Raw genomic sequence first — 57,671 nt, 5'->3', positions numbered from 1 at the left:
CTTCGTCGATCATCGCGTCGTCGCCGGTGAGCATGAGCGTGAGCTCGAAGCGGTCGTCGACGAGCCCCATCGTGTCGATGAGATCGCGCAGGCCCCGCTCCCAGTGGGCGAGGCCGTGGTAGATGAGGCGGATGCGCTGCGGGTCGACGGCCCGGGGCTCCTGCTCGACGTACTCAGGGATGTTGCGCACGACCGCGGGCCGGGGCATCCCGCGATCATGCTCGTAGTAGTCGGCGAGGCGCTGCGACACGGTCGAGCGCGTGGTGAACTGCGGGTCGCCGAGCCGGCGGGTGAGCCAGCGCTGCCAGCTCCACGCGAGCAGCCCGAAGGGCGTGCGCTCGCGCATGCGCTGCGTGAAGTACTCGTGCATGTCGAGGTGGAGGTGCGTGGCGGTGAGCCCGCCGAAGACGTCGCGGTCGCGGCTCCACGGTGCCAGCTCACGATCGTTGAAGACGATGAGGTCGTAGGTACCTGCGCGCACCGCGTCGGCTGCGTCGGTGGGGATGCGCTGCTGGATGATACGGCGAAATTTGGCGCTGTTCGTCATGAGGCCGTGCAGCACGAGCTGCCGCCACGGGCTCGACTCCCACACGGTCGGCGGCAGCAGCTCATAGTGGGTGCGCACCTGGGGGCTGGGGTGCGGGCCGAAGCCGAGGGTGTCGACCACCCAGCCGGCGTCGGTGAGCCAGTCGATCTCGCGGCGCACGCGCGGGTCGTTGAGAATCTCGCTGGGAACAGCCAGCAGGGCGACGCGCTCGGTCGGCATGGGCGGTGAGGTCTCCTGCGGTTCTCGGGTGCCCGAGCCGGTACGGCGGGCGCGTGCCAGCCTACCGTTCGCGCTTCGTGCGCTCGCGGGCGGCGCGGGCCCCGCTGGTAGCGTGAGCAGGTGCCGCGCCCCCCTCGAAGCCCCGTGGAGCGGGGCAAGGATGCTCTGCGCAGCGTGCTGCGGGCGTCCCTGGTCGTGGCACCCGGCGCTCTCGTGTCGCGCATGGTCGACCCGACGCAGCGCTTCGACCCCGCGCATCCTTCACCGGCGATCGATCTGCCGCGCGACGCGGCCGTGCGCCTCCTCGTGGCGCCCACCAACTCGGCGGGGCAGGGCTGGGCGTGGGCGCGCGCCGCCGAGCGGCTCGACGGCGTCGTCGCCCGCACGATGCAGATCGACATGAACCGGTTCGCGAAGTTCCCCGCCGACCAGAGCATCACGCGCGGCGAGTACCGCTGGTCGCGGCGGTGGCAGCGTGCGCAGCGTCGGGCGGTGCTCGACGGGGCGACGCACGTGCTGCTCGAGTCGGCGTCGCCGCTCTTCGGCGACCCGCACCGGCGCGACGTGCGCGGCGAGCTGCGGCAGTTGGGCCGCGCGGGCATCGCCGTAGCGCTGCTGTTCCACGGCAGCGACATCCGCTCGCCCTCCCGCCACCGGGCGCGCGCCGAATGGTCGCCGTTCGGGCCGGGCGGGTGGGACCAGACGGCGGCGCTCGAGCGCGTCACCGCTGAGAATGCGGCTCTCGTGGCGGAGGTCGACCTGCCGGTGTTCGTCTCCACGCCCGACCTGCTCGTCGACCTGCCCGAGGCTCGATGGCTGCCGGTCGTCGTGGACCCGCAGCGGTGGGCCACGGAGCGGGCGCCGTTCGCCGGCCGGGAGCGACCGCTCGTCGTGCACATTCCGAGCCGCACGATCGTGAAGGGCACCGACCTCATCGACCCCGTTCTGCACGGCCTCGCCGCGGAAGGGCTCATCGACTACCGCTCGATCACGGGCCTCAGCAATGACGAGATGGTGGCCGCCTACGGCGAGGCCGACATCGTCGTCGATCAGCTGCGCCTCGGCATCTACGGGGTCGCGGCGTGCGAGGCGATGGCGGCGGGCCGGGTCGTCGTCAGTCACGTCGACGAGCAGGTGCGGGGCGTCGTCGAGCGCGAGTGCGGGGAGGCGCTGCCGGTTGTCGAGGCCACCGCGACGACGCTCGAGTCGGTCGTGCGCGACATCGTCGCCGACCCCGCTCGCGCTGCCGAGCGGGCCTCCACCGGGCCGGGTTTCGTGCGCGCCCACCACGACGGCGCGAGAAGTGCGGATGCTCTGCGATCGTTCCTCGGGTTCGTCTAACGAACGCCCCCGAGTGAGGGCCTCCCTTTTGTGCCGCAATCGAGTTACTGTTGTGACTGTTGTGACTCGCGGCAGGGGGCTGCGGGCGGGGGGGGTTTCATCATGTCGCGGTCCATTTCTCTCGAGGCCAGCGCGCCGCAGGCGCGGAGGCGCTCGTTGCGTGCCGTGGCCGCGATTGGGGCCGCGGCGCTGCTGGGCAGCCTCGTCGTCGCCGCGACTCCCGCGTACGCTCAGCCTGTCGTCGAGCCGGTTGTCATCGACGAGACGCCCGATCGGGCGGTGGTGGAGAGCGGCAACACCTTCGACTCCGTGGCCGATCGCTCTGACTTCGACCCCGGCTACCTCATCAGCGATCTGCAGTTCTACGATCGCAATGGCATGACCGAGTCTGAGATCCAGTCCTTCCTCGCGTCCAAGAGCGGCACGTGTCAGAACTCACGCTGCCTGGACATCTTGAGGCAAGACACGGCGGCCCGCAGCGCCAACGAGCAGTGCCGGTCCTTCTCCTCCGGCAGCGACGAGCGCGTCTCGCGCATCATCTACCGCGTGCAGCAGGCGTGCGGCATCGCGGCGCAGGTCTTGCTCGTCACCCTGCAGAAGGAGCAGAGCCTGGTGACGTCGACTGCCCCCTCGCAGCGCGCCGTCGACTTCGCGCTCGGTTACGACTGCCCCGACACTGCTCCTTGCAACGTGGAGTACGCCGGCATCGGGCCCCAGCTGTATTCGGCGGCCTGGCAGTTCCAGCGCTATCGCCTGAACCCGTCGTGGTACAACAACCAGATCGGCACGGAGTACATCCAGTACCACCCCAACACCTCCTGCGGAACGAAGCGGGTGGTCATTCGCAACGCCGCGACCGCCGGGCTGTACAACTACACCCCCTACACGCCCAACTCGGCCGCGATGAGCAACCTGTACGGCACGGGCGACAGCTGCTCGAGCTACGGCAACCGCAACTTCTGGCGCCTCTACACCGACTGGTTCGGCAACCCGACCGGGCAGCTCTCGAGCGCGGTGTCGAAGTCGCGCCTCGCCGGGGCTGACCGTTACTCCACCTCTGTCGCGCTTGCGGCGTCGGCCTACCCTGACCCGAGCGCGGTCTCGACCGTCTACATCGCGGTCGGCACGGGCTTCGCCGACGGTCTCGCGGCGGCGCCCGCAGCGGCTGTCGCCGGCGGGCCGTTGCTGCTCACCAACCGAGCTTCCCTGCCGGACTCGGTGCGAGCCGAGATCGTGCGGCTCGCGCCCGAGAACATCATCGTTGTCGGCGGCCCGAGCGTCATCAGCGGGTCCGTGGTCGCCTCCTTGGAGGCGCTCGCTACGACCGTCACCCGTGTGTCGGGCGACGACCGGTACGCGACGGCCCGCGCGCTCGCGCTTCTCGCGTTCCCTGATGGCGCCGACGAGGTCTTTGTCGCCAGCGGCGGCAACTTCCCCGACGCTCTCGCGGCGAGCGCTGCCGCGGGCTCTCGCGGGGTTCCCGTTCTTCTCGTGCCGCCGGGCTCGAACTCGGCCGACTCAGCCACGCGCAGTGTGATCGATCAGCTGGGCGCCACGACGGTCGTCGCCGCCGGTGGCACCTCCGTCATCTCGACGAACTACCTGAACTCTCTGAAGTCGGGCACCGACGTGACGTCTCTCGTGCGTCGCGGCGGAGCCGACCGCTACAAGACGGCGGCGAGCATCAACGACTACGCCTTCCCGACGGCGACCGCAGGCTACCTCGCGAGCGGCGTCAACTTCCCAGACGCACTCGCGGCGGCTGCCGTCGCGGGCGCGCAAAACGCGCCGTTGCACCTCTCGCCCGGCAGCTGCCTTCCCGCAGCGGCCGTCGGCCACTTGACGCTCTCGGGCGTCGAGAGCCTCACGTTCGTCGGGGGCACCTCGGTGCTCACCTCGAACGCCTACAACTACCGGCCGTGCTCCTAGCAGAAGGCAGATCGTCGATGCGTAGCCCCCGCGCCGCCACCACTGGCGCGCTCCTCGCCTTCCTCGCCCTGGTGGCGGCCCCGGTCACGGCTGCGTCCGCGGCAGAGCCGACGGCCGTGCCCGTACGAGCACTCGAGCGGCCGGTCACCCCGGTGGGCGACGAGCCGTCGCGCATGGTCGACGTCAAGCCTGACGACTTCGCCGCGGAGGGTGCTGCTCTGCCCGCGGGCCTGCAGCAGGCGCTCGCGCGCGATGTGGGTCTCAGCGGGGCCGAGTGGCTCGCTCAGAGCGAAGCCGGCAACGCGGCAGCCGATGTGGTGGCCGACCTCACCGAGGTCATCGACGTGGTCGACGCCCGCTTGGAGGGCTACGACCTCGTCGTCACCGTCGAGAACGATGCGGATGCCCGGGTGGCGGAGAGCGTCGGCGCCCGGGTCGAGTTCGGCTCTGCACCGGCGGCGCGCGCGACCGAGGCTATCGAGGGTCTCGAGCCCGCCGCCGACCTCCGTGGTGGCATGCCCTACGTGTATGACTCTTCTCGATGCTCTATCGGTTTCGTCGGTCTCAATACCTCCAACAGCGAACTGGAGATGCTGTCGGCTGGCCATTGCGAGACGATTGAGGGCTCGATGCGAAGAGCGGCCACCATTAATCGCCCGACCATCTCCGGCGGGACTATAGGCGCCACCACCCAGATCGGCAACGGTGGCCTTCACGTCGCTGGCGAATATGCGAACCCGGGATTCGACACTGGCGCGCCAGACTTTGACCCGGTCATCACGTACTACGACTTCGGCGCTACTCAGGTCACCAATGACGTCTGGGTCGGCAAGCCTGAGATCGTTACATGGGGCAACTCAACATCGGGCGCGCCTCTCGCTTCGTCGCCGTTGGTCATTCGCGACGCTGGGCCGGCCATATCTGGCGCGACTTTGTGCAAATCGGGTTCGACGACGGGTTGGACATGCGGCGCGATCTTGACTCCTGCAACTGCGGCACAATATGGATTCAGCGATGGCGTTGACCAAGTTGTTCCTGTCGGCGGGTCCAACTGCGAGGCACCCGGCGCGTACTGCGTAGGTGCGATCGTGGCGGCGATTTGCGTCCGGCAGGGCGACAGCGGTGGGCCAGCAGTGGTTGGGAGCCGCGCGGTCGGCATCACGTCCGCGGCCTCTAATGCCGATCCTGACCAGTTCCCCTCATGCAATGTTCAGGGGAACGTCGGTGTGTTCAGCACTCTGTACTCTGCAAACTCGGCATGGGAGCAGGTCACGAAGGTGTACCCCGACTGGGAGCCGCTCATCGGGTTCTCGTCTACGAATCGCAATGCATCGTCGCCAGTGCGCCTCAGCCCGAGCGCGACTCCGAACCTCCTCGGGCGGGTCACGGGTGGTTCGACTCGGCACGGTGTCGAGGTGTCCATCAATGGCGGCGCAACGGTGTCGCCCACCGTCGGTGCGAATGGCGACTGGTCGGTGCCTCTCGACGGACTACGGGGCACCCTCGAATGGTCGGCGACCGCAAGCTGGGGCTCGCAGACGCAGGCTTCCCCAAGTACCGGAAGCATCTTCGTGGCGGATGGTGTGCGACTCTCGGGAGCGAACCGATACGACACGGCGAACGCCATTGCTGCTCGTGCGTATCCCGGTTCGCCAAACGTTCCCGTGGTCTACATCGCGAACGGCGCCAACTTCCCGGACGCGCTCAGCGCCGGCCCCGCGGCCGCGGCTGAGGGCGGCCCGCTCCTGCTTACTGAGCGGGGTTCCCTTCCCTCATCCGTGCGATCCGAACTCAACCGGCTCAACCCGCAGACGATCGTGATCGTGGGCGGCTCGAGCGTCGTCAGCAGCTCGGTCGCGAGCGCTCTTCGGTCCTACGCCGACTCGGTCGTCCGTATCGGCGGCGCCAACCGCTACGAGACGTCACGGCTCATCGCGCAGCGTGGCCTCACGAAGGGGTTCTTCTCCACAGATGAGCAGGTGTGGGTGGCGACCGGTGCCAACTATGCCGACGCTCTCTCAGCGGGCGCCGCAGCCGCATCCGCTGGCGTGCCGATCCTGCTCGTGAACGGCGCAGCCTCGGGTATCGATTCAGCCACGCGCAGCTTCCTCTCGTCGAAGCTCGAACCCACTGTCGCTCGCATCGCTGGTGGTACGGCGGTCGTGTCGAACGGCGTCAAGAACGCCATCGACGCCGTTTCGGGCGTGAGCACAGCCCGCTACGGCGGTGCGAACCGCTACGCGACCTCGCTGCTCATCAACAAGTTCGCGCACCCCGACTCGGCACCCGACGCGTTCCTGACATACGGCCAGAACTTCCCCGACGCCCTCGCCGGGGGAGTGTTGGCTGGCATCTCGGGTGGGCCCATGTACATAACGCAAACGAAGTGCGTCGAGCCGGGCGTCGTCAACCACATCCTCGATCTGAGCCCGTCGACCATCACCGTCTTCGGTGGCACAGCGGTCGTCAGCAACTCCGCCCGCGACCTGCGCCGCTGCTGACGCGTCCTCCACACCGGTCCTACCAGCGTCGACGTCAACGGGTCGAGGGCACGCGAGCTGGCGTGACCGTGCGGGCGTCACACTCGCCCATGTGCGTGCGCGAGAAGTCGAGAAGAGAATCAAGGCGCGTGGCGGCACGCTCGTCAGGCAACGCGGTTCGCACCGGCTATTCGAGGTCGCGCTCGGAGGCCTGGTCGCACGCACCACGGTGCCGTACCATGGCGGCGACGTGCCGAAGGGCACGCTGAGAGCGATCGAACGAGACCTGGAGCCGGTGCTCGGAAAGGGGTGGCTGCGATGACGACGTGGATCGTTGACGTGGAACGCGACGCCGGGCAACTCATCGCTCAGGTTCGCGACCTGCCCAGTGCGCACACCTTCGGCGCCGACTTCGACGAACTCGACGCGGCCGTGCGTGAGGTGATCGCCCTGGTGCTCGGCCTGCCGGAGGGCGAGCACGACCTCGACATCGCCTACGCCTTCCCAGTGCCCGCCTAGACTGGCCGGGTGCGCGTACTCGTCACCGGGGGCTCCGGCTACATCGGCTCGCACATCTGCCGTGTGCTCGCCGACCGCGGCGACACCCCCGTGATCGTCGACGACTTCGCGCACGGCCTGCGCCACCGCATCGACGGGATGCCCGCCCACGAGCTCGACCTCGCCGAACCCGGCGCGGCCGGCGTGCTCGCGCGGCTCGTCGCCGACGAGGGCGTCGAGGCGGTCATCCATCTAGCGGCCCGCAAGCAGGTCGGCGAATCGGTCGCCCGACCGCTCTGGTACCACCGGCAGAACGTCGGCGCTCTCACCTCCGTGCTGCAGGCCATGGTCGCGACGGGTGTGCGCGACCTCGTCTTCTCCAGCTCCGCCGCCGTCTACGGCGACGCCGACGGGGTCGTGACCGAAGACGCGCCGACTGTGCCCGTCAACCCCTACGGCGAGACGAAGCTCGCGGGGGAGTGGCTCGCCGCCGACGTCGCCCGCGCCGACGGCCTGCGCGTCACGAGCCTGCGCTACTTCAACGTGGCCGGCGCCGGCTGGCCCGACCTGGCCGACACGGCCGTGCTCAACCTCGTGCCCATGGTGCTCGAGGCGATCGACGCCGGGCGCTCACCGCAGATCTTCGGCAACGACTACCCGACCGCCGACGGCACGTGCGTGCGCGACTTCGTGCACGTGCGCGACCTCGCCGACGCGCACCTCGCCGTACTGGATGCCCTGCCCGAGCAGCCCGAGCCGCACCGCACCTACAACGTGGGCACGGGGGTCGGGTCGAGTGTGCGTGACGTCGTGGAGGGCATCCGGCATCGAATTTCGGATGCTCCCGCCACCGTCACCCGCCCCCGCAGGCCCGGCGACCCCGCCGCCGTCGTCGCCGACGTCAGCCGCATCGCCGACGAGCTCGGCTGGCGCGCGCGGCACGACCTCGACGACATTCTCGACTCGGTGCTCGCCGCGCGAGCACGCTAGTCGAGCCGCCCGCGCCAGGAGCGGTTGCGGGCGGCGGCGAACGCCGAGGTGACGAAGAGCAGCAGGCCTCCCTCGTAGAGCAGGTAGCTCTCGGTCATGCTCGTCGTCGCGAGCAGCACGAGCGTGAGCGCAGGCCACACGTAGACGGTGCTGCGGCGCTCGGAGGCCACGAGCCACGCCCGCACGAAGGCGAGGGCCAGCGCCACGATGAGCACGAGCAGGCCCGCGAGCCCCAGCTGCAGCCAGATATCCATGTAGGCGTTGAGTGCGGAGGGCGGCTGCCGGCCGGTGCTGTCGGCGACGACCGCGAACGGGAAGACTTCGTTGGGCCACTTGCCCGCCCAGCCCCAGCCCTGCACGGGGTACTGGTCGATGAAGCCCGTGACGCGGGCCCACACGCTCGTGCGCACCTCGACATCGGTCGCGGCGTCGACGGCGTCGACGAGGGCGGTGCGGAAGAGCCAGGCGAGCACGCCGAACACGGCGAGCGAGACGAGCAGCACGCTCTGCGTCGCCCGGCGCGCGACCGTCCTCTGGCGCCGAACTAGCACGAGGGCGAGCCCGGCGGCGAGCACCGCCGCGAGCACGAGCAGCGAGACCGGCGACCGGGCGAAGATGATCGTCGCCGCGGCGAGGGCGAGCGAGTAGACGCTCACGGCACGCGAGACCGAGCGTGTGCGCACCTCGATCCAGAAGCTCAAAATCGCGAGAGCGCCGAGGAATGCGAAGGCGTTGCGGGTACCGGCGAGTCCCTCGATGGGGCCGCCCTCGGCGAGTGAGCCCGAGATGCCGAGGAAGGTCAGAGGAGTGTCGATGAGGAGTCCGCTGAGAATCTCGAGCACGAACGAGGCGGTGAGGATGACCCGCAGGGCGTTACCGACCGCGCGCACGAGCTGGATGAGGTCGCGCACGAGCGCGATGTACAGGCCGAGCACTCCGAAGCCGAGCGCGTAGGCGATGCCGCCGACCGTCACCCAGGTGTACTGGCTCCAGATGACGCTGACCGTGAGCAGCCCGAAGAGCGCCATGACCGAGATCGGCAGAACCCCGCGCCACTCGATGCGCTCCGGCTGCGCCCACAGCGACGCCGCGGCGAGCACGACGAGCCCCGCGAGCAGGCCGAGAGCGCCCGGCCAGCCCATGATCGCGCGCACGGCACCGGTGATGAGGGCGAAACCCACGATCGCCTCGGTGAGCGCCTGACTGAAGCGCGCCGAGCCCACGACCGCGCGGATCGCGGGCGTCATGCCGTCGCCTCCGCGCGCCGCCCGCGCAGCTCATGCCGGCGCGAGGCGACCGCGATCCACACGAGCAGCAGCAGACCCGCTTCGATGAGCAGTCGCGACTCGGCGAGGCTGTGCACGAGGAGCATGGCCAGGAGGAGCACGGGGGCGAGGCGCAGGGCAGCGGGGTCGAGGGCATCGCCGCGCGGAGCATCCACGGCCCAGGCGACGGTGCGCGCGACCGTTGTGAGCACGAGGACGGCCACGAGGATGAGACCCAGGATGCCCAGCTGCAGCCACACGTCGAGCCACGCGTTGTGCGCCTGCAGGTAGGTGACGCCGCGAATCACGACCAGATCGTCGAAAGGCTCCACCCACGGGGCCCAGTAGCTCACCCAGCCCCAGCCGAACCACGGCCGCTCCTGGGCGAGGTCGATGACCGCCGACCAGATGTCGAGCCTGCCCGTGAGATCGTCGCTGCGGCCCACGAGGGTCAGCAGCGTGTCGCGCAGCACCACCACCGCGGCGGCGGCGGCACCTGCCAGGGCCACCGCGGCGCCGTAGACCGCCAGCCTGGCTCGACCCGGGCGCTGGCGGGCCAGCAGCACGACGCCCAGCACGAAGACCACGCCGACGCCGGCGATGATCACGGTGGCCGAGCGCGTGAGCACGAGCACGCCGAGCGCGATCGCGATCCAGCCGAGCACCGCGGGTCGGCGCAGGGAGGCCTCGTGGCCGGGGTCGGTCTGCCGCAGCCGCCACTGCACCGCGAGCACGATCACGGCCACCAGGGCCACGAAGGCGAGCAGGTTGGCGTTGCCGGTGATGCCCTGGATGCGCCCGCCCTCGAGCAGCGCATTGCGGGACCAGTTGAACGCTGCAGGGTATGGCTCCTCGTAGGAGGTCCAGAATGGCAGCAGCGGTTGCCGCACGAGCGTGGCCACGATGAGCTCGAAGATCAGCGAGAGGCCGAGTATCCAGCGCGTCGCCGCGCTCAGGGCGCGCACCACGTCGCCGAGGGTCAGCACTTGCGTCATGACGATCGCGACGGCCCCCGTGATGAGGGTCACGAGCACGCCGATGGCGGAAGCGCCGGGATACGCCGACCAGGCGATGGAGAGGGTCAGGTAGGCGGCGACCGCTCCCAGCGCCACGGGCACGCGGCGCAGGTCGACGCGCTCGCGCACGGCTACGGCGAGCCACGCGAGGCCCAGCAGAGCGATGATCGCGCCCCAGCCGTACCAGCTGAGGCTGTACCGCCAGGCATCGCCCGCGAGGAGCGTGAAGAGGGTCAGGCCGGCAAGAGCCACTCGGCGCTCGCGGAGCCACGACATGGGCATCAGCCTAGTGCGGTGACGTGACCCTGCTGCGTCGAGGCGTGGCAGAGTTGTCGCATGCGACGAGCCCTCATCACCGGCGTCACGGGGCAGGACGGCTACTACCTCAGCCGACTCCTGCACGACAAGGGGTATGAGGTGTTCGGCCTCGTGCGGGGGCAGAGCAATCCCAAGATCGAGATGATCCAGCGCGAGCTGCCCTTCGTGCGCATACTCACCGGCGACCTGCTGGACTTCTCGAGCCTGCTGCGCGCCCTCGAGGCCTCCGAGCCCCACGAGGTCTACAACCTCGGGGCGATCTCCTACGTCGCGTACTCGTGGGAGAACGCCGCGCTCACGACCGACGTCACCGCCAAGGGCGTGCTCACGATGCTCGAAGCCGTGAGGCTCTACGGGGGAGCGGGTGCGCGGCCCGTGCGGTTCTACCAGGCGTCGAGCTCCGAGATGTTCGGCAAGGTGCAGGAGGTGCCGCAGAACGAGTCGACCCTCCTGTGGCCCCGGTCGCCCTACGGCGTCGCGAAGGCGTTCGGGCACCACATGACCATCAACTACCGCGAGTCGTACGGCCTGCACGCGTCGAGCGGCATGCTCTTCAACCACGAGTCGCCCATGCGCTCGCCCGAGTTCGTCACCCGCAAGATCAGCCGCGCGGTCGCCCGCATCGCCACGGGCCGTCAGAGCTCGCTCACGCTCGGCAACCTCGACGCACAGCGCGACTGGGGCTACGCCGGCGACTACGTCGACGCGATGTGGCGCATGCTGCAGCAGGACGAGCCAGACGACTACGTCGTCGCCACGGGGCAGACGCACTCGGTGCGCGAGTACCTCGACCTCGCCTTCGCGCACGTGGGCATCGACGACTGGGCGCCCCTCGTGCAGCACGACGAGGCCCTCCTCCGGCCCGCGGAGGTCGACCAGCTCGTCGGCGACGCGAGCAAGGCCCGGCGCGTGCTGGGCTGGTCACCGACCATCGACTTCGCGGCACTCGTCTCTCTCATGGTCGACGCCGACCTCGCGCGCGAGCGAGGCGAGGCGATGACGCCGTGACTCGCGTGGCGCTCGTCACGGGCATCGCCGGGCAGACGGGAAGCTACCTCGCCGAGAACCTCGTCGCCCACGGGTGGAAGGTCCACGGGCTCGTGCGCCCCGGCGACGAGAGCCTGCGCGACCTGGGCCTGACCCTCGACGCCGACCTGCACGACCAGGATCTCGTCGACGCGGCAGGCGTGGCCTCGCTCGTCGAGCGGCTCGAGCCCGACACGATCTTCCACCTCGGCGGCCTCACGGCCGTGGGGGCATCGTGGGCGAACCCTCGCGAATACGCCGTCGTGACGGGGGCCTCCACCGCGACGATCCTCGACTCGGCGCAGCGGCTCGCCGATCGGGTCGGCCGAGAGGTGGGCGTCGTGCACGCCTCGAGTGCGGAGATCTTCGGTGACGCTCCCGCACCGCAGGACGAGTCGACGCCCATCGCGCCGACCAACCCCTACGGGGCCGCGAAGGCTCTCGGTCACCACCTCGTGCAGGCGTACCGGCACCGCGGCGTGCGCGCCTCGAACGCCATCCTCTTCAACCACGAGTCGCCCCGGCGCCCGCCCACGTTCGTCACGCGCAAGATCACCCAAGGGGTGGCGAGCATCGTCGACGGTCGTGCCGACACGCTCGTGCTCGGCGCTCTCGACGCCCGGCGGGATTGGGGCTGGGCCCCCGACTACGCCGACGCGCTGCGGCGCTGCGCGGATGTGGCCGACGACCTCGTCATCGCGACGGGCGAGAGCCACAGCATCCGTGACTTCGTGGAGGCAGCCTTCGCGCACGTCGGCATCGATGACGGGAGCCGGTACGTGCGCCACGATGATGCGCTGCTGCGGCCTGCCGACATCGCCGAGCTGAGAGGCAACCCGCAGCGTGCCGGCACAGCGATCGGGTGGCAGCCGACCGTGCGCTTCGAGGAGGTCGTCGCGCGCATGGTCGACGCCGACCGAACGCCCTCGGCGCCGAGGAGGCCCTGATCACCACGCCAGACCGCACTCCCGAGTTGACCATCGCCCATCTGACCCCCACCTCGTTCTCGTCGAGCTCGGTACTCGGCGGCGGCGAACGCTACGTCGCCAACGTCGCGCGTGCCGTCGCGCGTGCCGCCACGGCCGATCACGTGCCCGTCGACCAGCGCATCGTCTCGCTGGGTGGCGAACGATCCTCCGTCATCGTCGAGGGCATCAGGCTGGAGACCCTCCCGAACGACACGCAGCGCCCGGGGCCGATGAACGCGATCTCGCACCACCTGCGCGAGGCGCTTGTCGGTGCGGATGTCGTGCACGTGCACCAGTCGCTCACCGTCTTCGGTGCCTATGCCACCGCGACCGCCGCGTCCATGGGAATTCCCGTCGTGCTGACCGACCTCGGCGGCGGGGCGGACGAGAACATGCTCGCCGGTCGCGGGATGGATCTCGCAGCCGCCGTCGTCTCGATCTCGGCCTACGCCGGTGCGCTCATCGGCTCCTCGATCATGGGCCGTCACGAGGTCATCCTCGGGCCGGTCGATACCGAGACGTTCCACCCGCAGCAGGCGGACGGACTGCGAGGCGAGGGGATTCTCTGCGTCGGCCGCATCCTGCCCCACAAGGGGGTCGACCGCATCGTGCGGGCGCTGCCCCCTCAACTCTCGCTCACCATCATCGGGCAGCCGTACGACCAGCCGTACCTCGACCTTGTGAAAGGTCTTGCACGCGGCAAGGACGTCACCTTCGTGCACGATGCCGACGACGAGATGGTGAGGCGCCACTACTCGACGTCCGCCCTTCTCGTGCAGGCGTCCACGACGCTCGACGCCTACGGTCGACGCGTCGAGAAGCCGGAACTGCTCGGCTTCACGCCGCTGGAGGCGATGGCCTGCGGGGCCCCTGTGCTGCTCGCCAAGACCGCCTCGCTGCCCGAGCTCATTGCGGGAACGGACGCGGGTCGACTCTTCCGAGACGACGAGGAGCTCGCGCAGGCGTTGCGCGAGTGGGCGCAGGGCACCTGGCGACCCGGGCTGTCGAGCGCGGACGTGCGCGAGCATGTCGTGCGCACCTTCGGTCTCGAGGTGGCAGGTCGTCGCCTCCTCGAGGTCTACCAGGGGGTGCTCGACTGATGCGCATTCTCGTGGTGAGCAACCTGTACCCGCCCATGCACATCGGCGGCTACGAGATGGGCTGCCGCACCCTCGTCGACGCTCTGCGCGCGCGCGGCCACGACGTGCGCGTTCTCACCTCGCCCTCGACCAGGCTGGCCGATCAGCCTCAGCCTCACGTTGTGCGCACGTTGCAGATGACCGCGCACACCCCGGCCGCGATGCGGGCTCGGCGATCGGTCGAGCCCGGTGCGACCGTGCTCGCCCGCGCCTCCCACCCGACGAACACCGCGACGATGCTGCAGCACATCGAGGAGTTCGAGCCGCACTGCGTCTATCTCTTCAACGTCTTCGGCATCGGAGGGCTCGCACTCATGGATGCGCTGCAGGTTCTCGACTACCCGTGGGCGCTCCACCTCATGGATCGCGTGCCCGTCGAGGTGAGCACCGACCTCAACCCCGACGTGCTGGCGCTCTTCGGCGCGCACGATGGCACGCTCTACGACGGGGCGAGCATCATCTCGATGAGTCGCCGTCTGCTGGGCGAGGTTGAGCAGCTGTGCGGCTACTCGGTCGCGCAGGGCGCCGTGTATGTGCCAGGGTGGTCGACCGCGTCGCTCGAGCTGCCCGAGCGTGACTACGCCCCCGCGGGCCGCGTCCGCTTCGTTGCGGCCGGTCGTGTGCATGCGAACAAGGGCACCGGGCTCATCCTGGAGGCCGCCGCACTCATGCGGGAGAGAGCGGGCATCGACTTCTCGCTCGAGATCTACGGTGACGGCGATCTGCCCTGGGCGGTCGATCTGGCGCACTCGCTCGGGCTCGACGACCTCGTCCGCTTCGGCGGCTGGCGCTCGCAGGCCGAGCTGCAGCAGATCTATCGCCGGTCCGACTCCTTCCTCTTCCCCACGTGGGAGCGGGAGCCATTCGGGTTCGCCCCCGTCGAGGCGGCCGCCGAGGGCTGCGTGCCGATCATCACGGGCGGAGCCGGCGTGACCGAGCGCATGGTCGATGGTGTCCACTGCGTGCTCATCGACCGCACCGTGGAGTCTCTTGCCGACGCTATGCAGAGGGTGTGCGGGGGCGGTGTCGACCTCGCCGCCATGGGGGAGGCCGGCATGATGCTGTGCCGCGAAGACCTGCACCTCGACACCTGCGTGTCCACCGTCGAAGAGGTACTCGCCTCCACGGCCCATCGGCGTGCTCGCCCTGAGCGCCTCGATTGGCGCACGTACGCGCTCATGGCGCTCAAGCACAACCTCGCCCAGCAGCTACAGGAGAGTTGACCCATGCCACGATCCCTCGCCGCGCTCGCCCAGTCGGGAGTCTCACGCACCCGCTGGCGGTTCCTCACCAATCCGGTTCGCCGCCTCATCTTCTTCCTCGCGCGGCCGTACTTCGCGGCGCTCCTGCGCGAGATTCATCGCACGTCGGCATCGAGCGGGGCGCGGGCCGAGGCTCCGCGAGGTGTCGATCAGAAGCTCATCGACACTCTCGTGGCGCAGCAGCATGCTCTCAGCGACCGCCTCGCGACGGTCGAGGCGCAGCGCGTCACGCGAGCTCGCGAAGAGGACGAGCGGGCGCGTGAGCGGGAGCAGGCTGCGCAGGAGCGCGCGCGCGAGCTGTCGAGGCTCGAGGGCCCAGCGTCCTACTCCCAAGCAGGCGAGGACAGGATCTGCGCCTACATCCTCGGCCGTATCGGAGTCGCCCCCGGCGCCGTGCGGTACCTGGATGTCGGGGCGGCGCTGCCCGTCGGCGACAACAACACCTTCCTCTTCTACGAGGCTGGCGGGCGAGGTGTGCTCGTCGAGGCGGACCCCGAGTATGTCGATCAGTACGCGCGCGAACGTCCTCGCGACACGGTACTTCAGGGGGCCGTCGTACCCGCGGTGCTCGCCGCGAGCGAGAGCATCCGCTTCCACCGCACGGTCGACCGCGGTTGGTCGACCGTGCTCGATGAGCGCGCGACGCTCGCTCGGCAACTGGGCAAGGACGGCCCCGGCGGCGAGACGCTCACGGTGCCGACGCTCGCTCTCGGCCGCATCATCGAGGAGCACTTCTCCACCACGGGTCTCGATCTGCTCTCGGTGGACATCGAGGGTCTCGATGCGGCCGTCCTCGACGAGATCGACTTCTCTGCCGCGGCGCCACAGGTCGTCGTGGTCGAGAACCCCTTCGACACCGAGACGAACCGATTCACCGAGAGCGACCTGCCCGCGCTCCGGGCAGCGGGCTACACGCGCTACGCGAGCACGCACATCAACGCGATCTGGATCTCGCCACGAGTCGCCGCCCGACTCACGTTCTGAACTCCCACCACGCGCACTCACTCAGGAGGCAGCATCATGAACCGTCGCCGCACACTCGTCACCGGCGGTGCCGGATTCGTCGGCTCTCACCTGTGCGAGGCGCTCCTCGCGCGCGGCCACGACGTGCTGTGCGTCGACAATTTCTACACGGGCGAGCGCGATTCGATCGCGCACCTGCTTGAGAACCCGAACTTCGAGCTGCTGCGCCACGACATCACACTGCCCCTGCATGTCGAGGTCGACGAAATCTACAACCTCGCGTGCCCTGCGTCTCCCGTGCACTACCAGCGGGATCCGGTCCAGACGACGAAGACCTCCGTCCTCGGCGCGATCAACATGCTCGGCCTCGCCAAGCGGCTGAAGGCTCCGATCCTCCAGGCCTCCACGTCAGAGGTCTACGGCGATCCCGAGGTGCACCCGCAGTCTGAGGAGTACTGGGGTCGGGTGAATCCCATCGGGGTGCGCAGCTGCTACGACGAGGGCAAGCGCTGCGCCGAGACTCTCTTCTTCGACTACCACCGGCAGCACGGGCTCGCGATCAAGGTGCTGCGCATCTTCAACACCTACGGGCCTCGCATGCACGTGCTCGACGGCCGCGTCGTGAGCAACTTCATCGTGCAGGCGCTCAAGGGCGAACCGCTCACCATCTACGGCGACGGCTCTCAGACGCGCAGCTTCTGCTACATATCAGACCTCGTCGAGGGCATGATCGCGATGATGGAGGCGGGAGACCACGTCGTGGGCCCCATCAACATGGGCAACCCCCACGAGAGCACGATGCTCGACCTCGCGCGCGCCGTGATCGCCCTGACGGGCGGCGACTCCGAGCTGGTCTTCCTCCCGCTCCCCGCCGACGACCCGCAGCAGCGTCGACCCGACATCACCGTCGCGCAGCGCGAGCTGGGGTGGGAGCCGCGCGTGCCGTTGGAGAACGGGCTGCGCGACACCGTGCACTACTTCCGCGACGTCGGGCGCGCTGCAGGCTGGTTGCCGGCCGACCGGTAGGCGGGCGCTCGGGCTCAGGAGCGTCGACGGGCGAGACCGCGCAGTCGCCGCAGCGGCGCCGTGACCCGCCACGACAGAGACCCCTGCAGCGCCTCGAGCTCGCGCCGAGCTCGGTCGCGATCGCGGGTGACGCGCTCGAGCTTCTGCTCGACCGCCTCGTGCTGCGGGCGAGGCACCGTCGTGCGCTCGGCGTACGCCGCCAGTTCGAGCACCGACGCTGTCGCGCTCGAGAGCGTGCCCGTGAGCACATGCTCGGGCACGGCGTCGGAGGCCTTCGCCGGCGGCATGCCGGCCTTCCTCAGCAGGCGCGGCCCGCGCTCGCGCACATAGCCGTTGAGGATCGTCGGCGTGGAGGCGGAGCGATCGTGACGGATGCGCGCCGTCGGCGCGAGGCCGATCATGTGCCCGGCCGCGCGCACCGCCGAGCACAGCAGCACGTCGACCCATCCCACGGGGAAGGCGCGAAGGTCGGTGCCGCCGACCTCGTCCCACACCGCGGAGCGCACGAGCATGCCGCGGCTCGGTACGTAGTCGAGGTGCGGAATCGCGCCGATCTCATCGAGCGGAGTGTCTCGCCTCGGCTCCCAGTGGTGCATGGCCCCGTCGGCTGCGAGCACGCCGCCCCAACTCGCACGCCGGGCGTACGGAACCGTCGGGGAGGAGTCGTTCTCCCGCTCGGTGCGCACGACGATGGGTGAGACGAGCGCTTGCCGGGGGGAGGCATCGAGCACGGCGACGAGCTCGCGCAGGCAGTGCTCCTGGGGGTACGAGTCGTCCTGCACGAGCCAGATGAACTCGGCGTCCGTCGCGGCCCGGCCCACGTGCAGCCCGCCGCCCCAGCCGAGATTGATGCCGGTCGAGATCACTCGCGTGCGAGCATCCCACCCCGTCGTCTCGGAGAGCGGGGCGCCATTGACCACGACGACGACCTCCAGATCGACCTCGGGGCTCTGCGCCCACACCGCCTCCACGGCGGCGGCGAGACGGGGTACGTCGGTGCCGAGAGTGGGGATGACCGCGGCGACCCGGGGCATCCGCAGTCAGAACTTCGGCAGGTGCGAGCTGACATCCACCGGAATGTCGGGGCTGTCCCACGGCAGGAGCAGCCGGTCGGGCGACTCGTGGTGGTAGACCTCGGTGGGGAAGTTCACGAGGTGGGCGTCGACCGAGCCCACGTTGACCGATAGGTGCCACACGTACGGCGGCATCGTCACCTGCCGCACACCGCGGTCGGAGAGCACGAGCTTCATGCTGACCCCGTGCGTCGGGGAGTCTTCGCGGGCGTCGTAGAGGAAGAGCAGCACCTCACCGGAGATGATCGTGTAGCGGTCGGCCTTGCGCTCGTGCAGGCCCCAGCCCTTCATCTGGTGGGGGCGGACCGAGAACTGGTAGGCGTAGACGACGGGCTCATCCCAGTAGTCGCCGACGCCCTCGAACATCTCGAAGACCGTGCCGCGGTGGTCGACGTGGTGGGGTGTCGAGCGCACCTTGACGCCGTCGATCGTCGTCGCGACGGGTTTGCCTTCGGGGGTCACGGTCTGCTCGTCGCGGATTCCAGACGAGAGTGAGGGGTCGTTGCTCATGAGCGCTCCAAGTCGGGTGGGCCAGTCGAGCAACACTCTATGACGCGGGCGCGTTGCGGCGCGAGAACCGGCTGCATCGCTGCGGTCGAGCGCGCGTGCGCACGCTCGCTCGAGCGGATGCGCTCACACGGCGCTTGCTCAGAGGCCTAGACGAAGGCGCCCATGCCGGTTATCGCCCGGCCGACGATGAGGCTGTTCATCTCGCGCGTTCCCTCGTAGCTGTAGAGCGCTTCAGCGTCGGCGTGGAAGCGAGCCACGTCGTAGTCGAGCACGATGCCGTTGCCGCCGAGAGCCTCACGGCACAGGCCGACCGTCTCGCGCATCGCGGTCGTCGCGAACGCCTTCGCGAGGGAGGCGTGCTCGTCGCGCTGCACGCCGTCGTCGAGCATCTGCGACACGCGCGTGCACAGCGCGATGCTCGCCGTGATGTTGGCGAGGCTGCGGCTCAGGAGGTCTTGCACGAGCTGGTGGCGGGCGATGGGCTTGCCGAACTGCTCGCGCGTCGTCGCGTACTCGACGGCGGCCTCGTAGGCGCCGATAGCCGTGCCGACGGAGGCCCACGCGACTTCGGCGCGGGTGAGGCGCAGCACGGCGGCCGTGTCGCGGAACGAGTTCGCGTTCTGCAGGCGGTGCGACTCGGGCACGCGCACGTCGGTCAGCTCGATGTCGGCATTCTGCACGATGCGCAGCGACTGCTTGCGCTCGATCTTTGTCGCCGAGTAGCCGGGCGTGTTCGTCGGCACGATGAAGCCCTTGACCTGGCCGTCCTCCGTGCTCTTGGCCCAGATGATCGTGATGTCGCTCCACGTGGCGTTGCCGATCCACCGCTTGGAGCCGTTGAGCACCCACTCCTCGCCCTCGCGCGTAGCGGTCGTGCGCAGACCCTGAGCCGAGTCGCTGCCCGAGAGCGGCTCGGTCAGACCGAACGCACCCACCACGTCACCGGTCTTGAGCTTCGGCAGCCACTCCGCGCGCTGCTCGGGTGAACCGGCGACACCGATCGAGCCCATCGCGAGGCCGTTCTGCACGCCCACGTAGGTGGCGACGCTCGCGTCGACGCGCGCCATCTCGAGAGCCGTCCAGCCGCCGTACACGGCGCTGAAGTCGCCCGCCTTCGTCTCCTCCCAGAGGTTGCCGAACACCTGCTGCTCGTGCAGGCCGGGCAGAATCTGCCGAGGGAACTCCGCGCGCTCCCAGTAGTCGTTGACGAGCGGCTTCACCTCCGCCTCGAGGAAGGTGCGCAGGCGCACGAGGGCGTCTCTCTCGTGGTCGGCGAGCAGTGCTTCGAATCCGTAGAAGTCGCTGGCAAGCGTGGGGAAGGTCATGGGCTGAGGCTACGCCCGGCGGCCGGGCGGATACTCGGCTGTTGTCGAGGCGCTCCACGGCCGGTGCGCACCCGCCCCTGCCGCTTGTCGGGTGCGCACGAACCGGCGCACGAGCGGATGCCGCGGGCTTCGCTAGCGTGGAGTCGACAACCGGGAGGCCGCATCGTGCTACTGCGCATCGAGAACACTCCGCGCTCCTACGCGTGGGGGTCGACGACCGCGATCGCCGAGCTGCTCGGCACCACCCCGAGCGGAGAGCCAGAGGCCGAGCTGTGGCTCGGCGACCACCCCGGCGCGCCCGCGCGCATCGTCGAGGGCGCCGAGGAGCCAGATCTCGCGGCGCACCTGCAGGCCCGCGGCCACAAGCTCTCCTTCCTGCTCAAGGTGCTCGCCGCGGCCGAGCCGCTCTCCCTGCAGGCGCACCCGACGATCGCGCAGGCGCGCGCAGGTTTCGCTCGAGAGAACAAGGCGGGCATCGCCCTCGACGACCCGACGCGCAACTACAAGGACGAGCTGCACAAGCCCGAGCTCATCTACGCGCTCAGCGACCCCTTCATCGCGCTCGCCGGCTTTCGCAGCCTCGACGCGGTTCGCGCAGAATTGCACAGCGCCCACATCGCGATCGTCCACGGCGACGACGAGGAGCTCGAGGAGCGCACCGACCTCGGCCCCGTGCTGAACAAGCTCTCGAGCGACTCGGCCCTGCCCGACATCGTGCGCTGGATCATCGACGGCGGCGAGCACATCGCCGAGCTCGTCGCGGCCGCCACGCGCACCGCCGCGCACCTCGACGGCACCGCAGACGACACGCAGAGCTGGGCGACCGTGCGGCGCCTGGCCCATCACTACCCGGGCGACCCGGGCATCCTGCTCTCCCTCCTCATGCACACGGTCGTGCTGCGGCCGGGCGAGGCGCTCTACCTGCCCACCGGCAACATTCACTCCTACCAGCGCGGCCTCGCGATCGAGGTCATGGCATCGAGCGACAACGTGCTACGGGGCGGCCTCACCCCCAAGCACGTCGACGTGCCCGAGCTCATGGCCGTGCTCGACGCTCGACCCGTGCCGGAACCCCGCATCGACCCGGTCGATGTCGCCCCCGGCGTGCGGCGCTTCACGCCCGACGTCGTCGATTTCGCCCTCACCGTCATCGACTCGGGAGCCGCCGCAGGCGGCGTGACCCTGGATGCCCGGGGCCCGACCATCGCGCTGTGCCTCGAGGGCAGCGCCACCCTGCAGGGGTCGCTCGTGCTCGAGCGCGGGCAGGCGGCGTACTGCGACGACGCGGCCCTGAGCATCCAGGGCACGGGCCGCGTCGTAATCGCCACCGGCCAGCACCCCCGGGCCTGACCGCGAGATCAGCACCGCGTCGCGCGCGTCAGTTACTCTGAAGGCGACGCACCGGGGGGTGAGCGGTCATGGGGGCTATGAAGATTGCAGGGGTAGCGCTGCTCGTCGGCGCGCTCACCAGCGGTGCGCTCGCGGGAGGATCGCTCGACACGGCAGCGGTCGCCGTGACCGAAACCGAACCGACGCCGGTCGCGACGCAGGAGGCCGCGCCGACGGCGGCCAGCAGCGCTGACCGACTCGCCGGAGCCGACCGCTACGCCACGGCTGTGGCCGTCTCGCAGGAGACCTTCGAGCCCGGCGTGCCCATCGTCTTTCTCGCGAGCGGCGTCGACTACCCCGACGCGCTCTCGGCAGCGCCTCTCGCCGCCGCGCTCGGCGGGCCGCTGCTGCTCACGGGCTCGCGCTCGCTGCCGAGCGTCGTCGCGGCCGAACTCACACGTCTTGCGCCCGCCGAGGTCGTCATCGTCGGCGGCACGGCGGTCGTGACGTCGTCGGTCGCGACGCAGGTCACGCGCCTCGGGCTCGACGTGCGCCGAGTGGCGGGCGCCGACCGCTACGCGACCTCCCGCGCGCTCGTGACGGCCTTCGCGCCGCCCAGCGACACGGTGTACCTCGCGACCGGCCGCAACTACCCAGACGCGCTCGCCGCCGCGGCCGCCGCTGGGGCGGCAGGAGTGCCCGTGCTGCTCGTCAACGGAGCATCGTCGTCGCTCGACTCGGCCACGAGGCAGCTCATCGCCTCGCGCAGCGTGCAGACCGCCTACATCGCCGGCGGCGCGAGCGTCATCTCGAGCGGCATCGAGCTCAGCCTCGCCGTCGACACGGTGCAGCGCCTCGCGGGGCCTGACCGCTACGCGACCGCCGTCGCCATCAACGCGCACGCCTTCCCGACCGCCGAGCGCGCGTTCGTCGCCACCGGCGCGGGCTACGCCGACGCGCTCTCGGGCGCGGTGCTCGCCGGTATCGAGAACGCACCTCTCTACCTGTCAGGGCCCACCTGCCTGCCCCGCGCGGCGCGCGAGGCGATGCTCGACAGGCTCGACGCCGCCCGCATCACGCTCTTCGGCGGCACTGCCGTGCTGTCGTCACGCGTCGCCTCGCTCCAGGCGTGCACCACCGTGGCCGATGATCGGGCGACGAGCAACGCCGAGCTCAAGGCCGCCCTCGAACAGCGACTGCGCACCCTGCCCGGCACCTACTCCGTGAGTGTGCGCGAAGTCGAGGGCCTGCAGACGTCGGTGAGCATCAGCGGCACCCGGCGGCAGGAGCCGGTGAGTGTCATCAAGCTCTTTGTCGCGTACGCCGTGCTCGACCGCGTAGACCGCGACCTGCTCTCCCTGAGCACTCCGACGAGGTCGGGGGTGAGCGTGCAGAACTGCTTGCGCGCGATGATCCACGTCTCTGACAACTACTGCCACTGGGATCTCGTCGACCTCGTCGGCAAGCAGAACCTCAACAACCAGTTCTGGTCAGACGGCTACCGCCGTACCGTCTACGACGGCTACAGCGGCAGCGGCGTCTACTACCCCGCGAAGGTCTCCACGACCGACGACCTCGCGCTCCTGCTGAGCCGCCTCGACCGGGGCGAGCTGCTGAGCCCCGAGAGCACCGACCTGTTCATCACCATGCTCGAGACGCAGCTGTGGCGCTCCAAGCTGCCCGCGGGCGTCGAGGCAGGCACCCCCGTCGCCAACAAGACCGGTTCGGCCTGGTCGGCGGCGGGCTGGTTCCAGTCTGATGCGGGCATCGTCACCTCGCCGGCGGGCTCCTACGCGATCGCCGTCCTCGGCAGCGGGGGCGCCACGGTGGCGGGGGTGCGCGAGCTCGGCCGCGTCGCCTACGAGCACTTCAACGGCCCGATCGGCACCCGCGCGTCGTACAGCGACCTCAACGCCGTCACGACGGGATCCACGCCCTACTACCGCTACGCGAGCACGAGCGACCAGCTCGGAACCCTCCCCTCCGGGCGCCGCATCGAGGTCTACGCGAGCGCGCGCACCTGGTACCAGGTGGTGCACAACGGCAGCTACGTGTGGGTGCGCTCCTCATCGCTGCGCAACTACTACGACTATCCGCGACGATAGAGGCATGCCGCCATCGCGTCGACCGGGCATCGCGCCCATCGTCCTCGCGCTCACCGTGACCGCCGTGCTGGCTCTCGGCTCGTGCGCTAGCGGCGCGCCGCCCCCGGTGTCGGACGTTCAGGCGCAGAGCGGGGAAGAGAACCCAGGGTCGCCGCTCGAGGTTGCCGTACGTGAGCGGCTCGTCACGCTCTCGGGCGACTACGCGGTAGCGGTGCGAGAACTCACGGGCGAGCAGCGTCAGCTGAGCATCCGTGGCGCAGAGCCTCGGGAGCCGGCCAGTGTCATCAAGCTGTTCGCCGCCTACGCGGCGCTCGATCGCGTCGACCGGGGCGCCCTCTCCCTCGACGACGCCGTGCGCTCCGGGGTGAGTGTCGACGATTGCCTGCGCGCCATGATCGTGATCTCAGACAACAACTGCCACTGGGAGCTCGTCGACCTGCTCGGCGAGCAGAGCCTGCGTGCGCAGTTCGCCCGAGAGGGCTACCCGACGACCACGTACCCCGACGGCTATGGCGACGACGCCGCAAACCCGGCCAAGCTCACGAGCGCGGATGACCTCGCCCTGCTGCTGGCGCGGTTGCACGCGGGAGAGCTGCTGAGCGCCGAATCGAGCTCCCTGCTGCTCGACCTCATGGCCACCCAGATCTACCGGCAACGGGCGCCCTCCGGTGTGCCGGTGAACGCCGCAGTCGTCGACAAGCCGGGTCTGCTCGCCGTGGACGATGGGCTCGTGAACACCGACGCGGCCATCGTCTCGACCGACGACGGCACCTACGTGATCACCATCATGGGGCAGGGCGGCACGACGAATTGGGCCCTCGCCGAGATCACTCGCACCGTGCACGAGAGCCTCTACGGCCCGGTCGAGGCGGTTTCCGAGTTCCCCGCACTCGGGCTCGAGGCCGTGCGCGACACGAGGCGCTTCGCGAGCCCCGGCGAGGGGCCCATCGGCGACGTCGACGCGGGCACGAGGCTCGGAGTGCTGTGGAGCGAGCGCCTCTGGGTCTACGTGACCGAAGATGCGGCTCTCGAGCTCGACGACCCGAACGCCTACTGGGTGCACTTGGACGACCTGCGCAGCATCTACGACTGAGGCCGCACCGCGAGCACTAGCGTTGACGCCATGACCTGGCTTGTCACCGGCGGCGCCGGCTACATCGGTGCTCACGTCGTCCGCGCCCTCCGTGACGCGGGTCTCGCGCCCGTCGTGCTCGACGATCTCTCGAGCGGGCACGCCGCCTTCGTTCCCGAGGGTGTGCCCTTCGTGCGCGCATCCCTTCTCGATGCTGAGGCGGTGGCTGCTGCGCTCACCGACCACGACGTCACGGGCGTCATCCACGTGGCCGGCTTCAAGTACGCGGGCGTGAGCGTGCAGCGCCCCTTGCATACCTATGAGCAGAACGTGACCGGCATGATCACACTGCTCGAGTCCATGCAGCGTGCCGGTGTGGAGCAGTGCGTGTTCTCATCTTCGGCGGCCGTATACGGCGCTGTCGACGTCGACCTCGTGACCGAGACCACCGCGAAGAACCCGACGAGTCCCTACGGCGAGTCGAAGCTCATCGGCGAGTGGCTGCTGCGCGACCAGGAGATCGCCGCAGGGCTGCGGCACACGAGCCTGCGCTACTTCAACGTGGTCGGCTCGGGCGACCCGGCCGTGCGCGACACCAGCCCGCACAACCTCTTTCCTCTCGTGTTCGACGCGCTCGCCGAAGGGCGCCAGCCGCGCATCTACGGCACCGACTACCCGACGCCGGACGGCACGTGCGTGCGCGACTACCTCCACGTGGCCGACCTCGCGCTCGCCCACGTCGCCGCGGCCCGCCGCCTCGAGGCGGGCGAGCCGCTCGAGCCCGCCTACAACCTGGGCTCGGGGGACGGCGTCTCCGTGCGCCAGATCATGGATGCCGTGGCGAGCGTCACCGGCATCGCCGTCGAACCTGAGCTGGCCGAGCGGCGCCCCGGCGACCCGCCGCGCATCGTGGCGAGCGGCGAGCTCGCTGCGCGCGACCTCGGCTGGGCGATGCGCCACACGCTCGCCGAGATGGTCGACTCGGCGTGGGAGGCGCGGCGGGCATCCGCCTAGGAGTGTGCGGTGTCCCCAGAAGGTGGGACACCCGAGCATGACTCATGGCCGCTAGAGTCAGAGAAATGCTCGAGAGCGCACGTCGCTCGTCAACTCTGATCGGACCGCCGTGCCCTCCACCCTCCTGGCTCGCCTGCTCGCTCCCGTCGCCGCTGCGGCCCTCCTGGTGCCCCTCGCCGCCCTGCCCGCTCAGGCGCGCACGATCGACCCGGCCCCGCCCGCCGGGCTCACCCCCGCGGCAGACCCGGGCGCGGGCGGCCGCGTGCCCTCGCCGACGCCGGGCCTCACCGCCGCCGCTGCCGGAGAGGTCACCGGGCGCATCCTCATCAGCACTTCGGGCGGCGGAGCGACGCAGCCCGCGACGACCGGCAACACGCTCGTGCGGTTCTGGCGGGAGGACTCGGGGCAGTACTTCCTCGAAGACACCGTGAGCACCTTCGACGGCGACGGCGACTTCAGCGTCGTGGGGCTGCCCGCGGGCGGCTACCGGCTCGAAGTGCTGACGATCGAGAACGACGCGCCGGGCAAGGAGTACTGGAACGACCGCGAGTTCTGGTTCGAGGCGGACACCGTGACGTTGAGCGAGGATCTCGCCTACGCATTCCCGACCATCACTGTTGCTCCCATCGAGCTCGCCGGCGGCCGCATCGCCGGCGCCGACCGCTACGAGACCTCGGTCGCCATCTCGCAGGCTTTCGTGGACGACGGCGAAGCGGATGTCGTCTATCTCGCCACGGGGCTGGGCTACGCCGACGCCCTCTCGGCGGGCCCCGCTGCGGCCGCGAACGGCGGTGTGCTGCTGCTCACGCGCCCCGACGCGGTGCCGAGCATCGTGCGCTCCGAGCTGCGCCGCCTCGATCCGGGCCGCGTCGTGATCGTCGGCGGCACCGCCGCGATCCGCTCGAGCGTCGTGAGCACGGTGCGCAGCCTCCTGCCCGACGCTGAAGTCGACCGTATCGCCGGCGTCGACCGCTACGACACGTCGCGGGCGATCGTCGCCGACGCCTGGCCGGGCGCGATCGACAATGTCGCCGTCGCGACCGGGCGCAACTTCCCCGACGCGCTCGCGGCGGGTGCGGCGATCAGCTCCGTCGGCGGCGCGGTCGTGCTCGTCGACGGCCAGCGCTCCTCGCTCGATGTCGCGACGCGCTCCTTCCTCACGGATATCGCGCCGCAGTACGTGGCGATCGCGGGCGGCGCGAGCAGCGTCTCGAGCGGTATCGCCTCGTCGCTGAGCGCTCTGCCGAGCGACCCCGACGTCGACCGTTTCGGGGGCGACGATCGCTACGAGACGGCGCTCCTCATGAACCAGGCCTTCTTCCGCGAGAGCGCGCCCGACTACGCGTTCCTCGCGACGGGAACGGGCTTCGCCGACGCGCTCTCGGGAGGCCCGCTCGCCGCCGCTCTCGGCGCGCCGATCTACCTCAGCACGCAGCGCTGCCTGAGCCTCGACAACTATCGTGAGATCTCCGGCATGTTCGTGCGAGAGATCTACGCGCTCGGCGGCAAGGCCGTGCTGAGCGACCGCGTGCTCTACGGCAGCCTCTGCTGAGCATCCCTCGCCGCGCTTGCACTTTTCCCGGCGCGTCGCAACCCTGAATACTCAGTCGAACCTTTTACTATCCCGCGACTTGACGCGAGCGAATGACACGAGTGTAATTAGGGCACACGCGGCAGAGTCCGCCACGTGACGGGGGAGGGCAGCATCACATGAGCAAATACCGCAACACGGTACCCGGCGACTGGTTCGTCGACCCGGTTCGACTGGGAGTGCCCGGGGTGCGGCGCGCGCGCGACACCGACGATGACGACAGCGCCCTCGCCTGGCAGGCCGACGCGCTGTGCGCGCAGACCGACCCCGAAGCGTTCTTCCCCGAGAAGGGCGGCTCGACCCGCGACGCGAAGAAGATCTGCACAACGTGCGAGGTGCGCTCTGAGTGCCTCGAGTACGCCCTGCAGAACGACGAGCGCTTCGGCATCTGGGGCGGGCTCTCCGAGCGGGAGCGCCGCAAGCTTCGACGCCGCGCCTAAGGAATGCAACCGCGCGTCACCGCCGTTCTCATCGCCCGCCGAGGCGGCGAACCGCTGCAGCAGACACTGGATGCTCTCACCGAGCAGTCCCGCCACCCCGACCATCTCGTGGTCGTCGACGCCGCCGGCGACGACGAGGTCACGGCCGCCCTCGCGTCGATCGCCCCGACCCAGTTCGTCACCGCGGGCGCGGCACTCGGATTCGGCGAGCTCGTCGACCGCGCCGTCGCCGCCCTTCCCGCCCCCGAGCAGACCTCCTCGCCCTACGGCGGCGTCGAGGAGTGGCTGTGGCTGCTGCGCCACGACACGACGCCCGACAGCCGCACGCTCGAGCGCCTGCTCGCCGCCGTCGAGATCGCCCCGTCCGTCGCCGCCGCCGGCCCCAAGCAGATGGACGCCGACCACCCGACGATGATCGCCGAGTTCGGCGAGACGATGACCGCGTACGGTGCGGGCATCGCGCTCGCCGAGCGCGAGCTCGACCAGGCGCAGCACGACCGCACGAGCGACGTGCTCGCGGTCGGCGAAGCCGGCATGCTCGTGCGGCGCTCCACCTGGCACGACGTGGAAGGCTTCGACCCGGCTCTGCCGCACGTGGATGCGTCGCTCGACCTCGGCGTGCGCATCCGCCTCGCCGGCCACCGCATCGTCGTCGTGCCGCACGCCCGCGTCTTCGTGCACGAGAGCACGCCGCTCTTCGCCCGCAACGGCACCCCGCCTTCCCTGCCGGCGCGCGTGGAGGCGCGCTGGCGCCGCCGCGCGCAGCTGCACCGCCGTCTCGTCTACGCGCCCCTGCCGGCCGTGCCGCTGCACTGGCTGAGTCTTCTGCCGCTGGCCCTGCTGCGCTCGATCCTGCACCTGCTGCGCAAGCGGCCGACCCTCGTGATCGGCGAGTTCGTCGCCGCGCTCGCCGTCGCGTTCTCCGGTACCGCGGTCTCGAGCGCGCGCTCCCGGCTGTCGAGGAGCCGGAAGGTGGGCTGGGCGGCGATCGAGCCGCTGCGCATGCCGCGCGACGAGGTGCGCCGCCGCCGTGCCATCGCGCAGGACGCCCTGCTGAGCGCCCGCGAGGACGACCGCCCGCCACGCCCCGACTTCCTGCCCGGCGGCGGCCTCATCGTGGCCGTGCTCGCCCTCCTCGGCGCGATCGCCGCATCGCCCCTGTTCGGCGCGCCCGCCCTGCTGGGCGGCGCGCTCGCGCCCCTGGCACCGGATCTCGCGACCCTCTGGGGCGGCTTGACCGCCACCGAGGATGCCGCTGCCGACCCCTTCGCGTTCGTGCTCGCCCTGCTCGGCACACTCACGCCCTGGCAGCCCTCCCTCTCGCTCGTCGTGCTGTGGATCGCCGCCGTGCCCCTCGCCGGGCTCTCCGCGTGGTGGGCGGCCGCGAGCCTCGTGCGCCGCGCCGGCCCGGCCGCGGTCGCCGCGTGGCTGTGGGCGCTCTCGCCGACCCTGCTCGTGAGCCTCGCCGAAGGCCGTGTGGCCGCGGTGGTCGCGCACCTCGCCCTGCCGTCGCTCGTCGCGAGCGCCGCGCGCGCCCCGCGCTCGTGGAGCGCCGCCGCCGTCGCGGGCCTCAGCGCGGCGATCGTGACGGCCGCCGCTCCTACGCTCGTGCCCGCGCTGCTGCTCGCGTGGGTTGCGTGGATGGTGCTGCACCCGCGCCGCATCGGTCGCCTGCTCACGCTCATCGTGCCCGCCGCCGCGCTGTGGACGCCGCTCGTCATCGACCAGGTGCTGCGCGGCACCCCGCTCGGCCTGCTCGCCGACCCCGGTCTGCCGTCGGCGACGGGCGAGCAGACTCGCGTCGGGCTGCTGCTCGGCTGGCCCGATCTGCGCCTCGTGCTCGAGCCGCTCACGGCGCTCCTGCCCGCGGGTACGCCGCCGATCGTCGCGCTCCTCGTCGTCGCGGCGCTTGTGACCGTGCTGCCCGTGCTCGCCCTGCTCGGTCTCGCCCTCCGGCGCGGTCGGCGCGGGCTCGTGCCGCTGGGCCTCGCCGCCGCCGGCCTGCTGACCGCGCTCGCGGTGAGCGGCATGGCGCTCGTGACCGTGGGCGGCACCGCCGTCGGGCTCGACGTCGCCCCCGCGCTCGGCCTCTACTGGCTCGGGCTCACCCTCGCCGCGGTCGTCGGCCTCGACGGACTGCGGCGCGGCGCCGCGTATCCGGGCCTGCTCGCCGTTCTCGGCGGCACCGCCGTCGTTCTGCCCGTGCTCGGTGCGCTACTGCTGGGCACGGCCGCCGTCGCCCCGAGCCCCGACCGCACGCTGCCCGCCCTCGTCGCCGCCGAGGCCGGCGACGATCCCGCACAGGGCACCCTCGTGCTCACTCCGGTGAGCGGGGCGGGTGACGCAGCGCAGGCGGGGCTCGCCGCACGCATCGACCGCGGCGCCGGGCTCACGCTCATCGAGCAGCGCACGATGCTCACGACGCGGTCGCTGCTCGGCTCGGGCCTGCCCGGCACGAGCGGTGAGGGAGACCTCGCGGCCGTCGTCGGCTCGGGCGGCGCCGAAGCGGCGACGCTCGCCGCGATCGCGGAGCGCGAGCAGCTCGCCGAACTGGTCGCCAACCTCGCGGCAGCCGGCGGGCGCGACGTCACCGAGACACTCGACGCCCTCGGCGTGCGCTTCGTGCTGCTCGCGCCGCCCTCAGGCATCACGGGTGACGACGCGGCCGTTCTGGCCGCCTCCTCGAGCGCCGCCCTCGACGCGACCGCGCAGCTCGAGCCCGTCGGCGACACCTCGGTCGGTCGACTGTGGCGCGTCGCCGCTGCCGACAGTGCCGCCGACAGCGCTGCCGACGACGCTCGCGCCGGGTTCGCGCCGGAGCGCCCGGGGGCGGGCGCGATCCTCGTCACCCAGCTCGGCATCCTGACTCTCACGCTGCTGCTCGCGATCCCCACGAGTCTGCGCCCGCGGCGCCCGCGCTCCGACTCGGTGCTCGACGAGCCGGCCCCCACCTTCGAGGCCGACGACGAGTTCGAGAGCGAGTTCGGCGCCGACCCCTCGGGTGCGCCGACGGGAGGGCGGTCATGACCGTGACCCAGCGCATCCTCGCCGCCACCTGGCGCGCGGGGCTCGCTCTTGCCGGTGCGGCCGCCGCGGTCGCCCTCGGCGCGGTCGTGCTGCTCGCGCCCGTGCCCGACCTCGCCCCCGACACCGCAGGTCTCGCGGTCACTCCCGACCGGTCAGCGCAGACCGTCGTCTGCACGGGGGGAGTGCTCGGCCTCCCGCGGGGCGACGATCCGCAGCTCACCGTCGCGCAGCAGCCGCAGCGCCGCAGCGTCGGCACGGGCCTCGTCGAGTCGACCGTGCCGGCCAGCGACGCGCTCGAGAGTGCTCCCGTCGCCGTGACCCTGCCGGTCGACGCCCCCGACACGGCGGTCGCCGCAGCCGAGTCGACGCGCGTAGCCACCGCCGACCTGCGCGGCCTCGCCGCCGCCGAGTGCGGGAGGGCCGAGCGCACCGCCTGGCTCGTCGGCGGCTCGACCCAGGTCGGCCGCACCACCTGGATCGTGCTCACCAACCCGGGCGAGGTCGACGCGACCGTGGACCTGCGGGTGTGGGGCGAGCGCGGTCTGCTCGAGGCCCCCGGCACGAGCGGCATCATCGTGGCGGCGGGAACCCAGCGCATCCTGCCCCTCGCGGGCATCGCCGTCGACGAGGCCTCGCCCGTCATCGCCGTCGACAGCAGCGGCGGGTCGATCGCCGCGCACCTCCAGCAGTCCGTCGTGCGCGGTCTCGACCCCTCCGGGGTGGCGCTCGTCACCCCGCTCGAGCGGCCCTCCACCCGCCACGTCATTCCCGCACTGCCCGTCGTGGGCAGTCAGCTCGCCCTCGAGCAGGCCACCGGCGACGGCATCGGCGACGCCCTCACGACCCTCCGGATGCTCGTGCCGGGCGACACGGACTCCGACGTCACCGTCACCCTCCGCCCGGCTGACGGCGGCACCGGGCAGGTCATCACGACGACCGTCGGCGCGGGAGCCGTGCTCGACCTGCCCCTCACCGACCTGCCCGACGGCGACTGGGCCGTCGTCGTCGACGCGACCGAGCCGCTCGTCGTCGCAGGACGCGCGACCGCCGGTGGCGCGAGCGGCCTCGACATCGAGTGGTGGGTGCCGACCGGCGCCCTGCAGGAGGGCCAGGAGGTGCTCACGAGCGTCGCCCCCTCCCCCGGCGGGGTGAGCGCCCGAGTGCACCTGTACGCACCCGACGGCGACGTGACGGCGACCATCGACGGCCGCGAGGTGCTCGTGCCGGCAGGCCAGAGCGTCGTGCTCGAGACCGCCGCCAACGTCGGCGTGCGGCTCGCGGCCGACGGAGTACTGCACGCGAGCGTGAGCTATCGCGGTGATGGGCTCATGGCGGGCACGCGCATCCTGCCCCCGCCGCTCGCGGCGCAGCCCGTGACCGTCTACCCGTAGCCTTCCCGTCAGCCGTCAGCCGTCAGCCATCGCCGCAGCCCGGCCCGCCGCTACCAGTGGCGGAAGCGGTCGGGGGCGAGCTCCCACGGGTCCTTGCCGATGAGCTCGCCCACCGCGCGGAAGACGCAGCTCTCCACCATGAGGCGCCGATGCCAGTCGTCGTCGCGGTGCAGGCGGCTCATGCGCTCGATGGGGATGCGGTAGAGCACCACGAGGGAGCGCGACGGCACGACCCGCCAGCGGGCCACGCCCTCCACCTGCGCGGGCTGATCGGGCATCGGCAGCACCTCGATCGACAGCGTCGAGAGCTCGTGCGGCCACAGGTCGACCAGGTAGTCGGCACTCGCCCGCACCGTCGACTCGAACAGGTCGCGGCGCGTGTTCACGAGCGGCAGATGGGGCCCCGTGAGGGCGGAACGACCGGCGCGCCCGTGCCGAGCCCGGGCGCGCGCGCTCGGGTACTGCCTGCTCGCTCGTGCCACGCGGTCAGCCTACCGCCGCGACGCCGCACACCCGGCCTATGCTGGCCTCATCATGAACGGTCGCCCGTGCAGCAAGGTCGCGTGCAGCGAGCCCGCCACGGGCACCCTCACGTACGTCTACGCCGACTCGATGGCCGTGCTCGGCCCGCTCAGCGCGCGGGCTGAGCCGCACAGCTACGACCTGTGCGAGCGGCACTCCCAGCGCCTCTCGGCCCCCAACGGCTGGCAGATCGTGCGCTACAGCGTGCTCGGCGAGACCGGCTGAGGCGCGGCGCCGCCCCGACGGGGTTCGCCTCGAGCCCGGCTACGCTGGAGCCGTGACCTCCACGCCCGACCTCAGCGCGTTCATCAAGGCCTACGACGTTCGCGGGCTCGTCGGCACGCAGCTCACCAACGAGGTCGTCGACGCGCTCGGTGCCGGCTTCGTCGATGAGCTGGGGCTCGCGGGCCAGGAAGTCGTCGTCGGCCACGACATGCGCGATTCCTCGCCCGGGTTCGTCGCCGCCTTCGCCCGCGGCGCGACCGCGCGCGGCGCCTCCGTCGTGCACCTCGGGCTCTGCTCGACCGACGAGAGCTATTTCGCCTCGGGCCGCTATGCCGCTGCGGGCGCGATGTTCACGGCGAGCCACAACCCCGCCACCTACAACGGCATCAAGTTCTGCCGCGCCGGCGCGCAGGGCGTGAGCTTCGCCACCGGGCTGCGCGGCATCCGCGACCGCGCCCAGGCCTACCTCGAGGCGGGCGCCGTGCCCGCGGTCGAGTCGCCCGGCACCGAGTCGCACCGCGACGTGCTGCCCGACTACGCCGCCTACCTGCGCGAACTCGTCGACCTCAGTGGCGTGCGGCCGCTCCGCATCGTCGTGGATGCCGGCAACGGCATGGGCGGGATGACCGTTCCCGCCGTGCTGGGCACAGCCGCGGGCCTGCCGGCGCTCCCGCTCGAGATCATCCCGCTCTACTTCGAGCTCGACGGCACCTTCCCGAACCACGAGGCGAACCCGCTCGAGCCGGAGAACCTGCGCGACCTGCAGGCCGCCGTCCTCGAGCACGGCGCCGACCTCGGCCTCGCCTTCGACGGCGACGCCGACCGGTGCTTCGTCATCGACGAGCTGGGGCAACCCGTGACGCCGAGCGCGGTCGCCGCGATCGTCGCGCTGCGCGAGATCCGGCGCGAGCAGGCGCGGCTCGAGGCGACGGGCGAGGAGGGCACGAGCATCCACGTCATCCACAACCTCATCACCTCCAGGTCGGTCGCCGAGACGATCACCGCCGCCGGCGCCACCCCCGTGCGCACGCAGGTCGGGCACTCGCTCATCAAGGACCGCATGGCCGAGACGGGCGCGATCTTCGGTGGGGAGCACTCGGCGCACTACTACTTCCGCGACTTCTGGGGTGCCGACAACGGCATGCTCGCGGCGATGCACCTCATCGCGCAGTACGGTCAGTACGAGGGCCCGCTCTCGCAGCTCGCCGCCGAGTTCACGCCGTACACGGCGAGCGGCGAGATCAACTCCGTCGTCGACGACGTGCCGGCCGCGTACACGCGCATCGTCGACGCTTTCCACGGCCGAGCCGAGATCGACGAGCTGGACGGGCTGTTCTTCACGGGCCACGGCGACGCCGGGTGGTACTGGTTCAGCGTGCGCCCCTCCAACACCGAGCCGCTGCTGCGCCTCAACGCCGAGGCGGAGGCGCCCGAGCTCATGGTCGCCATTCGCGACGAGGTGCTCGCCCTCATCCGCGCCTAGCCGCCCCTCCCCGTCGCAACTGTGCTCGCCAGCGGCAACTGAGCTCGCACTGCGGCGCACACATGCCACATGCGGGCACACTCGCGGGTTCGGGGGGCGACATTCGTACCGGATGCTCGGCTTGAGCCTGACAGAATGGCGACCATGAGCATCCAGACCCCTGCGCGCCCCGAATTGACCGTTGAGACCAGCGGGGGTGTTCCGCACCGTGTGCGCGACCTGACCCTCGCCGAGTCGGGCCGCCACCAGATCCGCCTCGCCGAGCACGAGATGCCCGGCCTCATGAGCCTGCGCGACGAGTTCGGGCCGCACCAGCCCCTCGCCGGCGCCCGCATCGCCGGAAGCCTGCACATGACCGTGCAGACCGCCGTGCTCATCGAGACCCTCGTGGCGCTCGGCGCCGAGGTGCGCTGGGCGAGCTGCAACATCTTCTCCACGCAGGACGAGGCGGCCGCCGCGGTCGTCGTCGGCCGCACCGGAACGCCCGAGAGCCCGGCCGGCACCCCCGTGTTCGCCTGGAAGGGCGAGACGCTCGAGGAATACTGGTGGGCCACCCAGCAGATCTTCGACTTCGGTACGGATGACTCAGGCGCGCCGATCGGCCCGACCCTCATTCTCGACGACGGTGGCGACGCGACGCTGCTCGTGCACAAGGGGGTGCAGTTCGAGGCCGCCGGGGGCGTGCCCGAGGCCGCGCCGGGCGACAGCCACGAGTACGGGGTGATCCTCGGCGTGCTGCGCGACTCGATGCAGAGCGACCCGCAGCGGTGGACGCGCATCGCCGCGGGCATCCAGGGCGTCACGGAGGAGACCACGACGGGCGTGCACCGCCTCTACGAGCTGCACCGAGACGGCAAGCTTCTGTTCCCCGCCATCAACGTCAACGACTCGGTCACCAAGTCGAAGTTCGACAACAAGTACGGCATTCGCCACTCGCTGCCCGACGGCCTCAACCGCGCCACCGACGTGCTCATGGGCGGCAAGACCGTCTTCGTGTGCGGCTACGGCGACGTCGGCAAAGGCAGCGCGGATGCTCTGCGCGGGCAGGGCGCACGCGTCATCGTGAGCGAGATCGACCCGATCAACGCCCTGCAGGCCGCCATGGACGGCTACCAGGTTGCGCGGCTCGACGACCACCTCGGCGAGATCGACATTCTCGTCACCGCGACCGGCAACGAGAACGTCGTCACCGTCGAGCAGCTGCAGAAGCTCAAGAACCTCGCGATCGTCGCCAACGTCGGTCACTTCGACAACGAGATCGACATGGCCGGGCTCGAGAGCCTGCCCGGTGCCGAGCGCATCGAGATCAAGCCGCAGGTGCACGAGTGGCGCCTGCCGACCGGCACGAGCATCCTCGTTCTCTCCGAGGGCCGCCTCATGAACCTCGGCAACGCGACCGGGCACCCCAGCTTCGTCATGAGCGCCTCCTTCACCAACCAAGTGCTCGCCCAGCTCGAGCTGCACACGCGCCTCGACCAGTACCCGACGGGCGTGTACGTGCTGCCCAAGTTCCTCGACGAGAAGGTCGCGCGCCTGCACCTCGACGCGCTCGGCGCTCGCCTCACGACGCTCACCCCGCGCCAGGCGCAGTACATCGGCGTACCATCCGAGGGCCCGTACAAGGTCGATCACTACCGCTACTAGAGTCGACGACAGAGCCGGAAACCGAGGGAACGATGGTCATCGACATGCAGCGTGAGACGCGCGGGGTCTCGTCCCGGCTCAGATTCGGCCACGACGTCATGCTCTTCGCGAGCCGCATCAAGTGGGCCGAGCCCGAGCTGCGCGGGCTCGGCGCTCTCGTCAAGGAGGGCGACCGCGTCATCGACGTGGGCGCCGCGCACGGCATGTACACGATCCCGCTCGCGCACATCGTGGGCTCGGCGGGCCGCGTCGACTCCTTCGACCCGCACCCCCGGCAGCAGAGCACTCTGCGCCGCTGGCGGCGCATCCTCGGTGCACCGCACGTGAGCGTCAACCCCTCGGCCGTCGGGCGCGAGGAGGGCCAGCTCACCATGAGGCTGCCGTTGTTCTTCGGCCTGCCGATCTACGGTCGCGCGCACCTCACCGAGGGGGCCGCGCCGCTGGGCGCGCGCGAGATGGTGCGCCACTGGCTCACGCCGATCGCTGCGCTCGACGACTGGGTCGAGGCGGAGCGCATCGGGCCCGTCTCCTTCATCAAGGTCGACGTCGAGGGCTTCGAGCCGCAGGTCATCGAGGGCGCGGCGAAGATGATCAGTCGCGACCTGCCGAGCCTGCTGCTCGAGATCGAGGATCGCCACCTCGCGCGGTACGGCCGCGACGCTGACGGGTTCGTCGCCTCGATCCACGAGCGCTGGCCCGAGTACGGCCTCTACACGTGGCGCGGCGGCACGTGGACGCGCGTCCCCGCCGTCGAGCTCGGCACGCGCAACTACCTGTTCGCGACCGACGAGGCCCTCGCCCGCGCCTGACCGGGCGTAGTGCGGGGGATGCTCTACCCGCGGTCGGGGAACCCGTGCGGCAGCGCGGCGAGCGTGGGCTGCAGCTCGGCGAGGCGCGCCTGCTCGAGACGCAGCCCTGTCGCCTCGCGCTCGCGACGCAGCGCCGCGACGGCCGCGAGGAACAGCTCGGGGCTGAGCTGCTCCGGGCTGGAATGCGCGACGTCGATGTTCGGCATCGGCGAGACGTACAGCGCCGCCTCGGCCGTGAGGCTCCTGGCGAGACGTTCGCGGGTCGGGCCGGTGTGCCCGGACGCCTGCCGCAAGAACTGGGCGATGCGGCGGGACAGCGCGTCGGGCATCCGCGCCACGTCTGCGGTGGCCGCCCACTCGGTGAGCTGCGCGGGCACGCCGTACACGACCGCATTCTCGGCGGCGACCCGCTCGTACTGGCTGTACGTGCCCGCGAGCAGATCGCCGAGCCGCTTCGCGCGCGGGTTGAGCAGGGCCACGACGACGGCCGCGCCGCCGAACGTCATGACGATCTCGAAGAACCCGACAAAGGCGCGGATGAAGGCGTGCCGGAAGGCGATCGCCCCGCCGTCGTCGCGCACGATGCGGTCGCCGAGCGCGAGACGACCGAGCGACTTGCCCTGCGTCGCCGCCTCCACGACGGCGGGCGCGAGCACGACGCCGAGGAAGACGCACGCGATGCTCACGGCGGCGAAGAGCGCCTCCGGCAGTCCGATCGCCCCCGCGGCGGAGAGCATGAGCCACAGCAGCAGGCCCGTCGCGATGATGTAGGTGAGGTAGTCGATGATGCCGCCGGCCATGCGGGCGATGACGCTCGCCGGGCGCAGCTCGAGGGCGACGGCCTCGCCCGTGAGCAGCTCGCTCTCCGAGTCGTAGGCGCCCCGGGTCGCTTGCGCGCTCGAGGGGGTCTGCCCGCTCGAGCGGGTCTGCGCAGTCGCGAGGTTCTGCGCACTCGCGGTGTTCTGTGCAGTCGACATGGCATCATCTAAACAGATGGATCTCGACGCCTACTCCGCCGCGCACGACGCCGAATGGCGCCGCCTGCGCGAGCTGTCGCGCCAGCGGCGCTTCGCCGGGCGCGACGCCGACGAGCTCATCGACCACTACCAGGCGGGCACGACGCAGCTCTCCGCGATCACGACGAGCGCCGGGCAGGTCTCGCAGGCCGCGCGGCTGAGCGTTCTTCTCTCGCGAGCCCGCCTGCGCTTCACGGGCGCGAGCGCTGAGCCGTGGTCGCAGGTGGCCCGCTTCGCGACGCGAGAGGTGCCGGCGGCGCTGTACCGCATCCGGTACCTGACGATCGCGATCGCGATCGCCTTCGTCGCGGTGGCGTCGCTGTACGCCGTGTGGGTCGCGACGAACCCCGACGTCGTCGCGGCGCTCGGGCCGTACGAGCAGCTGCGCGGGTACGCCGAGGAGGAGTTCGTCGGGTACTACTCGGCCTCGAGCGAGGCGGTCTTCGGGCTGCAGGTCTTCAGCAACAACGCGTGGATCGCCGCGCAGTGCGTCGCCTTCGGCATCGTCGGGTTCTGGGTGCCCGTCGTGCTGTTCCAGAACGCGCAGGCGCTCGGCATGAGCGCGGGCATCATGACCGAGTTCGACCGGCTCGACGTCTTCTTCCTCAGCATCGCGCCGCACGGCCAGCTCGAGATCTACGCGATCTTCGTCGCGGGCGCCGCGGGGCTCATGATCTTCTGGGCGTGGGTGTCGCCGGGCTCGCGCACGCGCGCGCAGGCGCTCGCCGAGGACGGCCGCGCGTTCTTCGCCGCGATCGGCGGGCTCGTCGCGGCGCTGCTCGTGAGCGGCATCATCGAGGGCTACGTCACGCGGCAGGAGTGGCCCGACGTGGTGCGCATCGGCATCGGCACGGTCGCGCTCGCGGCCTTCCTGGCCTACCAGTGGATGCTCGGCCGACGCGCCTTCCGCGACGGCGAGACGGGCGACCTCGACCCGCTGAGCCGCGGCGCGCGCGTCGTCGTCGCCGACTGAGGGGCGCCGACTCGCGCGACTGTGCCGTCGTCGGCGCCTGCCCACCCCGCGGCTGTGCCCGAGAGTGGCAACTGTGCGCGCTCGAGCGGGCACAGTTGCCACGGGCGAGCACAGGTGCCGACCGCGGTCGCTCGGGGCCCGGCTATCCTTGAGTCATTCACGATAAGGCGCTAGAGTGGGGGCGATGAGCCACACCGCGAGCGACCACGACACGAGCGAGCTGCTGCGCGACGTGGGCCTGCGCGTCACCGCCGGTCGACTCGCCGTGCTCGACGCTCTCGAGAGGATGCCGCACTCCGACGCCGAGACCGTGCGGCAGGCACTCACCGACTCGCCCGCGCGGCTCAGCCTCCAGGCCGTGCACAACGTGCTCGGCGACCTCGCCGAGGCCGGCGTGCTGCGGCGCATCCAGCCCGCGCGCTCGGCCGCGCGCTACGAGCTGCGCGTCGGCGACAACCACCACCACGCCGTGTGCTCGAGCTGCGGCGCCGTGACCGACGTCGACTGCGTCGTCGGGCACGCCCCCTGCCTGACGCCCTCGGGCGACACCGGGTTCGCGATCGCGGCCGCGGAGGTCACCTTCTGGGGGCTGTGCGCGGACTGCACCGCAGCATCCCCCTCATCGTCGCCCGCGTCAGCGGCGGCGTCCCCCGACACCCCCGACACCCCCGACACCCCCGACCCCGCGGCGCCCGCCGGCGCCGCGGCATCCACCCCCACCGAAGGAGCAGCACCATGACGGAACCCACCAAGCCGACCACGACGACGAGCGGCGCCCCCGTCGCGAGCGACCAGCACTCGCAGAGCGTCGGCAACGACGGCTCGATCGTGCTCACCGACCACTACCTCGTCGAGAAGCTCGCGCAGTTCAACCGCGAGCGCGTGCCGGAGCGCGTCGTCCACGCCAAGGGCGGCGGGGCGTTCGGCGTGTTCGAGACGACCGAGGACGTGAGCCAGTACACGCGCGCCGCCGTGTTCCAGAAGGGCACGACGACCGAGACGCTGCTGCGCTTCAGCTCCGTCGCGGGCGAGCAGGGCAGCCCCGACACGTGGCGCGACCCGCGCGGCTTCGCGCTCAAGTTCTACACGAGCGAGGGCAACTACGACCTCGTGGGCAACAACACGCCCGTGTTCTTCATCAAGGACGGCATCAAGTTCCCCGACTTCATCCGCTCGCAGAAGCGCCTGCCCGGCTCGGGCCTGCGCGACCACAACATGCAGTGGGATTTCTGGAGCCTCCAGCCCGAGAGTGCCCACCAGGTGACGTGGCTCATGGGCGACCGCGGCGTGCCCTCGTCGTGGCGGCACATGGACGGCTTCGGCTCGCACACCTACCAGTGGATCAACGCGGCCGGCGAGCGGTTCTGGGTCAAGTACCACTTCCGCACCAACCAGGGGCACGAGACGCTCACGCAGGAGCAGGCCGATCAGATCGCCGGTGAGGACGCCGACTTCCACCGCCGCGACCTGTTCGACGCGATCGAGAAGGGCGACCACCCCAGCTGGGACCTCTCGGTGCAGATCATGCCCTACGACGACGCGAAGGACTACCGCTTCAACCCCTTCGACCTCACGAAGGTGTGGCCGAAGGGCGACTACCCGCTCATCCCCGTCGGGCGTCTGACGCTCAACCGCAACCCGGAGAACTTCTTCGCGCAGATCGAGCAGGCCGCCTTCGCGCCCTCGAACTTCGTGCCCGGCATCGCGGCGAGCCCGGACAAGATGCTGCAGGCGCGCATCTTCAGCTACGCGGACGCCCACCGCTACCGCGTCGGCACCAACCACAACCAGCTGCCGGTCAACGCGCCCAAGAGCGAGGCGCACCACTACTCGAAGGAGGGCGCGATGACCTACAGCTTCCCGCCCGCCTCGCAGCCGGTGTACGCGCCCAACTCGTTCGGCGGCCCGCACGCCGACCCGGCGGCGCACGGCGACGACCGCGGCTGGGAGAGCGACGGCGAGCTCGTGCGCGCCGCCGCGACCCTGCACGCGGACGACGACGACTTCGTGCAGCCCCGCACGCTCGTCAACGAGGTCATGGATGACGCGGCGCGCGAGCGGCTCGTGAGCAACATCGTCGGCCACGTGTCGGCGGTCACGATCCCCGAGCTGCGCGAGCGGGTCATCCAGTACTGGACGAACGTCGACGCGACGCTCGGCCAGCGCGTCGCCGACGGCCTCGAGCCCATCGAGTCGCCGACCGACACGCTCGTGCCGGAGCCGACCGCGGCCAAGTAGCACGAGTCGCACGTGAGGGGTCGGGCCTGCGGGCCCGGCCCCTTCTGCGTGCGCGGACAACCCCGGGCCGCCTCCACAACTCAGGAGATTCTGCGTCGCCTGCTGGGCGACACGCCGTCGAGAGGCCCTTCCGCGGCCGAGAGGCTCCCCGACTCCTGAATTGTGGAGACGGCGCGCCGGAGACGGGCGGCCGGGGTCGGCGGGGCGGATGCGGCTACAGGCGGCCGGCGGCCTTGTACGCGAGGTAGCGGTCGGCGAGGGCCGGCGGCAGGTCGAGCGGCGCGGCCGCGACGACGTCGCCGCCGAGTCGGCGCACGGCGGCTCCCACGCGCTCCGCGTCGAGCAGCGCCCGCTCGGCCGCCGCGGCGCGGTACACGGATGCTCGATCCGAACGATCCGCGGCCGCCTCGAGCAGCGCGGGGTCGGTGACGGAGGCCACGACGACGAGGTGCTTCGCGGTCAGCTGGGGCAGCATCGCGAGCAGCGAGCGGGTAGCCCCGGGCGACTCGAGGGGCGTGGCGAGCACGACGAGAGCGCGCTGCGAGGTCATCGAGCGCACGAGCGAGGGCACCGCCGACCAGTCGGTCTCGAGCAGCTCGGGGTCGATGGGCGCCATGGTCTCGACGAGCCGCGTGAGCAGCTCGGCTCCACGGGCGCCCTGCACGCGCCCGCGCACGCGCCGGTCGAAGACGGCGACGTCGACGCGGTCGCCCGCCCGGTCGGCGAGGGCCGAGAGCAGCAGGGTTGATTCGAAGGCCGTGTCGATGCGCGTCTCGTCGGCGATGCGCGCGGCGGAGGTGCGGCCGCTGTCGACGATGACGACGACGTGTCGGTCGCGCTCGGGTCGCCAGGTGCGCACCATGAGGGTCTGCGCGGGCCCGCCGCTGCGCCCCGGCCCGCCGGAGCGCCGTGCGGTGGCGCGCCAGTCGATCGAGCGCACGTCGTCGCCGCGCACGTACTCGCGCAGCGAGTCGAACTCGGTGCCCTGGCCGCGCACCATGACGGCGGTGCGCCCGTCGAGCTCGCGCAGCTTCGCGAGCCGCGAGGGCAGGTGCTTGCGCGAGGCGAATTCGGGCAGCACCGTGATCGCGCCGGGCACGCGGATGCTCGCCTGGCGCCCGGCGAGGCGCATCGGCCCGAGCGCACGGATCGTCGCGATCGCGGCACGGCGCTCCCCGCGGCGCCAGGGCGTGAGGGTCGTGACGACAGCACGTCGCTCGCGCGGGGGCACGTGCAGCCGCTGCCGTCGGGGGCTCGCACCGGCAGAGGGCTCCCACGCGTCACGGATGATGCCGCGCAGCGTGCGGCGACCGGGGTTGGTCACGAGCAGGGTCGCGCGGGCGCTCTCGGTGAGGCGCACGCTGCCGGGGGTGTCGCGCTCGAGCCGCACGGCCCGAGGCGAGGCGGCGAGCGCGAGGTCGAGCGCGGCGAGCAGCACGCACACGAGCAGCCACAGCGCGACCGCGCCGACGGCTCCGAGGGGGGTGTCGACGAGCAGCACGACGGGCACGACGCCGAGGGCGACGAGCAGGACGAACCACCCGGTGACGGCCACGGCTACGGGCGGCCCGCCGGCGGCAGGGTGACGGCGGCGAGCATCACAGGGGCACCTGCACCTGCTGCACGATGGAGCGCAGGATCGTGTCGGCCGAGACTCCTTCGAGCTCCGCTTCGGGGCGCAGGGCGATACGGTGCCGCCAGACGGGCAGCAGCATCGACTGCACGTGGTCGGGCGTGATCGCTTCGGCCTCCTGCAGCCAGGCCCAGGCCTTGGCGGCGGCGAGGAGCGCGGTCGTGCCGCGCGGGCTCACACCGAGTTTGACGGAGGGGCTCTGCCGGGTGGCGCGGGCGAGGTCGACGATGTAGCCCAGCAGCTCGGGCGAGGCGCGCACCTCGGCGACGGCGGCGCGCGCGGCCGTGATCGCATCGCCGTCGACGACGCTGGTCACCCCGGCGGCGGCGAGGTCGCGCGGGTTGAAGCCGTCGGCGTGCCGCTGCATGACCTCGACCTCGGCGTCTCGGGCGGGCAGGTCGAGCACGAGCTTGAGCAGGAAGCGGTCGAGCTGCGCTTCGGGCAGCGTGTAGGTGCCCTCGTACTCGACGGGGTTCTGCGTCGCGGCGACGAGGAAGGGGTGGGGCAGCTGATGGGTCTCGCCGTCGACGGTGACCTGGCGCTCTTCCATGGCCTCGAGCAGGGCGGACTGCGTCTTGGGCGGCGTGCGGTTGATCTCGTCGGCGAGCAGGATGTTCGTGAACACGGGCCCGCGCCGAAACTCGAAGTCGCCCGCCTTCGCGTCGTACACGACCGAGCCCGTGACATCGCCGGGCATGAGGTCGGGCGTGAACTGCACGCGCGTCGTGCGCAGGTCGAGGGCGGCGCTGAGCGACCGCACGAGCAGGGTCTTGGCGACGCCGGGAACGCCTTCGAGAAGCACGTGGCCACCGGTGAGGAGGGCGACGATGAGGCCGCTCACGGCGCCGTCCTGCCCGACGACGGCCTTGCCGACTTCGGTGCGCACCTGGGCGAACTGGCTACGGAGGTCTGCGGTCATGGGTCCATTCTTCCGGTCGGCGGCTGTGGTCGGGGCGGATCGCTGGGGGCGGGCGCGCCGGCTGCGTCTGCCGTGTCGGCCGTGTCATCGAGGGCGACGCGCCGCAGCACTTCCCGCTCGAGCTCGAGCAGCCGGTCGCTAAGCGCGACGAGCTCGCGGTCGGTGTCGGGCTCGCGGTCGACGAGGAGGGTGCGCAGGGCATCCGTCGATCGGCCGGTGATGGCGGCAACGGCGTTCACGATGTCATCGACGCCGGAGGCGCGCCCGAGGGCGAGCCCGTCGGCGAGGCGGCGCAGGGTGCCGACGCGGAGGGCGTCGAGGGCGCGCAGCCGCGCCCCGTCGCGGGCGTAGAGCCGGGCGCGGCCCTCCATCGTCTCGGTGGTCTTGACGGTGACGGGCAGCTGCTCGACGACGACGGGGCCGAGGCGTCGGCCGCGCCACACCGCGGCGGCGAGCCCCGTGGCGAGGAGCAGCCACGCGACGGGGTTCACCCAGCCGGGGGTGAGCTCGTCGAGGCTGGGGCTCGTGAGGTCGGCGGGCGTGGGCAGGTACCAGACGAGTCGCGGATGCTCGCCCAGCAGCCCGAGCGCGAGCGCGGCATTGCCGGCCTGCGTGATCTGGTCGTTCTGCACGGCGCCCCCCGCGCCGAGCACGCTCACGGTGCTCTCGCCGTCGAGCTCGTAACTCACGAGGGCGGAGCCGGCACTGCCCTGGTTCTCGCTCTCGCTCTCGTCGGATTCGGGGCCTCCGGTGCCTTCCGTGAAGCACACCGACCCGGAGTCGCTCGCGTACCCGACTCCGGTGGCGTCGATCGTGCCGGCCCGTTGCGCGAGGGGGAGCGTGCAGTCGACGTCGACGCGCAGGTCGAATTCGCGCAGGGGCACGGCGTCGAGGCCGAGCGCGTCGAGGCCGTAGAGCGGGGGTTCGAGCAGCACGAGGTGCTCGGCGAGACCGTCGAGCTCGCCCCAGCGCTCGGCGTCGAGCAGCAGGCGCGGGTCGCCGACGGCGAGCGTGGCGGGGTCATCGCCGGCGAGAGCGCGGCGCGCGTCTGCGAGCGTGCCGACGGCGGTGACGTCGATGCCTTCGGCCCGCAGCACCTCGAGCACGGCGCGCGAGCCCACCGGGGCGGCCTCGTCGGCGCCCCAGCGGGCGAGCTCTCGGCCCGAGCCGTTGAGCACGACCATGAGCACGCCGAAGCCGAGCAGCCCGGCGACGGCGACGCCCCAGTAGAGGGAGCGCCGCACGACGCGCCGCACGGTCGGCGTGGTGACGACGGTCGCGAGCGACTCGGCGGTGGGCGGGGCGGGGGCCGCGGATGCCGGGGCCGAGGTGACCTGGCTCATCGGGGCACCGCCGCGATGTCGACCGTGCGGCCATTCGTGCCGCTACCCGGGCTCGCGCCGCCCATGCGCGCGTGCGGCGCGGGGCTGCGCTCGAGCCGCTCGTCGAGGTCGCGCACGTGCGCGTAGCCGGCGGCGTCGCCCTCCTGCCCGAGATAGCGCACGTCGTCGAAGCGGTCGGCGGCGGTCTCGAGCAGGGCGCGCAGCTCGGGGTAGCGGGCGGCGGCGGCGCGGGCGAAGCCGTGCCCGGTGGTGCCGGGCAGCACGCTCACGATGGTGCGCTCATCGAGGCCGCGCGCGGTCGCTCGGTAGCGTTCGGCGATCGCGGTGGCCCAGTCTCCGGCGCTCGCGGCCTTCTCGGCGTCGCGCCGCAGCTCGCGGGCGGTGCGCCGGTCGGTCTCGCCGAAGAGGTCGTCGGCAACGCTGCTGCGTCGGCGCCAGCGGGGCAGGCCGTAGAGGAGGATCGCGATGAGGATGCCCGCCGCGAGCAGCACGGCGATGACGACGAGGGCGAGCGCGGGCGGGCCGTCGCCGCCGACCAGTTGCCACGAGGCGAACCAGTCGAGCACGGCCTGGGAGAGCAGGTCGAACCACGTGGGCTGCGTCTCGGCGTAGATCGGGTCGCTGAGTTCGTCGAGCAGCAGGTCGCGAGCATCCGGAGCATCGGGCTCCAGGGGCGCACGCGCCCACGGCGCGAGCGTGAGCACGGCGCTGCCGTGTGCCGCGCCGGGCATCGGCGTCACGCGCCGCCCGGGGTGCCGTACGGGGCGTCGGGGCGGGCGGCGGCCTCGTACGGGTCGTGCGGGTCGAGCCCGGCGGCGCGCTCTTCGACGACGCGCTGCAGGTCGAGGTCGAGGCCCTCCTTGCGCATGCGGATGTCGATGTAGAGCAGCGCGGTGGCGCTCGACAGCAGCACGGAGCCGATGGCGCCGATCACCACGGTGATGGCGATGAGCAGCACGTTGGAGCCGATGATGAGCGCGATGCTCCCGGTCGGGTCGCCGGCGGGGTTGACGAGCGCGCCGCCGAAGCCGGCCGCGAGCTGGAAGGGGAAGGAGACGACGCCGGAGGCGATCTGCACCATCACGGTGACGAGCAGCAGGATGCCGAAGGTGCGCCAGAAGTGCCCGATGACGAGGGTCCAGCCGCGGCGGATCGCCGCCCCGAGCGGCAGCCGCTCGAGCATGATCGCGGTGGGCACGAGGGCGAACTTGATCCACAGCCATGCCGCGAGCACGGCGAAGCCGAGGCCGCCGAGGATTCCCAGGCCTACCGCGAGGAAGGGGCCGGCGGGGCCGGCGGCGACCGCCATGCCCGCGATGAGCAGCACGAGCACGGTGAGGGCGACGATGAGGACGAGCGACAACAGTGCCGTCCAGCCGATGAGGGCCCACCAGCGGCCGCGACCGCGGGCGAGCAGCGCGCGCAGGGTGAGCTTCTCGCCGAGGGTCGCGCGCGAGACTTCGAGCACGATGACGCCCTGCAGCACGGCCTGGGCGACGAGGGAGACAGCCACGGCGATGATGCCGCTGAGGATGATGAGCCCGACCGTGCCGGCGCTGACCGCGTCGAGGTCGTCGGCGGAGGCCCGCAGCTCGCGGTCGACCGCCCAGAAGCTCACCCCGAAGGTGAGGCCGAACGTGACGATGACGACGAGCGCGTTGATGAGCAGAGCGGCGCCGAAGGTGGGCCGTGGATTGCGGCGCAGCACCTGGAAGGTGCCGCCGAGGATGGTGCCGAAGTCGAGGGGCCGCAGAGGGATGAGCCCGGGCTTGGGCGGCGGGGTCCATCCGGCTGCGGGCTGGCCGGGAGCGGGTGCGTAACCCCCGGGAGAGGCGCCGGGCGCACCGCCGGGATCGCTGCTGTCGCCGTTGCCCGAGGGCTGCCAGCCGGGGGACTGCCAGGGGGAGTCGTTGGTCACCGTGTCGTCCTTCTCGCCGGGCTCGTTCTGCGTATCGAACGTATGCTGTCACACTCGTCTAGGCTGGAGCGACTAAAGGTCGAATCTTGCCGGTGACGGTGCCGACAGAGCGGAGGCTTGATGACCGCGCGCATCCTCGTCGTCGACGATGACACGGCCCTGGCCGAGATGATCGGCATCGTTCTGGGGGCCGAGGGCTTCGAGACGCACTTCTCCTATGACGGGGAGGCGGCTCTCGACGCCTTCGCCGAGCTCAAGCCCGATCTCGTGCTGCTCGATCTCATGCTGCCGGGTCTCGACGGCATCGCCGTGTGTGCGCGCATCCGCGAGACGAGCGGCACGCCCATCATCATGCTCACGGCGAAGAGCGACGCCTCCGACGTCGTCGAGGGGCTCGAGAGCGGTGCCGACGACTATGTCGTGAAGCCGTTCAACCCGAAGGAGCTCGTGGCGCGCATCCGCACTCGCCTGCGGCCCACGCCCGACAGCTCGGTGGAGACGCTGCGCATCGGCGACCTTCTCATCAATGTGACGGGGCACGAGGTTACGCGCGACGCCCAGCAGATCTCGCTCACGCCGCTCGAGTTCGATCTGCTGCTCGCACTCGCCCTCAAGCCGAACCAGGTGTTCACGCGCGAGATGCTGCTCGAGCAGGTGTGGGGCTACCACTACAAGGCCGATACTCGCCTCGTGAACGTGCACGTGCAGCGCTTGCGCGCCAAGGTCGAGCTCGACCCCGACAACCCGGCGATCGTCATGACCGTGCGCGGCGTGGGCTACCGAGCCGGGGCGTCGACCTCGCCGTGACCCGGGTGATGCCCGCGCCGGTGCCGTACGGCTGGCGCAGCACGGTCGGCCGGCTCCGGCACGTGTGGCGCACCTCGCTGCAGCTGCGTACCGTCGCGATCACGGTGCTCTTCACGACGGTCGGCGTGACCCTCATCAGCGGCTACATGTCGATCAGCATCGCGACGAACCTGTACGACGCCCGCAAGCAGCAGGTGCTCGCCGAGGCGCGGCAGGCCACGGTGAGCGCGCAGCAGCTGCTCGACAGCTCGGTGACCCAGACGGGCACGATCGACGTCGAGGCGGTGCGGCAGGTCGCGCAGACCACGATCAGCAACGTGACGTCGAGCCAGTTCGCGATCCAGCGCACGCCCGGCCAGGTCACGCCGCAGACGATGACGGCCCTGAGCACGAGCGGGCTCGAGCTCTCCATCATCTCGAGCGACCTGCGGGATCAGGTCGCTGTGGACGACGGGCAGCTCTACTCGCAGGCCGTCTCGATCCCGACCGCGGAGGGGTCCGACCCGGGCATCGTGGTCGGCAGCGCGCTTGAGGTGCCCACCGCGGGGCAGTACGAGCTCTACCTGATCTCGAACGTGCGCGATGTGCAGGAGACCCTGGACTTCGTGCAGCAGACCCTCGTGATCGGCTCGCTCCTGCTCATCGGCACGATCGGTCTCGTGACCTACTTCGTGGTGCGACTCGCGATCGGGCCGGTGCGGCTCGCGGCCGAGACCGCCGAGCGTCTCGCCGACGGGCAGCTCGATCAGCGCATCCCCGAGCGGGGTGAGGACGTCATCGCGACGCTCGCGCGCTCCTTCAACCGCATGGCGGACAGCCTGCAGCGGCAGATCACCCAGCTCGCCGACCTCTCGCGCGTGCAGCAGCGCTTCGTGAGCGATGTGAGCCACGAGCTGCGCACGCCGCTCACGACGATCCGGCTTGCGGGCGACGTGCTCTACGACCAGCGCGACCAGTTCACGCCGACGACGGCGCGCACCGCCGAGCTGCTGCACACGCAGGTGGAGCGCTTCGAGGTCATGCTCGCCGACCTGCTCGAGATGAGCCGCTACGACGCGGGCGCGGTGGAGCTCGACGTCGAGCCGACCAACCTCGTGCGGCTCGTCGAGGAGTCGCTCGAGGGCATCCGCCCGCTCGCCGACGAACGCAGCAGCGAGCTGCGGCTCGTCGCCCCGGGCGGCTACTTCGAGGCCGACGTGGATGCCCGGCGCGTGCGGCGCGTGCTGCAGAACCTGCTCGGCAACGCCGTGGACCACGGCGAGGGCAAGCCGATCGTCGTGCACGTCGACTCGGACGCCGATGCCATCGCGATCGCCGTGCGCGACTACGGTCTCGGCATGGACGAGGCGCAGCTCGAGCGGGTCTTCGACCGCTTCTGGCGCGCCGACCCCTCACGGCAGCGCACGACGGGCGGCACGGGCCTGGGGCTCGCGATCGCGACGGAGGACGCCCAGGTGCACGGCGGCCAGCTCGACGTGTGGTCGCGGCCGGGCGAGGGAACGTGCTTTCGGCTCACCCTGCCGCGGCGTCGCGGCGAGGCCATCGGCCGCTCGCCGATCGACCTGCCGCCGGCGGAGCCGCTCGACGGGGCCCTGCAGCCGGACGACGCGCCGGGCGACCGCGCCGCGCGGGAGGGGGAGCGATGAGCCCGACGCGCACACGGCGGCGGAGCATCCGCGGCCGCGCTCTCGCCCTTCTCGCCCTGCCGGCCATCGTGCTGGCCGGCTGCGTCTCGGTGCCGTTCCAGAGCGGGGTCGACGCGGGGGGGCCGATCGACACGGGGGTCGATGCGAACTTCGACTTCCTGCCGTCGGGCCCGAGCGAGGGCGCCACGCAGGAGGAGATCCTCTCCGGGTTCCTCGCCGCGACGACGGCCTCGCAGGACAACTACCGCATCGCGCGCTCCTACCTTGCCGAAGACACCGCCGAGACGTGGAACCCCTACTCCGGCACGCTCGTGCGGGCGAGGGAGGGCACGGTCGATCGCGTCGACGAGGCGACACTCACCTACACCGTGCCCGTGTCGGCGTCGGTTGACGCGGTAGGGCGCTACACCGCGAGCGAGTCGACCACCTCGCAGACTCTGCCGCCGTTCGACTTCGTGCAGGTGGAGGGGGAGTGGCGCATCGCCGAGCTCGGCGACGGCATCCTCATCTCGCAGCAGGCGTTCCCCAACGCGTTCAGCCAGCACACGTTGTACTACTACGATCTCGCCTTCCGCAATCTCGTACCCGACCTGCGGTGGTTCCCTGCGCGAGCGGAGGTGCCGACCCGGCTCGTGCGGGCACTGCTCGAGCCGCCGACGAGTTGGCTGCAGGATGCGACGGTATCGGCGGTGCCCGAGGGTACGGAGCTCGCGGCGGCCCCCGTGGAGGTTGCCGATGGCGTCGCGCGGGTCGACCTCACGAACGAGGTGCTCGGGTTGAGCGACACGGCCCGTCAGCTGCTGCGGCTGCAGCTCGCGGCGAGTCTCCGCGCGGTGAGCGGCGTCGCCGGCGTGCAGGTGACCGTCGACCAGAACGTGCTCGCGATACCCGACTTCACGGCGGGCGCCCCCGAGATCGTGCCGCAGGTGGACGCCCGAACTCTCGCGCTCACGGACGACGGATTCGGTTTCGTGACGGGGGCCGGTGAGATCGAGGCGCTCGGCACGCTCGCGGGCTCGGTCGAGGAGCGGGAGGCGACGCGCCTCGTGCTGGGGCCCTCTCGCACGATCGCGGGGCTCCTGGGGCCGGAGGGCGTGTGGCTCGCGCGCACGAGCAGCGCACCCGACCTGCTCCTGGATGCGCGCCCGGGGCTCATCGCACCGAGCGTCGACGGCTACCAGTTCGTGTGGTCGGTGGCGGCGGATGGCGCGGGCGGCATCGTCGCCTTCGAGCTCGACGGCACCGCGCGCGAGGTCGAGGCGGCGCTGCCCGACGATCAGCGCATCGTGTCCCTGCAGGTCTCGCGCGACGACACGCGCGTGCTGCTGCTGCTCGACGGCGCGGCCGGGCCGCGTCTCGTGGTCGCGGCGATCGTGCGCGACGACGCGACGGGGGTGCCGCTGCGCCTCGGCGAGCTGCGCGAGCTGCCGATCTCGGGGGAGCGCGCCATCGACGCCACCTGGGTCGACGAGGTGAGGGTCGCGAGCGTGGCGACGACGGAGGACGGCACGCTCGTGGAGCTGCACGAGATCGGCGGTCGCACCCGGTCGCTCGGACTGCCTCCGAGCGCCGTGCAGATCGTCGGCGGCAACAGCGGTGTGGAGGGCATTCGCGTGCTCGGGGAGGGCGGCGCGATCTTCGAGCCGCGCGGCAGCGGCTGGCAGAGCACGGGCGTGCGCGCCTCCTTCCTCGCGACGCAGCAGTAGCGTCTCTCCACCGCTCGCGCTCTCGCCCCGCACGGCGAGCGGGGTCGGGCCACGATCGTCGCGTGGGTGCGATCTCGGTGGGCTCGGTGGCGGGTGCGGCGTGGGCGCTCATCGCCCCGGTCGTCTGTGCGGGATGCTCTGCCGCCGACCTCGCGCTGTGTCGAGTCTGCGCGGCCGAGCTGCGGCCGCGTGTGCGGCTCGCGATGCTCGAGGCGACGCCGGGCACCGGGGATCTGGTCGGCGGCGTGCCCGTGCCGCTCGTCGCACCGCTGCTCTACGACGGCGTGCCGCGCCGGGTGATCCTCGCCCTCAAGGAGCACGACCGCACCGAGCTCGCCCGCGCGCTGCGCCCGGCGGTGCTCGCTGCGCTCGAGACTGCCTACGCCCGTGCGACCCCCGGCTCGACGCCCCTGCTCGTGCCGGTGCCGGGTGGTTCGCCGGGGGCCGCCCGACGCGGGTACCACCCGGCCGAGCTGCTCGCGCGGCGCGCCGGGCTGCGGGTCACGCGTGCCCTGCGGCCCGCGCGGGGCCGAGCGCGGGCGCAGAAGCGGCTGACGCTGGCTCAGAGGCACGAGGTCGACGCCGCGCGCTGGCGGGTCAGCCCGCGGGTGCGCGGTGCGCGGGTCGTCCTGCTCGACGACGTCGTGACGAGCGGCTCCACCCTGCGCGCCGCGGCGCGCGCCCTGCGAGCCGCGGGAGCCGAGGTCGTGGCGTGCGCCGCGGTCGCCGCGACGCCGCGTCGAGTCGGCGAGTCGAGCATCCTCTGGCGATTCTCTGATGAGCCTCCCGGCCGAATCGATGACAAGCACGAGGGGGAGGACTAGCGTGTGGTCATGGAAGGCGCGACAACCGCCTGACCTCGGGCGGCGCGCACCGACTCGAGGGAGGTCGACGTGGATATCACCATCACCGGACGCAATATGGGAATCACGGACCGGTTCCGCGACTACGCCACCGAGAAGGCCGAGAAGATCGAGCACCTCGCCGATCGCGCGCAGGTTCTGGAGATCAAGGTCTCGCGGCATCACGAGAAGCTCGGTCGCACGGGTCACTCCGGTGATGACCGCGTGGAGATGACGCTCATCGGCCCCGGCCCCGTGGTGCGGGCGGAGGCGTCGGGCAGCGACAAGTACGTCGCCTTCGACATCGTCATCGACAAGCTCCTCGAGCGCCTGCGCCGGGCCAAGGACAAGAAGAAGGTGCACCGCGGCAAGCACCGCCCGGTGTCGCTGCGCGAGGCGACGGCCGACGGTTTCAGCGTCGTCGACATCACGCCCGCCGACCCGGAGACGATCGAGAAGGTCGCGACGGGCGCCATTCCGACCGTGAGCGAGGAGCCGGCGGAGGGCGAGGAGGAGTACAGCCCCGTCGTCATCCGTACGAAGGTCTTTCCCTCCACGTCGATGACGGTCGACGAGGCGGTCGACCACATGGAGCTCGTCGGCCACGACTTCTTCCTCTTCATCGACGCGGAGACCGACCGGCCGAGCGTCGTGTACCGCCGCACGGGGTGGAACTACGGCGTGATCGGTCTCGAGACGGAGCCGGCCGCGGAGGCGCCCGCGAAGGCTCGCCGACGAGGCTGAGCGGGATGCGCCCGGTGCGGTGCGCGCACTCGCACCGGGCGGCGACGAACGCTTGCTAGCATGGGCGCGCCGCGCTCGCGCGGGCCTGCGGCGTGTTCGCGGTGCCCCCACCCAGGCGCATGCGCGGCCCGATGACGGGGAGTGACCAAGTGGCGAATGTTCTCGAGCGTGTTCTGCGGGTCGGCGAAGGCCGTCTCCTGCGCCGACTGAAGTCGTACGCCGACGCGATCAACCAGCTGGAGGACGACTTCAGCGACCTCACCGATGACGAGCTCATGAACGAGACCGCCGAGCTGCGGGAGCGCTACAGCAATGGCGAGTCGCTCGACGACCTGCTGCCCGAGGCCTTCGCCGCGGTGCGCGAGGCGTCGAAGCGCACGCTGGGCCTGCGCCACTTCGACGTGCAGCTCATGGGCGGCGCGGCGCTGCACCTGGGCAACATCGCGGAGATGAAGACGGGCGAGGGCAAGACCCTCGTGGCGACCCTTGCGGCGTACCTCAACGCGATCGCCTCGCGCGGCGTGCACGTCATCACGGTCAACGACTACCTGGCGAGCTACCAGAGCGAGCTCATGGGCCGCATCTTCCGTGCCCTCGGCATGACGACCGGGTGCATCCTCTCCGGCCAGACCCCGCCGGTGCGCCGCGAGCAGTACGCGTGCGACATCACCTACGGCACGAACAACGAGTTCGGCTTCGACTACCTGCGAGACAACATGGCCGGCCAGGTGGCCGACATGGTGCAGCGCGGCCACTACTTCGCGATCGTCGACGAGGTCGACTCGATCCTCATCGACGAGGCGCGCACGCCGCTCATCATCTCGGGCCCGGCGAGCGGGGAGGCGAACCGCTGGTACGCGGAGTTCGCCCGCATCTCGCAGCGTCTCATCGCCGGCACCGACTTCGAGGTGGACGAGAAGAAGCGCACGGTCGGCGTGCTCGAGCCCGGCATCGAGAAGGTCGAGGACTACCTCGGCATCGACAACCTCTACGAGTCGGCGAATACGCCTCTCATCTCGTTCCTCAACAACGCCATCAAGGCGCAGGCGCTGTTCAAGCGCGACAAGGACTACGTCGTCATGAACGGCGAGGTGCTCATCGTTGACGAGCACACGGGCCGCATCCTCGCCGGTCGCCGCTACAACGAGGGCATCCACCAGGCGATCGAGGCGAAGGAGGGGGTGACGATCAAGGCGGAGAACCAGACGCTCGCGACCGTCACGCTGCAGAACTACTTCCGCCTCTACTCGAAGCTCTCGGGCATGACGGGTACGGCCGAGACGGAGGCTGCCGAGTTCATGAGCACGTACAAGCTCGGCGTCGTCGCGATCCCGACGAACAAGCCCATGAAGCGCATCGATCAGCCCGACCTGGTCTACAAGAACGAGCAGTCGAAGTTCGAGCAGGTCGCGGCCGACATCGAGGAGCGCCACGCGAAGGGCCAGCCCGTGCTCGTCGGCACGACGAGCGTCGAGAAGAGCGAGCTGCTGTCGCGGCTGCTCGCCAAGCGCGGCGTCAAGCACGAGGTGCTCAACGCCAAGAACCACTCGCGCGAGGCGGCGATCATCGCCCAGGCGGGTCGTGTCGGCTCCGTCACGGTCGCGACGAACATGGCGGGCCGCGGCACCGACATCATGCTCGGCGGCAACGCCGAGTTCCTCGCCGTGAGCGAGATGAACAACCGTGGCCTCTCGCCGATCGATACTCCCGAGGAGTACGAGGCGGAGTGGGACGCCGTCTTCGAGCGCGTGCAGGAGCAGGTGCAGGAGGAGGCCGACAAGGTCGTCGAGGTCGGCGGTCTCTACGTGCTCGGCACGGAGCGCCACGAGTCGCGCCGCATCGACAACCAGCTGCGCGGTCGCTCCGGCCGACAGGGCGACCCCGGCGAGAGCCGCTTCTACCTGTCGCTGCAGGACGACCTCATGCGCCTGTTCAACGCGGGTGCCGCGGAGGCGCTCATGGGCCGCTCGAACGTTCCCGACGATCTGGCGATCGAGTCGAAGGTCGTGAGCCGGGCGATCCGCTCGGCGCAGTCGCAGGTCGAGTCGCGCAACGCCGAGATTCGCAAGAACGTGCTCAAGTACGACGATGTGCTCAATCGTCAGCGCGAGGCGATCTACACCGACCGCCGCCACATCCTCGAGGGCGACGACCTGCAGGATCGCGTGCAGGTGTTCCTCGAGCAGACGATCACCGAGATCGTGGAGACCCACACGGCCGTCGGCCACTCCGACGACTGGGACTTCGACCAGTTGTGGACGGAGCTCAAGACGCTCTACCCGATCACCCTGACGATCGACGAGGTCATCAGCGAGGCGGGCGCGAAGCTCACGAGCGCGTTCTTGATCCGCGAGATCGTGTCGGATGCCCGGCTCGCCTATGAGCGCCGCGAAGAGTCTCTCGGCCGCTCGGCGACGCGCGAGCTCGAGCGCCGCGTCGTGCTGAGCGTCATCGACCGCCGCTGGCGCGACCACCTCTACGAGATGGACTACCTCAAGGACGGCATCGGGCTGCGCGCGATGGCGCAGCGCGACCCGCTCGTGGAGTACCAGCGCGAGGGCTTCGCGCTCTTCCAGAGCATGATGAGCCAGATCCGCGAGGACGCCATCGGGTTCCTGTTCAACCTCGAGGTGGAGGTGACCGGCAGCTCGGGCACGGCGCAGGTCACGGCGAAGGGTCTCAACGCGCCGCAGACGCCGCAGAACCTCAGCTACACGGCGCCCTCGGCCGACGGCGAAGTGGAAGTGCGCAACCAGCGCGGGCAGCTGCAGAACGCCCCCGCCGAGGTCGCACGCGGCCAGCAGGTGAGCCCCACCTTCGCCGGTGCGCAGGCGGGTGCCTCGGCGCCCGCGCGCTCTGGCACCGCGGGTGGACAGGCTCGGCGCCCCGCGGCGCAGGGCGCTCAGGGCCAGGGCGGCCAGGGTCAGCAGGGCGGCCAGGGTCAGCAGGTCGGCGCGACGGGTGCGTTCGGCCAGCAGCGCAAGCCCGCTGCGGGCGGTCCTGCGCCGGTGAATCGGGCCCAGCGCCGCGCGCAGGAGAAGAAGGGCAAGAAGCGCTAGAGCTGGTGGACCGCGCTCGCGTCTGAGGCCCGACGGGCACTGGTGCGCACGAGCGCGCGGCCGCTGCTCGCGCTAGAGGACGTGGATGGCGCTCGCGCGCCAGCGGCGGTCGAGCCCTTCGAGCCTGATCGCGACCGCCCGGCACCGGGCGCGGTTGACCACCACGATTACGGCTTCCACGACTCCGTCCCGCGGCTCGCAGATGCGCACGCCGCCGAGACTGAAGGACGGCCGACGGGTCGGTGCCCGCCGCGCGGCGCGAGCGCGAGCGCTGATCACGGAGCGACTCAAGAGGGTGCGATAGACGTCATCGGTCACCCAGCGGGCGATCTGCTCGAGCTCGCGTGCGCCGGCGAGAATCTCGATGACGCAACGCGTGAGATTCTCGAGCAGCGGCCGGGGGTCGGGCAGTTCGCTCGACGCCGTCGGCTGGTAGTCGAAGAACTCCTCCTGCGCGATGCGGACGGCCGCGGAGCGACCTCGGGGGGCGTGCGAGTGCAGCGGAATGGCGGTGGACACCGTCGGCTCCTCTCCCGGTGAGGGGGTCGGGTCGGCACGCGAGGGAGCACTCGTGAGCAGACCGGTCTATGCACCCCTGGTCGGGGTAGCCCTACCCAACCAGAACTTATTCTCAGTTGTCCAGACCCGAGGGGCAACTGTGGAAAACCCGCGACCGAGCGTCGGGGGCGATCGCTACGGTCACCGCATGCGCTGGGACCATCTCTTCGACGACCTCGCCGGGCAGCTCGAGCACGAATTGCACGCGGAGGAGCTCGACCTGCAGCAGGAGGAGGAGCGCCTGCGGCTGGGTCGACTCGAGCTGCGCGGTCGGCTCGCCGTCCTCCTGCGCGAGCGCGAGCCCGAGAGGCGCATCCTGATCTTGCGTACCCACGATGGTGCGCTCTCCCGGGTGCGCCTGCGGTCGCTCGGGCGCGATTGGCTCGCGGGAGACCTCGTCGACCTCAGCGCGGCCCAGGTCGTCGTGCCACTGCGAGCGGTGGAATCGCTCGTGCTCGATGTCGAGCAGGCCCAGCGCACCCTCGAGCCCACTGCGGCGCGCGACGATCTCTCGGCCCGGCTGGGCCTCAGTTTCCTGCTGCGCGACCTGTGCCGACGCCGCACTCCGCTCACCGTGCAGACGGCGGTCGGTGATCTGCACGGCACCGTCGATCGCGTCGGCCGCGACCATCTCGACCTCGCTGTTCACGATCGCGACACTCCGCGTCGTGCCACCGCAGTGCAGCAGGTGAGGCTCGTACCGTTCGATCAGGTGCTGCTCGTGCGCCTCTGACCGTTTCGCCCCTGGTCGGGGAAGAGCTCCGCGACATCCGCGAACTCCGCCTCGTTCCACAGCGCCAGGCGCTTCGCCTCGTCGTACTTGTCGGCGATGAACGACTCGAGCACGCTCGACTCGACTCTCCACTGGCCGATCGACCCGAGACGGATCGCGGGCAGTTCTCCGGAGCGCACGAGCGCGAGCACCTCCGCGGCGGAGAGACTGAGAATCTCCGCCACATCGGCGAGGGTCACGAACCGACCGATCGGGTTCAGCGGGTCATCGGGCATGAGTCGATTATCGTCGCCGGCTCGCGCGAGCGGGACGGTGTGTGGATAACTGCGGACCGGCGTCGTCGGCTCTCGTCAGTATCGATGCCGACCGCTGACGAACACCGCCCCTGACAAGGAGACTCCGCATGGCAGCACGCGCGGCGAGAGACGAGCCCGCCCCACGTCCCCGACGCTTCCGGGACCCGCGCCTGGTCATCGGCCTCCTCCTCGTCGCCGGATCCGTGCTGGGTGTGGTCGGTGTGGTCGCTGCCGTCGACGATGGTGTCGAGGTCTACGCGGCGTCGCGACTCCTCACGGTCGGCGAGCACGTCGACGCGGCGGACCTCGAACTGCGGCGCGTCTCTCTCGGCCCCGATAGCAGCACCTATCTGCGGGGCGGGCAGCTGCCCGAGGGGGGTGTGATCGTGAGCCGCAGCATCGGCTCGGGCGAGCTCGTGCCGCTCGCCGCCGTCGGCGACGTGCGCGGAGCATCCTCGACCACGATCGTCGTCGCTCTGGCGACCGACCTCGGCGGCACCGTGCGCGCCGGTGACGTTCTCGACCTGTGGTCGGCGCCCGCGCTCGAAGCCGGTCGCTTCGGGGCACCGACCGTGCTCGCCTCGGGCGCTCAGCTCGTGCGCACCGTGGCGCCCGAGGGCATCGTCTCCGGCGCGGAGGCGGCGCGAGTCGAACTGCTCGTGCCGCGGCGCGAGGTCGCGCGCATCCTGCACG

At 71.1% G+C, this 57,671-nt stretch carries 50 protein-coding genes (2 of these 50 cut by a window edge); 35 read left to right on the top strand and 15 right to left on the bottom strand.

The genetic code is table 11. From position 1 onward, the window contains the following. Positions 1–766 carry the 5' portion of a glycosyltransferase gene (locus tag FK219_RS06510; protein ID WP_152582453.1) on the bottom strand. The gene continues 401 nt to the left of window position 1, outside the view, so 766 of the gene's 1,167 nt are visible here — the first part of the coding sequence; the start codon lies at positions 764–766; the stop codon falls past the left edge of the window. Positions 767–886: 120 nt separating this feature from the next. On the opposite strand from FK219_RS06510, the gene FK219_RS06505 reads away from it, so the two are divergent. The 6 genes from FK219_RS06505 to galE (FK219_RS06480) all read left to right on the top strand — a co-directional run bounded on the left by FK219_RS06505 (position 887) and on the right by galE (FK219_RS06480) (position 8,004). Continuing rightward, the gene (locus tag FK219_RS06505) at positions 887–2,107 is read left to right on the top strand and encodes a glycosyltransferase family protein (RefSeq protein ID WP_152582452.1); all 1,221 of its coding nucleotides are present in this window, start codon (positions 887–889) and stop codon (positions 2,105–2,107) included. Between the two features lie 102 nt (positions 2,108–2,209). Further along, positions 2,210–4,036, top strand: a complete 1,827-nt coding sequence (locus FK219_RS06500) for a cell wall-binding repeat-containing protein (RefSeq protein WP_152582451.1) — start codon at positions 2,210–2,212, stop codon at positions 4,034–4,036. A 17-nt stretch (positions 4,037–4,053) separates the two neighbouring features. Next, entirely contained in the window at positions 4,054–6,537 is a 2,484-nt protein-coding gene (locus FK219_RS06495; protein ID WP_152582450.1) for a cell wall-binding repeat-containing protein, read from the top strand. After that, entirely contained in the window at positions 6,488–6,838 is a 351-nt protein-coding gene (locus tag FK219_RS14250; RefSeq protein ID WP_407941887.1) for a type II toxin-antitoxin system HicA family toxin, read from the top strand. The genes FK219_RS06495 and FK219_RS14250 overlap by 50 nt, the downstream gene beginning before the upstream one ends. Continuing rightward, entirely contained in the window at positions 6,835–7,035 is a 201-nt protein-coding gene (locus FK219_RS06485; RefSeq protein WP_152582448.1) for a hypothetical protein, read from the top strand. The genes FK219_RS14250 and FK219_RS06485 overlap by 4 nt, the downstream gene beginning before the upstream one ends. Before the next feature lie 9 nt (positions 7,036–7,044). Then, positions 7,045–8,004: a UDP-glucose 4-epimerase GalE gene (gene galE / locus FK219_RS06480; RefSeq protein ID WP_152582447.1), complete on the top strand. Its 960-nt coding sequence runs from the start codon at positions 7,045–7,047 to the stop codon at positions 8,002–8,004. Here the strand turns inward: galE (FK219_RS06480) and FK219_RS06475 are convergent. Together FK219_RS06475 and FK219_RS06470 are read right to left on the bottom strand one after the other, a co-directional pair. Beyond that, positions 8,001–9,251 (bottom strand): O-antigen ligase family protein, encoded by a 1,251-nt coding sequence (locus tag FK219_RS06475; protein WP_152582446.1) that lies wholly within the window; start codon positions 9,249–9,251, stop codon positions 8,001–8,003. The genes galE (FK219_RS06480) and FK219_RS06475 overlap by 4 nt on opposite strands. Then, entirely contained in the window at positions 9,248–10,561 is a 1,314-nt protein-coding gene (locus FK219_RS06470; protein ID WP_165638071.1) for an O-antigen ligase family protein, read from the bottom strand. Before FK219_RS06470 ends, FK219_RS06475 begins: the two co-directional genes overlap by 4 nt. Before the next feature lie 60 nt (positions 10,562–10,621). Between FK219_RS06470 and FK219_RS06465 the strand changes: the two genes are divergently transcribed. Genes FK219_RS06465 through FK219_RS06440 form a run of 6 tightly spaced genes read left to right on the top strand, consistent with a single transcriptional unit; the run spans position 10,622 to position 16,987 of the window. After that, positions 10,622–11,611, top strand: coding sequence for a GDP-mannose 4,6-dehydratase (locus tag FK219_RS06465; protein WP_152582444.1), 990 nt, complete (start codon positions 10,622–10,624; stop codon positions 11,609–11,611). Then, positions 11,608–12,576: a GDP-mannose 4,6-dehydratase gene (locus tag FK219_RS06460; protein ID WP_152582443.1), complete on the top strand. Its 969-nt coding sequence runs from the start codon at positions 11,608–11,610 to the stop codon at positions 12,574–12,576. The genes FK219_RS06465 and FK219_RS06460 overlap by 4 nt, the downstream gene beginning before the upstream one ends. A gap of 26 nt (positions 12,577–12,602) precedes the next feature. Beyond that, entirely contained in the window at positions 12,603–13,697 is a 1,095-nt protein-coding gene (locus FK219_RS06455) for a glycosyltransferase family 4 protein (protein ID WP_165638070.1), read from the top strand. Then, positions 13,697–14,959, top strand: a complete 1,263-nt coding sequence (locus FK219_RS06450) for a glycosyltransferase family 4 protein (RefSeq protein WP_152582441.1) — start codon at positions 13,697–13,699, stop codon at positions 14,957–14,959. Before FK219_RS06455 ends, FK219_RS06450 begins: the two co-directional genes overlap by 1 nt. Positions 14,960–14,962: 3 nt before the next feature. Next, the gene (locus tag FK219_RS06445; protein WP_152582440.1) at positions 14,963–15,982 is read left to right on the top strand and encodes an FkbM family methyltransferase; all 1,020 of its coding nucleotides are present in this window, start codon (positions 14,963–14,965) and stop codon (positions 15,980–15,982) included. Positions 15,983–16,018: 36 nt separating this feature from the next. After that, a complete protein-coding gene (locus FK219_RS06440; protein WP_152582439.1) occupies positions 16,019–16,987 on the top strand; it encodes a UDP-glucuronic acid decarboxylase family protein in 969 nt (322 codons plus the stop codon). A gap of 14 nt (positions 16,988–17,001) precedes the next feature. Here the strand turns inward: FK219_RS06440 and FK219_RS06435 are convergent, their stop codons facing one another. The 3 genes from FK219_RS06435 to FK219_RS06425 form a co-directional block, all read right to left on the bottom strand. Further along, a complete protein-coding gene (locus FK219_RS06435) occupies positions 17,002–18,021 on the bottom strand; it encodes a glycosyltransferase family 2 protein (RefSeq protein ID WP_152582438.1) in 1,020 nt (339 codons plus the stop codon). A 6-nt stretch (positions 18,022–18,027) separates the two neighbouring features. Next, positions 18,028–18,570, bottom strand: a complete 543-nt coding sequence (locus FK219_RS06430; RefSeq protein ID WP_152582437.1) for a dTDP-4-dehydrorhamnose 3,5-epimerase family protein — start codon at positions 18,568–18,570, stop codon at positions 18,028–18,030. 146 nt (positions 18,571–18,716) lie between these two features. Further along, positions 18,717–19,895: an acyl-CoA dehydrogenase family protein gene (locus FK219_RS06425; protein ID WP_152582436.1), complete on the bottom strand. Its 1,179-nt coding sequence runs from the start codon at positions 19,893–19,895 to the stop codon at positions 18,717–18,719. 165 nt (positions 19,896–20,060) lie between these two features. Between FK219_RS06425 and manA the strand changes: the two genes are divergently transcribed. The 8 genes from manA (at position 20,061) to FK219_RS06385 (ending at position 31,864) form a co-directional block, all read left to right on the top strand. Further along, positions 20,061–21,245, top strand: a complete 1,185-nt coding sequence (manA, locus tag FK219_RS06420; protein ID WP_328821621.1) for a mannose-6-phosphate isomerase, class I — start codon at positions 20,061–20,063, stop codon at positions 21,243–21,245. A 77-nt stretch (positions 21,246–21,322) separates the two neighbouring features. Then, positions 21,323–23,329, top strand: a complete 2,007-nt coding sequence (locus FK219_RS06415) for a cell wall-binding repeat-containing protein (protein ID WP_165638069.1) — start codon at positions 21,323–21,325, stop codon at positions 23,327–23,329. A gap of 4 nt (positions 23,330–23,333) precedes the next feature. After that, entirely contained in the window at positions 23,334–24,422 is a 1,089-nt protein-coding gene (locus tag FK219_RS06410; RefSeq protein WP_165638068.1) for a serine hydrolase, read from the top strand. A gap of 30 nt (positions 24,423–24,452) precedes the next feature. After that, entirely contained in the window at positions 24,453–25,415 is a 963-nt protein-coding gene (gene galE / locus FK219_RS06405; RefSeq protein WP_152582433.1) for a UDP-glucose 4-epimerase GalE, read from the top strand. Between the two features lie 109 nt (positions 25,416–25,524). Then, the gene (locus tag FK219_RS06400) at positions 25,525–26,967 is read left to right on the top strand and encodes a cell wall-binding repeat-containing protein (protein ID WP_152582432.1); all 1,443 of its coding nucleotides are present in this window, start codon (positions 25,525–25,527) and stop codon (positions 26,965–26,967) included. 158 nt (positions 26,968–27,125) lie between these two features. Beyond that, positions 27,126–27,446, top strand: coding sequence for a WhiB family transcriptional regulator (locus tag FK219_RS06395; protein ID WP_152582431.1), 321 nt, complete (start codon positions 27,126–27,128; stop codon positions 27,444–27,446). A gap of 3 nt (positions 27,447–27,449) precedes the next feature. Further along, a complete protein-coding gene (locus FK219_RS06390; RefSeq protein ID WP_152582430.1) occupies positions 27,450–30,473 on the top strand; it encodes a glycosyltransferase in 3,024 nt (1,007 codons plus the stop codon). Then, positions 30,470–31,864, top strand: a complete 1,395-nt coding sequence (locus FK219_RS06385; protein ID WP_152582429.1) for a DUF5719 family protein — start codon at positions 30,470–30,472, stop codon at positions 31,862–31,864. Before FK219_RS06390 ends, FK219_RS06385 begins: the two co-directional genes overlap by 4 nt. A gap of 50 nt (positions 31,865–31,914) precedes the next feature. Here FK219_RS06385 and FK219_RS06380 read toward each other — a convergent pair whose 3' ends face one another. Further along, entirely contained in the window at positions 31,915–32,346 is a 432-nt protein-coding gene (locus FK219_RS06380) for a metallopeptidase family protein (RefSeq protein ID WP_152582428.1), read from the bottom strand. Positions 32,347–32,398: 52 nt separating this feature from the next. On the opposite strand from FK219_RS06380, the gene FK219_RS06375 reads away from it, so the two are divergent. The 4 genes from FK219_RS06375 (at position 32,399) to FK219_RS06360 (ending at position 36,547) form a co-directional block, all read left to right on the top strand. Next, a complete protein-coding gene (locus tag FK219_RS06375; protein ID WP_152582427.1) occupies positions 32,399–32,611 on the top strand; it encodes a DUF3499 family protein in 213 nt (70 codons plus the stop codon). Positions 32,612–32,663: 52 nt separating this feature from the next. Further along, the gene (locus tag FK219_RS06370; protein WP_152582426.1) at positions 32,664–34,094 is read left to right on the top strand and encodes a phosphomannomutase/phosphoglucomutase; all 1,431 of its coding nucleotides are present in this window, start codon (positions 32,664–32,666) and stop codon (positions 34,092–34,094) included. 144 nt (positions 34,095–34,238) lie between these two features. Then, the gene (ahcY, locus tag FK219_RS06365) at positions 34,239–35,738 is read left to right on the top strand and encodes an adenosylhomocysteinase (protein ID WP_152582425.1); all 1,500 of its coding nucleotides are present in this window, start codon (positions 34,239–34,241) and stop codon (positions 35,736–35,738) included. 44 nt (positions 35,739–35,782) lie between these two features. Then, positions 35,783–36,547 (top strand): FkbM family methyltransferase, encoded by a 765-nt coding sequence (locus FK219_RS06360; protein ID WP_165638067.1) that lies wholly within the window; start codon positions 35,783–35,785, stop codon positions 36,545–36,547. A gap of 23 nt (positions 36,548–36,570) precedes the next feature. On the opposite strand, the gene FK219_RS06355 is transcribed toward FK219_RS06360, so the two are convergent. Further along, the gene (locus FK219_RS06355) at positions 36,571–37,524 is read right to left on the bottom strand and encodes an RDD family protein (protein WP_152582423.1); all 954 of its coding nucleotides are present in this window, start codon (positions 37,522–37,524) and stop codon (positions 36,571–36,573) included. Positions 37,525–37,540: 16 nt separating this feature from the next. Here FK219_RS06355 and FK219_RS06350 point away from each other — a divergent pair, with 16 nt between their 5' ends. The 3 genes from FK219_RS06350 (at position 37,541) to FK219_RS06340 (ending at position 40,774) form a co-directional block, all read left to right on the top strand. Then, positions 37,541–38,536, top strand: coding sequence for a stage II sporulation protein M (locus tag FK219_RS06350; protein ID WP_152582422.1), 996 nt, complete (start codon positions 37,541–37,543; stop codon positions 38,534–38,536). Between the two features lie 184 nt (positions 38,537–38,720). Then, the gene (locus FK219_RS06345) at positions 38,721–39,275 is read left to right on the top strand and encodes a Fur family transcriptional regulator (protein WP_152582421.1); all 555 of its coding nucleotides are present in this window, start codon (positions 38,721–38,723) and stop codon (positions 39,273–39,275) included. Then, the gene (locus FK219_RS06340) at positions 39,272–40,774 is read left to right on the top strand and encodes a catalase (RefSeq protein ID WP_152582420.1); all 1,503 of its coding nucleotides are present in this window, start codon (positions 39,272–39,274) and stop codon (positions 40,772–40,774) included. Before FK219_RS06345 ends, FK219_RS06340 begins: the two co-directional genes overlap by 4 nt. Before the next feature lie 214 nt (positions 40,775–40,988). Here the strand turns inward: FK219_RS06340 and FK219_RS06335 are convergent, their stop codons facing one another. The 5 genes from FK219_RS06335 to FK219_RS06315 are packed head-to-tail and all read right to left on the bottom strand — an operon-like array spanning position 40,989 to position 46,587. Beyond that, positions 40,989–42,329, bottom strand: coding sequence for a DUF58 domain-containing protein (locus FK219_RS06335; protein ID WP_152582419.1), 1,341 nt, complete (start codon positions 42,327–42,329; stop codon positions 40,989–40,991). Between the two features lie 43 nt (positions 42,330–42,372). Further along, on the bottom strand, positions 42,373–43,326 hold the full coding sequence (locus FK219_RS06330) for an AAA family ATPase (RefSeq protein WP_152582418.1): 954 nt from the start codon (positions 43,324–43,326) through the stop codon (positions 42,373–42,375). Then, complete coding sequence (locus tag FK219_RS06325; RefSeq protein ID WP_152582417.1) at positions 43,323–44,669, bottom strand: DUF4350 domain-containing protein; 1,347 nt, start codon at positions 44,667–44,669, stop codon at positions 43,323–43,325. Before FK219_RS06325 ends, FK219_RS06330 begins: the two co-directional genes overlap by 4 nt. Continuing rightward, on the bottom strand, positions 44,666–45,400 hold the full coding sequence (locus FK219_RS06320; RefSeq protein ID WP_152582416.1) for a DUF4129 domain-containing protein: 735 nt from the start codon (positions 45,398–45,400) through the stop codon (positions 44,666–44,668). The genes FK219_RS06325 and FK219_RS06320 overlap by 4 nt, the downstream gene beginning before the upstream one ends. 5 nt (positions 45,401–45,405) lie before the next feature. Then, positions 45,406–46,587 (bottom strand): hypothetical protein, encoded by a 1,182-nt coding sequence (locus FK219_RS06315; protein WP_152582415.1) that lies wholly within the window; start codon positions 46,585–46,587, stop codon positions 45,406–45,408. A gap of 120 nt (positions 46,588–46,707) precedes the next feature. Between FK219_RS06315 and mtrA the strand changes: the two genes are divergently transcribed. The 6 genes from mtrA to secA all read left to right on the top strand — a co-directional run bounded on the left by mtrA (position 46,708) and on the right by secA (position 55,391). Further along, the gene (mtrA, locus tag FK219_RS06310; protein ID WP_152582414.1) at positions 46,708–47,394 is read left to right on the top strand and encodes an MtrAB system response regulator MtrA; all 687 of its coding nucleotides are present in this window, start codon (positions 46,708–46,710) and stop codon (positions 47,392–47,394) included. Beyond that, positions 47,391–49,040: an MtrAB system histidine kinase MtrB gene (mtrB, locus tag FK219_RS06305; protein ID WP_328821620.1), complete on the top strand. Its 1,650-nt coding sequence runs from the start codon at positions 47,391–47,393 to the stop codon at positions 49,038–49,040. The genes mtrA and mtrB overlap by 4 nt, the downstream gene beginning before the upstream one ends. Next, positions 49,037–50,746: an LpqB family beta-propeller domain-containing protein gene (locus FK219_RS06300; RefSeq protein ID WP_152582413.1), complete on the top strand. Its 1,710-nt coding sequence runs from the start codon at positions 49,037–49,039 to the stop codon at positions 50,744–50,746. Before mtrB ends, FK219_RS06300 begins: the two co-directional genes overlap by 4 nt. Positions 50,747–50,808: 62 nt before the next feature. After that, entirely contained in the window at positions 50,809–51,570 is a 762-nt protein-coding gene (locus FK219_RS06295; protein ID WP_210416784.1) for a ComF family protein, read from the top strand. Positions 51,571–51,639: 69 nt separating this feature from the next. Further along, positions 51,640–52,332 carry a ribosome hibernation-promoting factor, HPF/YfiA family gene (gene hpf / locus FK219_RS06290; RefSeq protein WP_152582411.1) on the top strand — a complete coding sequence of 231 codons (693 nt, stop codon included), beginning with the start codon at positions 51,640–51,642 and terminating at the stop codon, positions 52,330–52,332. A gap of 149 nt (positions 52,333–52,481) precedes the next feature. Next, on the top strand, positions 52,482–55,391 hold the full coding sequence (gene secA, locus FK219_RS06285) for a preprotein translocase subunit SecA (RefSeq protein WP_152582410.1): 2,910 nt from the start codon (positions 52,482–52,484) through the stop codon (positions 55,389–55,391). A gap of 72 nt (positions 55,392–55,463) precedes the next feature. On the opposite strand, the gene FK219_RS06280 is transcribed toward secA, so the two are convergent. Further along, positions 55,464–55,910 carry an Rv3235 family protein gene (locus FK219_RS06280; RefSeq protein WP_328821619.1) on the bottom strand — a complete coding sequence of 149 codons (447 nt, stop codon included), beginning with the start codon at positions 55,908–55,910 and terminating at the stop codon, positions 55,464–55,466. 187 nt (positions 55,911–56,097) lie between these two features. On the opposite strand from FK219_RS06280, the gene FK219_RS06275 reads away from it, so the two are divergent. After that, entirely contained in the window at positions 56,098–56,682 is a 585-nt protein-coding gene (locus tag FK219_RS06275; RefSeq protein ID WP_152582409.1) for a hypothetical protein, read from the top strand. On the opposite strand, the gene FK219_RS06270 is transcribed toward FK219_RS06275, so the two are convergent. Beyond that, positions 56,658–56,957: a helix-turn-helix domain-containing protein gene (locus FK219_RS06270; RefSeq protein ID WP_152582408.1), complete on the bottom strand. Its 300-nt coding sequence runs from the start codon at positions 56,955–56,957 to the stop codon at positions 56,658–56,660. The two genes, FK219_RS06275 and FK219_RS06270, sit on opposite strands and share 25 nt — an antisense overlap. Before the next feature lie 128 nt (positions 56,958–57,085). On the opposite strand from FK219_RS06270, the gene FK219_RS06265 reads away from it, so the two are divergent. After that, positions 57,086–57,671, top strand: the 5' portion of a protein-coding gene (locus FK219_RS06265) for a hypothetical protein (RefSeq protein WP_152582407.1). It continues 59 nt past the right edge of the window; 586 of the gene's 645 nt are visible here — the first part of the coding sequence; its start codon is at positions 57,086–57,088; the stop codon falls past the right edge of the window.

It is taken from the genome of Microcella pacifica (assembly GCF_009371975.2).
GTDB lineage: Bacteria > Actinomycetota > Actinomycetes > Actinomycetales > Microbacteriaceae > Microcella > Microcella pacifica.
Note: the sequence above shows the minus strand (reverse complement) of the source record. Positions and strands in the feature narration are given on the sequence as shown.

Excerpts from the sequence above, each read along its gene's own strand:
- FK219_RS06500 (WP_152582451.1), top strand. The coding sequence starts at position 2,210 with ATGTCGCGGTCCATTTCTCTCGAGGCCAGCGCGCCGCAGGCGCGGAGG.
- FK219_RS06495 (WP_152582450.1), top strand. The coding sequence starts at position 4,054 with ATGCGTAGCCCCCGCGCCGCCACCACTGGCGCGCTCCTCGCCTTCCTC.
- FK219_RS06485 (WP_152582448.1), top strand. The coding sequence starts at position 6,835 with ATGACGACGTGGATCGTTGACGTGGAACGCGACGCCGGGCAACTCATC.
- FK219_RS06475 (WP_152582446.1), bottom strand. The coding sequence starts at position 9,251 with ATGACGCCCGCGATCCGCGCGGTCGTGGGCTCGGCGCGCTTCAGTCAG.
- FK219_RS06470 (WP_165638071.1), bottom strand. The coding sequence starts at position 10,561 with ATGTCGTGGCTCCGCGAGCGCCGAGTGGCTCTTGCCGGCCTGACCCTC.
- FK219_RS06465 (WP_152582444.1), top strand. The coding sequence starts at position 10,622 with ATGCGACGAGCCCTCATCACCGGCGTCACGGGGCAGGACGGCTACTAC.
- FK219_RS06450 (WP_152582441.1), top strand. The coding sequence starts at position 13,697 with ATGCGCATTCTCGTGGTGAGCAACCTGTACCCGCCCATGCACATCGGC.
- FK219_RS06445 (WP_152582440.1), top strand. The coding sequence starts at position 14,963 with ATGCCACGATCCCTCGCCGCGCTCGCCCAGTCGGGAGTCTCACGCACC.
- FK219_RS06440 (WP_152582439.1), top strand. The coding sequence starts at position 16,019 with ATGAACCGTCGCCGCACACTCGTCACCGGCGGTGCCGGATTCGTCGGC.
- FK219_RS06435 (WP_152582438.1), bottom strand. The coding sequence starts at position 18,021 with ATGCCCCGGGTCGCCGCGGTCATCCCCACTCTCGGCACCGACGTACCC.
- FK219_RS06430 (WP_152582437.1), bottom strand. The coding sequence starts at position 18,570 with ATGAGCAACGACCCCTCACTCTCGTCTGGAATCCGCGACGAGCAGACC.
- FK219_RS06425 (WP_152582436.1), bottom strand. The coding sequence starts at position 19,895 with ATGACCTTCCCCACGCTTGCCAGCGACTTCTACGGATTCGAAGCACTG.
- FK219_RS06415 (WP_165638069.1), top strand. The coding sequence starts at position 21,323 with ATGAAGATTGCAGGGGTAGCGCTGCTCGTCGGCGCGCTCACCAGCGGT.
- FK219_RS06410 (WP_165638068.1), top strand. The coding sequence starts at position 23,334 with ATGCCGCCATCGCGTCGACCGGGCATCGCGCCCATCGTCCTCGCGCTC.
- galE (WP_152582433.1), top strand. The coding sequence starts at position 24,453 with ATGACCTGGCTTGTCACCGGCGGCGCCGGCTACATCGGTGCTCACGTC.
- FK219_RS06395 (WP_152582431.1), top strand. The coding sequence starts at position 27,126 with ATGAGCAAATACCGCAACACGGTACCCGGCGACTGGTTCGTCGACCCG.
- FK219_RS06390 (WP_152582430.1), top strand. The coding sequence starts at position 27,450 with ATGCAACCGCGCGTCACCGCCGTTCTCATCGCCCGCCGAGGCGGCGAA.
- FK219_RS06385 (WP_152582429.1), top strand. The coding sequence starts at position 30,470 with ATGACCGTGACCCAGCGCATCCTCGCCGCCACCTGGCGCGCGGGGCTC.
- FK219_RS06375 (WP_152582427.1), top strand. The coding sequence starts at position 32,399 with ATGAACGGTCGCCCGTGCAGCAAGGTCGCGTGCAGCGAGCCCGCCACG.
- ahcY (WP_152582425.1), top strand. The coding sequence starts at position 34,239 with ATGAGCATCCAGACCCCTGCGCGCCCCGAATTGACCGTTGAGACCAGC.
- FK219_RS06360 (WP_165638067.1), top strand. The coding sequence starts at position 35,783 with ATGCAGCGTGAGACGCGCGGGGTCTCGTCCCGGCTCAGATTCGGCCAC.
- FK219_RS06355 (WP_152582423.1), bottom strand. The coding sequence starts at position 37,524 with ATGTCGACTGCACAGAACACCGCGAGTGCGCAGAACCTCGCGACTGCG.
- FK219_RS06350 (WP_152582422.1), top strand. The coding sequence starts at position 37,541 with ATGGATCTCGACGCCTACTCCGCCGCGCACGACGCCGAATGGCGCCGC.
- FK219_RS06345 (WP_152582421.1), top strand. The coding sequence starts at position 38,721 with ATGAGCCACACCGCGAGCGACCACGACACGAGCGAGCTGCTGCGCGAC.
- FK219_RS06340 (WP_152582420.1), top strand. The coding sequence starts at position 39,272 with ATGACGGAACCCACCAAGCCGACCACGACGACGAGCGGCGCCCCCGTC.
- FK219_RS06330 (WP_152582418.1), bottom strand. The coding sequence starts at position 43,326 with ATGACCGCAGACCTCCGTAGCCAGTTCGCCCAGGTGCGCACCGAAGTC.
- FK219_RS06325 (WP_152582417.1), bottom strand. The coding sequence starts at position 44,669 with ATGAGCCAGGTCACCTCGGCCCCGGCATCCGCGGCCCCCGCCCCGCCC.
- FK219_RS06320 (WP_152582416.1), bottom strand. The coding sequence starts at position 45,400 with ATGCCCGGCGCGGCACACGGCAGCGCCGTGCTCACGCTCGCGCCGTGG.
- mtrA (WP_152582414.1), top strand. The coding sequence starts at position 46,708 with ATGACCGCGCGCATCCTCGTCGTCGACGATGACACGGCCCTGGCCGAG.
- FK219_RS06300 (WP_152582413.1), top strand. The coding sequence starts at position 49,037 with ATGAGCCCGACGCGCACACGGCGGCGGAGCATCCGCGGCCGCGCTCTC.
- FK219_RS06275 (WP_152582409.1), top strand. The coding sequence starts at position 56,098 with ATGCGCTGGGACCATCTCTTCGACGACCTCGCCGGGCAGCTCGAGCAC.
- FK219_RS06270 (WP_152582408.1), bottom strand. The coding sequence starts at position 56,957 with ATGCCCGATGACCCGCTGAACCCGATCGGTCGGTTCGTGACCCTCGCC.